The sequence below is a fragment of the Serratia sp. BNK-17 genome (assembly GCF_048684935.1).
GTDB lineage: Bacteria > Pseudomonadota > Gammaproteobacteria > Enterobacterales > Enterobacteriaceae > Serratia > Serratia nematodiphila.
On record NZ_JBLQTR010000001.1, the window covers coordinates 1,934,222 to 1,991,721 of the forward strand.

At 61.2% G+C, this 57,500-nt stretch carries 50 protein-coding genes (2 of these 50 running past the window's edge); 24 read left to right on the forward strand and 26 right to left on the reverse strand.

The genetic code is table 11. The features are described from left to right. Both glgA and glgP read left to right on the forward strand, forming a co-directional pair. On the forward strand, positions 1–528 hold the 3' end of the coding sequence (glgA, locus tag ACMGF7_RS09175) for a glycogen synthase GlgA (RefSeq protein WP_033645308.1). It extends 903 nt beyond the left edge of the window; only the last 528 of its 1,431 coding nucleotides appear in the window; the start codon falls outside the window, past its left edge; its stop codon occupies positions 526–528. A 141-nt stretch (positions 529–669) separates the two neighbouring features. Next, the gene (gene glgP, locus ACMGF7_RS09180; RefSeq protein WP_049240503.1) at positions 670–3,117 is read left to right on the forward strand and encodes a glycogen phosphorylase; all 2,448 of its coding nucleotides are present in this window, start codon (positions 670–672) and stop codon (positions 3,115–3,117) included. A gap of 59 nt (positions 3,118–3,176) precedes the next feature. On the opposite strand, the gene glpD is transcribed toward glgP, so the two are convergent. From glpD to malT, 5 genes are all read right to left on the reverse strand, one after another. Beyond that, on the reverse strand, positions 3,177–4,685 hold the full coding sequence (glpD, locus tag ACMGF7_RS09185; protein ID WP_004930801.1) for a glycerol-3-phosphate dehydrogenase: 1,509 nt from the start codon (positions 4,683–4,685) through the stop codon (positions 3,177–3,179). Positions 4,686–4,932: 247 nt separating this feature from the next. Then, complete coding sequence (locus ACMGF7_RS09190) at positions 4,933–5,691, reverse strand: DeoR/GlpR family transcriptional regulator (protein ID WP_004930797.1); 759 nt, start codon at positions 5,689–5,691, stop codon at positions 4,933–4,935. A 51-nt stretch (positions 5,692–5,742) separates the two neighbouring features. Next, positions 5,743–6,579 carry a rhomboid family intramembrane serine protease GlpG gene (glpG, locus tag ACMGF7_RS09195; protein WP_015379321.1) on the reverse strand — a complete coding sequence of 279 codons (837 nt, stop codon included), beginning with the start codon at positions 6,577–6,579 and terminating at the stop codon, positions 5,743–5,745. A gap of 171 nt (positions 6,580–6,750) precedes the next feature. Then, positions 6,751–7,077 carry a thiosulfate sulfurtransferase GlpE gene (gene glpE, locus ACMGF7_RS09200; RefSeq protein WP_004930790.1) on the reverse strand — a complete coding sequence of 109 codons (327 nt, stop codon included), beginning with the start codon at positions 7,075–7,077 and terminating at the stop codon, positions 6,751–6,753. A gap of 82 nt (positions 7,078–7,159) precedes the next feature. Further along, complete coding sequence (malT, locus tag ACMGF7_RS09205) at positions 7,160–9,874, reverse strand: HTH-type transcriptional regulator MalT (protein ID WP_049240504.1); 2,715 nt, start codon at positions 9,872–9,874, stop codon at positions 7,160–7,162. Positions 9,875–10,334: 460 nt separating this feature from the next. On the opposite strand from malT, the gene malP reads away from it, so the two are divergent. Both malP and malQ read left to right on the forward strand, forming a co-directional pair. After that, positions 10,335–12,740: a maltodextrin phosphorylase gene (malP, locus tag ACMGF7_RS09210; RefSeq protein ID WP_049240506.1), complete on the forward strand. Its 2,406-nt coding sequence runs from the start codon at positions 10,335–10,337 to the stop codon at positions 12,738–12,740. A gap of 9 nt (positions 12,741–12,749) precedes the next feature. Beyond that, positions 12,750–14,840: a 4-alpha-glucanotransferase gene (gene malQ, locus ACMGF7_RS09215; RefSeq protein ID WP_164095734.1), complete on the forward strand. Its 2,091-nt coding sequence runs from the start codon at positions 12,750–12,752 to the stop codon at positions 14,838–14,840. 69 nt (positions 14,841–14,909) lie between these two features. On the opposite strand, the gene nfuA is transcribed toward malQ, so the two are convergent. Beyond that, entirely contained in the window at positions 14,910–15,485 is a 576-nt protein-coding gene (gene nfuA, locus ACMGF7_RS09220; RefSeq protein WP_004930777.1) for a Fe-S biogenesis protein NfuA, read from the reverse strand. A gap of 58 nt (positions 15,486–15,543) precedes the next feature. Then, a complete protein-coding gene (gene gntX, locus ACMGF7_RS09225) occupies positions 15,544–16,227 on the reverse strand; it encodes a DNA utilization protein GntX (RefSeq protein ID WP_103086222.1) in 684 nt (227 codons plus the stop codon). 40 nt (positions 16,228–16,267) lie between these two features. Between gntX and bioH the strand changes: the two genes are divergently transcribed. Both bioH and ACMGF7_RS09235 read left to right on the forward strand, forming a co-directional pair. Further along, complete coding sequence (gene bioH / locus ACMGF7_RS09230; RefSeq protein ID WP_004930771.1) at positions 16,268–17,038, forward strand: pimeloyl-ACP methyl ester esterase BioH; 771 nt, start codon at positions 16,268–16,270, stop codon at positions 17,036–17,038. A gap of 270 nt (positions 17,039–17,308) precedes the next feature. After that, positions 17,309–17,593, forward strand: a complete 285-nt coding sequence (locus ACMGF7_RS09235; protein ID WP_004930765.1) for a YdgH/BhsA/McbA-like domain containing protein — start codon at positions 17,309–17,311, stop codon at positions 17,591–17,593. Between the two features lie 44 nt (positions 17,594–17,637). Here ACMGF7_RS09235 and ACMGF7_RS09240 read toward each other — a convergent pair whose 3' ends face one another. The 5 genes from ACMGF7_RS09240 to greB form a co-directional block, all read right to left on the reverse strand. After that, positions 17,638–17,877: a FeoC-like transcriptional regulator gene (locus ACMGF7_RS09240; protein ID WP_004930758.1), complete on the reverse strand. Its 240-nt coding sequence runs from the start codon at positions 17,875–17,877 to the stop codon at positions 17,638–17,640. Further along, entirely contained in the window at positions 17,877–20,192 is a 2,316-nt protein-coding gene (feoB, locus tag ACMGF7_RS09245; RefSeq protein ID WP_420286421.1) for a Fe(2+) transporter permease subunit FeoB, read from the reverse strand. Before feoB ends, ACMGF7_RS09240 begins: the two co-directional genes overlap by 1 nt. 71 nt (positions 20,193–20,263) lie before the next feature. Beyond that, positions 20,264–20,488 carry a ferrous iron transporter A gene (gene feoA / locus ACMGF7_RS09250; RefSeq protein WP_004930752.1) on the reverse strand — a complete coding sequence of 75 codons (225 nt, stop codon included), beginning with the start codon at positions 20,486–20,488 and terminating at the stop codon, positions 20,264–20,266. Positions 20,489–21,095: 607 nt separating this feature from the next. After that, positions 21,096–23,429, reverse strand: coding sequence for a Tex family protein (locus ACMGF7_RS09255; protein WP_049240509.1), 2,334 nt, complete (start codon positions 23,427–23,429; stop codon positions 21,096–21,098). A gap of 157 nt (positions 23,430–23,586) precedes the next feature. Further along, positions 23,587–24,060 carry a transcription elongation factor GreB gene (greB, locus tag ACMGF7_RS09260; protein WP_004930745.1) on the reverse strand — a complete coding sequence of 158 codons (474 nt, stop codon included), beginning with the start codon at positions 24,058–24,060 and terminating at the stop codon, positions 23,587–23,589. A gap of 229 nt (positions 24,061–24,289) precedes the next feature. On the opposite strand from greB, the gene cbpA reads away from it, so the two are divergent. From cbpA to envZ, 4 genes are all read left to right on the forward strand, one after another. Beyond that, positions 24,290–25,252 (forward strand): curved DNA-binding protein, encoded by a 963-nt coding sequence (gene cbpA / locus ACMGF7_RS09265; protein WP_015379312.1) that lies wholly within the window; start codon positions 24,290–24,292, stop codon positions 25,250–25,252. A gap of 5 nt (positions 25,253–25,257) precedes the next feature. Further along, the gene (locus tag ACMGF7_RS09270) at positions 25,258–25,563 is read left to right on the forward strand and encodes a chaperone modulator CbpM (RefSeq protein ID WP_004930739.1); all 306 of its coding nucleotides are present in this window, start codon (positions 25,258–25,260) and stop codon (positions 25,561–25,563) included. A 256-nt stretch (positions 25,564–25,819) separates the two neighbouring features. Continuing rightward, on the forward strand, positions 25,820–26,539 hold the full coding sequence (ompR, locus tag ACMGF7_RS09275) for a two-component system response regulator OmpR (RefSeq protein WP_004709363.1): 720 nt from the start codon (positions 25,820–25,822) through the stop codon (positions 26,537–26,539). Continuing rightward, positions 26,536–27,906: a two-component system sensor histidine kinase EnvZ gene (envZ, locus tag ACMGF7_RS09280; RefSeq protein WP_015379311.1), complete on the forward strand. Its 1,371-nt coding sequence runs from the start codon at positions 26,536–26,538 to the stop codon at positions 27,904–27,906. The genes ompR and envZ overlap by 4 nt, the downstream gene beginning before the upstream one ends. 32 nt (positions 27,907–27,938) lie before the next feature. On the opposite strand, the gene ACMGF7_RS09285 is transcribed toward envZ, so the two are convergent. The 7 genes from ACMGF7_RS09285 to ACMGF7_RS09315 all read right to left on the reverse strand — a co-directional run bounded on the left by ACMGF7_RS09285 (position 27,939) and on the right by ACMGF7_RS09315 (position 34,841). After that, a complete protein-coding gene (locus ACMGF7_RS09285; RefSeq protein ID WP_004930733.1) occupies positions 27,939–28,418 on the reverse strand; it encodes a type II toxin-antitoxin system VapC family toxin in 480 nt (159 codons plus the stop codon). Further along, positions 28,415–28,678 carry a FitA-like ribbon-helix-helix domain-containing protein gene (locus ACMGF7_RS09290; RefSeq protein ID WP_004930730.1) on the reverse strand — a complete coding sequence of 88 codons (264 nt, stop codon included), beginning with the start codon at positions 28,676–28,678 and terminating at the stop codon, positions 28,415–28,417. The genes ACMGF7_RS09285 and ACMGF7_RS09290 overlap by 4 nt, the downstream gene beginning before the upstream one ends. Positions 28,679–28,804: 126 nt before the next feature. Further along, positions 28,805–30,424 (reverse strand): phosphoenolpyruvate carboxykinase (ATP), encoded by a 1,620-nt coding sequence (gene pckA, locus ACMGF7_RS09295; RefSeq protein WP_015379308.1) that lies wholly within the window; start codon positions 30,422–30,424, stop codon positions 28,805–28,807. 194 nt (positions 30,425–30,618) lie between these two features. Then, entirely contained in the window at positions 30,619–31,497 is an 879-nt protein-coding gene (hslO, locus tag ACMGF7_RS09300) for an Hsp33 family molecular chaperone HslO (protein WP_015379307.1), read from the reverse strand. Positions 31,498–31,522: 25 nt separating this feature from the next. Beyond that, the gene (gene hslR, locus ACMGF7_RS09305) at positions 31,523–31,930 is read right to left on the reverse strand and encodes a ribosome-associated heat shock protein Hsp15 (RefSeq protein ID WP_015379306.1); all 408 of its coding nucleotides are present in this window, start codon (positions 31,928–31,930) and stop codon (positions 31,523–31,525) included. Continuing rightward, positions 31,927–32,607, reverse strand: a complete 681-nt coding sequence (gene yrfG / locus ACMGF7_RS09310; RefSeq protein WP_004930298.1) for a GMP/IMP nucleotidase — start codon at positions 32,605–32,607, stop codon at positions 31,927–31,929. Before yrfG ends, hslR begins: the two co-directional genes overlap by 4 nt. A 98-nt stretch (positions 32,608–32,705) precedes the next feature. Continuing rightward, a complete protein-coding gene (locus tag ACMGF7_RS09315; protein WP_273890353.1) occupies positions 32,706–34,841 on the reverse strand; it encodes an intracellular growth attenuator family protein in 2,136 nt (711 codons plus the stop codon). 445 nt (positions 34,842–35,286) lie between these two features. Between ACMGF7_RS09315 and nudE the strand changes: the two genes are divergently transcribed. Further along, positions 35,287–35,841 (forward strand): ADP compounds hydrolase NudE, encoded by a 555-nt coding sequence (gene nudE, locus ACMGF7_RS09320; RefSeq protein ID WP_015379304.1) that lies wholly within the window; start codon positions 35,287–35,289, stop codon positions 35,839–35,841. A 50-nt stretch (positions 35,842–35,891) separates the two neighbouring features. Here the strand turns inward: nudE and mrcA are convergent, their stop codons facing one another. Then, on the reverse strand, positions 35,892–38,450 hold the full coding sequence (gene mrcA / locus ACMGF7_RS09325) for a peptidoglycan glycosyltransferase/peptidoglycan DD-transpeptidase MrcA (protein WP_031300057.1): 2,559 nt from the start codon (positions 38,448–38,450) through the stop codon (positions 35,892–35,894). 121 nt (positions 38,451–38,571) lie between these two features. Here mrcA and pilM point away from each other — a divergent pair, with 121 nt between their 5' ends. The 12 genes from pilM to trpS all read left to right on the forward strand — a co-directional run bounded on the left by pilM (position 38,572) and on the right by trpS (position 48,596). Next, positions 38,572–39,405, forward strand: a complete 834-nt coding sequence (gene pilM / locus ACMGF7_RS09330; protein ID WP_033631912.1) for a pilus assembly protein PilM — start codon at positions 38,572–38,574, stop codon at positions 39,403–39,405. Next, positions 39,405–39,944, forward strand: a complete 540-nt coding sequence (locus ACMGF7_RS09335; protein WP_033631913.1) for a PilN domain-containing protein — start codon at positions 39,405–39,407, stop codon at positions 39,942–39,944. Before pilM ends, ACMGF7_RS09335 begins: the two co-directional genes overlap by 1 nt. Then, on the forward strand, positions 39,937–40,428 hold the full coding sequence (locus tag ACMGF7_RS09340; protein ID WP_049240514.1) for a hypothetical protein: 492 nt from the start codon (positions 39,937–39,939) through the stop codon (positions 40,426–40,428). Before ACMGF7_RS09335 ends, ACMGF7_RS09340 begins: the two co-directional genes overlap by 8 nt. Further along, positions 40,421–40,780 carry a HofP DNA utilization family protein gene (locus ACMGF7_RS09345; RefSeq protein WP_033645613.1) on the forward strand — a complete coding sequence of 120 codons (360 nt, stop codon included), beginning with the start codon at positions 40,421–40,423 and terminating at the stop codon, positions 40,778–40,780. The genes ACMGF7_RS09340 and ACMGF7_RS09345 overlap by 8 nt, the downstream gene beginning before the upstream one ends. Further along, entirely contained in the window at positions 40,777–42,021 is a 1,245-nt protein-coding gene (gene hofQ, locus ACMGF7_RS09350) for a DNA uptake porin HofQ (RefSeq protein ID WP_075201882.1), read from the forward strand. Before ACMGF7_RS09345 ends, hofQ begins: the two co-directional genes overlap by 4 nt. Positions 42,022–42,370: 349 nt before the next feature. Continuing rightward, complete coding sequence (gene aroK / locus ACMGF7_RS09355; protein WP_004391482.1) at positions 42,371–42,892, forward strand: shikimate kinase AroK; 522 nt, start codon at positions 42,371–42,373, stop codon at positions 42,890–42,892. Between the two features lie 106 nt (positions 42,893–42,998). Then, positions 42,999–44,099, forward strand: a complete 1,101-nt coding sequence (gene aroB / locus ACMGF7_RS09360) for a 3-dehydroquinate synthase (protein WP_048326338.1) — start codon at positions 42,999–43,001, stop codon at positions 44,097–44,099. Between the two features lie 156 nt (positions 44,100–44,255). Further along, a complete protein-coding gene (locus tag ACMGF7_RS09365) occupies positions 44,256–45,269 on the forward strand; it encodes an SPOR domain-containing protein (protein WP_021504768.1) in 1,014 nt (337 codons plus the stop codon). A gap of 84 nt (positions 45,270–45,353) precedes the next feature. After that, positions 45,354–46,166, forward strand: coding sequence for an adenine-specific DNA-methyltransferase (gene dam, locus ACMGF7_RS09370; RefSeq protein WP_004930319.1), 813 nt, complete (start codon positions 45,354–45,356; stop codon positions 46,164–46,166). A gap of 51 nt (positions 46,167–46,217) precedes the next feature. Further along, positions 46,218–46,895, forward strand: a complete 678-nt coding sequence (gene rpe, locus ACMGF7_RS09375; protein WP_004930320.1) for a ribulose-phosphate 3-epimerase — start codon at positions 46,218–46,220, stop codon at positions 46,893–46,895. Further along, positions 46,888–47,586, forward strand: coding sequence for a phosphoglycolate phosphatase (locus ACMGF7_RS09380; protein ID WP_021504769.1), 699 nt, complete (start codon positions 46,888–46,890; stop codon positions 47,584–47,586). The genes rpe and ACMGF7_RS09380 overlap by 8 nt, the downstream gene beginning before the upstream one ends. Positions 47,587–47,588: 2 nt before the next feature. Beyond that, positions 47,589–48,596, forward strand: a complete 1,008-nt coding sequence (gene trpS / locus ACMGF7_RS09385) for a tryptophan--tRNA ligase (RefSeq protein WP_004930324.1) — start codon at positions 47,589–47,591, stop codon at positions 48,594–48,596. Between the two features lie 51 nt (positions 48,597–48,647). Here trpS and cysG read toward each other — a convergent pair whose 3' ends face one another. From cysG to nirB, 4 genes are read right to left on the reverse strand one after another with little or no spacing between them, the layout of a single operon-like run. After that, positions 48,648–50,051 carry a siroheme synthase CysG gene (gene cysG, locus ACMGF7_RS09390; RefSeq protein ID WP_197843152.1) on the reverse strand — a complete coding sequence of 468 codons (1,404 nt, stop codon included), beginning with the start codon at positions 50,049–50,051 and terminating at the stop codon, positions 48,648–48,650. 50 nt (positions 50,052–50,101) lie between these two features. Then, positions 50,102–50,902 carry a nitrite transporter NirC gene (gene nirC / locus ACMGF7_RS09395; protein WP_049240518.1) on the reverse strand — a complete coding sequence of 267 codons (801 nt, stop codon included), beginning with the start codon at positions 50,900–50,902 and terminating at the stop codon, positions 50,102–50,104. Between the two features lie 16 nt (positions 50,903–50,918). After that, a complete protein-coding gene (gene nirD / locus ACMGF7_RS09400) occupies positions 50,919–51,245 on the reverse strand; it encodes a nitrite reductase small subunit NirD (RefSeq protein WP_049240520.1) in 327 nt (108 codons plus the stop codon). After that, positions 51,242–53,791, reverse strand: a complete 2,550-nt coding sequence (gene nirB, locus ACMGF7_RS09405; RefSeq protein ID WP_031300063.1) for a nitrite reductase large subunit NirB — start codon at positions 53,789–53,791, stop codon at positions 51,242–51,244. Before nirB ends, nirD begins: the two co-directional genes overlap by 4 nt. 303 nt (positions 53,792–54,094) lie before the next feature. Between nirB and ACMGF7_RS09410 the strand changes: the two genes are divergently transcribed. Further along, positions 54,095–55,363, forward strand: a complete 1,269-nt coding sequence (locus ACMGF7_RS09410) for a cytosine deaminase (RefSeq protein WP_033631922.1) — start codon at positions 54,095–54,097, stop codon at positions 55,361–55,363. A 54-nt stretch (positions 55,364–55,417) separates the two neighbouring features. Here ACMGF7_RS09410 and tsgA read toward each other — a convergent pair whose 3' ends face one another. Continuing rightward, entirely contained in the window at positions 55,418–56,602 is a 1,185-nt protein-coding gene (gene tsgA, locus ACMGF7_RS09415) for an MFS transporter TsgA (protein WP_004930336.1), read from the reverse strand. 191 nt (positions 56,603–56,793) lie between these two features. Then, positions 56,794–57,500, reverse strand: partial view of a LacI family DNA-binding transcriptional regulator gene (locus tag ACMGF7_RS09420; RefSeq protein WP_076741268.1) — the 3' portion only. The gene runs 274 nt beyond the window's last position; 707 of the gene's 981 nt are visible here — the last part of the coding sequence; its start codon lies off the right edge, out of view; the stop codon is at positions 56,794–56,796.

The window sequence follows — 57,500 nt, forward strand, 5'->3', positions numbered from 1 at the left end:
ACCAGCCAGAAAGGCCTCGATCTGGTGCTGCAGGCGTTGCCCGAATTGCTGGCGCAGGGCGGGCAGCTGGCGCTGCTGGGCGCCGGCGACGCGGTGCTGCAGCAGGCATTTCTGGCCGCCGCCGCCGACTATCCTGAGCAGGTCGGCGTGCAGATCGGTTATCACGAATCCTTCTCCCACCGCATCATCGGCGGCGCCGACGTCATTCTGGTGCCGAGCCGCTTCGAGCCCTGCGGCCTGACGCAGCTCTACGGCCTGAAATACGGCACGCTGCCGCTGGTGCGCCGCACCGGCGGACTGGCGGACACGGTCGTGGACTGCGCGCTGGAGAACCTGGCCGACGGCACCGCCAGCGGATTCGTGTTCGACGATTGCGACGCCGTCGCGCTGGGCAACGCCATCCGCCGCGCCATGGTGCTGTGGAGCCGGCCGAAACATTGGCGCCACGTTCAGCGTCACGCCATGAGCGTGGACTTCGGCTGGCCGGTGGCGGCGAAAGAGTATCTGTCGCTTTATCAACGCTTGTAGCCCGCGTTTCGCGTCGCGAGTTGACGCGCGGCGGGCAGCCGTAAGGGTAGATTGTCGGGGCGCGGCGTGCCGCGTCCATGTTCAGCGGAGCCCGCTATTCCGCGGCGAATGGCGGGGCTCCCTACAAGGGATTAAAAAGCCATGACTTCACCGTTTAGTTACACCTCACCTACGGTCAGTGTGGAAGCGCTGAAACACTCCATCGCCTATAAGCTGATGTTTATCGTCGGCAAGGATCCGGCCATCGCCAACCGGCACGATTGGCTGAACGCCGTGCTGTTCGCGGTACGCGATCGCATGGTGGAGCGCTGGCTGCGTTCCAACCGCGCCCAGCTGTCTCAAGACGTGCGGCAGGTGTATTACCTGTCGATGGAGTTTCTGATCGGCCGCACCCTGTCAAACGCGCTGCTGTCGATGGGCATCTATCAGGATATCGACAACGCGCTGAACGAGATGGGGCTGAACCTGGCGGAGCTGCTGGAGGAAGAAAACGACCCCGGGCTCGGTAACGGCGGCCTGGGCCGGCTGGCGGCCTGCTTCCTTGACTCGCTGGCGACGCTGGCGCTGCCGGGGCGCGGCTACGGCATTCGTTATGAATACGGCATGTTCAAGCAGAACATCGTCAATGGCCAACAGATGGAGTCGCCGGACTACTGGCTGGAGTACGGCAATCCGTGGGAGTTTCCGCGCCATAACACCCGCTACAAGGTGCGCTTCGGCGGCCGCGTGCAGCAGGAGGGGGCCAAGGCGCGCTGGCTGGAGACCGAAGAGGTCGTGGCCATCGCCTACGATCAGGTGATCCCCGGTTTTGACACCGACGCCACCAACACGCTGCGGTTGTGGGGCGCGCAGGCCAGTAATGAGATCAACCTCGGCAAGTTCAACCAGGGCGATTACTTCGCGGCGGTGGAAGACAAAAATCACTCGGAGAACGTGTCGCGCGTGCTCTATCCGGACGATTCGACCTCGTCCGGGCGCGAGCTGCGGCTGCGGCAGGAGTATTTCCTGGTGTCGGCCACGGTGCAGGATATCCTCAACCGCCATTGGCTGATGCACAAAACCTTCGACAACCTGGCGGACAAGATCGCCATTCACCTCAACGACACCCACCCGGTATTGTCGATTCCGGAGCTGATGCACCGGCTGATCGACGAGCATAAATTCAAGTGGCTCGACGCCTGGGAAGTGGTGGAGCAGGTGTTCTCTTACACCAACCACACGCTGATGAGCGAGGCGCTGGAGACCTGGCCGCTGGATATGATTGGCCGCATCTTGCCGCGCCATCTGCAGCTGATTTTCGAAATCAACGATCACTTCCTCAAGATGGTGCAGGAAGTGGCGCCGGACGACAACGATCTGCTGGCGCGGGTCTCGATCATCGACGAAACCAACGGCCGCCGGGTGCGCATGGCGTGGCTGGCGGTGGTGGCCAGCCACAAGGTCAACGGCGTTTCCGCCCTGCATTCCGAACTGATGGTGCAGTCGCTGTTCGCCGACTTCGCCCGGCTATTCCCGACCCGTTTCTGCAACAAAACCAACGGGGTGACGCCGCGCCGTTGGCTGGCGCTGGCCAATCCGCCGCTGGCGGCGGTGCTGGACGACTGCATCGGTCAAACCTGGCGCACCGATCTCAGCCAACTGAGCGAGATCAAAACCAACGTCGATTACCCGAGCTTCCTGCAGGCGGTGCAGCGCGCCAAACGGCAGAACAAGGAGCGGCTGGCGCTGTACATTGCCAAAACGCTCAACGTGGTGGTCAACCCGGATGCGTTGTTCGATGTGCAAATCAAGCGCATCCACGAGTACAAACGGCAGCTGCTCAACGTGCTGCACGTCATCACGCTGTATAACCGTTTGCTGGCTGACCCTGACATCGAGCGCGTGCCGCGGGTGGTGATCTTCGCCGGCAAGGCGGCCTCAGCCTACTATGCCGCCAAGCAGATCATCCGTCTGATCAACGACGTGGCCAAAGTGATCAACAACGATCCGCGCGTGCATACCCAACTGAAGGTGGTGTTCATTCCGAACTACGGCGTCAGCCTGGCGCAGATCATTATCCCGGCGGCGGATCTGTCGGAACAGATCTCGCTGGCGGGCACCGAGGCCTCGGGCACCAGCAACATGAAGTTCGCGCTGAACGGCGCGCTGACCATCGGCACGCTGGACGGCGCCAACGTCGAGATGCGTGAGCACGTGGGGGAGGAGAATATCTTTATCTTCGGCAATACCGCCGAGCAGGTTGAGGAACTGCGCCGCAACGGTTACAACCCGCGCCAGTACTATGAGCAGGACCCGGAGCTGCATCAGGCGCTGACGCAGATCGCCACCGGGGTGTTCAGCCCGGAAGAGCCGAAACGCTATGGCAATTTGTTCGACTCGCTGGTCAACCTCGGCGATCACTATCAGCTGTTGGCGGATTACCGCAGCTATGTGGACACGCAGGACAAGGTGGACGAGGTCTATCTCAATCAGGACGAGTGGACGCGGCGCGCGGTGCTGAATATCGCCAATATGGGCTACTTCTCATCCGATCGCACCATTCAGGAATACGCGGATGAAATTTGGCACATTAAGCCGGTGAAGCTGTAAAGCGAGAGAGGAAAAAAGCAAAGGGCCGGATAACCGGCCCTTTTTCGTTACGCTGCAGCTCAGGAAGCCAGAGACAGCGCTTTCGTTTTCGCGTGTTCCGCCAGCCAGGCTTTCACTCGCGCCTGCTGCGCTTCGTCCAGCCACATGCCCAGCTTGGTGCGGCGCCAGATGGCGTCGTCCAGCTCTACGACCCACTCTTTCTCGGTCAGGTAGCGCAGCTCGGCTTCATACAGACCGTGGCCGAAATCTTCGCCCAGATCGGCGAGGCCGTTGGCGCCGGCCAGGATCAGCTCGCTCTGGCTGCCGTAGGTGCGGGCATAGCGGCGCGCCAGGGCTTCCGGCAGCCAGCCGTGCGCTCGGCGCAGTTTGGCCGCGTAGCCGTCGCGATCGCCGTCGATGTCACCGCCCGGCAGCGTGGCGTTTTTGGTCCACGCCGGGCCGCAGCCTGGGTAGTAGTGGGCCAGTTTTTCCATCGCATGTTCGGCCAGCTTGCGGTAGGTGGTCAGCTTGCCGCCGAAGACCGACAGCAGCGGCGCCTTGCCTTGCTCGTCGTGCACGTCCAGCGTGTAATCGCGGGTGATCGCCTGCGGTGAATCGGATTCGTCGTCGCACAGCGGACGCACGCCGGAGTAAGTCCAGACGATGTCGTCGCGGCCCAGCTGCTTCTTGAAGTGATCGTTGTACACTTTCAGCAGATAAGCGATTTCGTTCTCGTCGATCTTCACGTCTTTCGGATCGCCTTTGTACTCCACGTCGGTGGTGCCGATGATGGAGAATTCGTCATTCCACGGGATCACGAACACGATGCGGTGGTCTTCGTTCTGCAGAATGTAAGACTGCGGCTGATCGTGCACGCGCGGCACCACGATGTGGCTGCCTTTGATCAGGCGGATGCCGTAAGGCGATTTCAGCTTCAGGCCGTCGTCGAAGAAGTTTTTCACCCACGGGCCGGTGGCGTTCACCAGGCCTTTGGCGCGCCAGGTGAAGGTTTTGCCGCTGTCGATATCGACCGCTTCCACCATCCACAGGCCGTTTTCACGCCATGCGCGGGTCACTTTGGTGCGGGTGCGCACTTCGCCGCCGCGTTTTTCCACTTCCTGCGCGTTCAGCACCACCAGGCGAGCATCGTCGACCCAGCAGTCGGAATATTCGAAACCGCGCTTCAGTTCAGGCTTCAGCACCGACTCTGGTCCAAAGCGCAAACCCTTGCTGCCCGGCAGGCTGGTGCGTTTGCCCAGGTGATCGTACAGGAACAGGCCGATGCGGATCATCCAGGCCGGACGCAGGTGCGGCTGGTGCGGCAGGCGGAAACGCATCGGGAACGCGATGTGCGGCGCCAGCTTCAGCAGCACTTCACGCTCGGCCAGCGCTTCGCTCACCAGACGGAATTCGTAGTGTTCCAGGTAGCGCAGGCCACCGTGGATCAGTTTGGAACTGGCGGAAGACGTAGCACAGGCCAAGTCTTGCGCTTCCAGTAGCAGTACCGACAGCCCGCGCCCGGCAGCATCCGCCGCGATGCCGGCACCGTTGATGCCGCCACCGATAACGATCAAGTCTTTGGTTTCCACGTCATCTTCCTCCAGATGTTCGAAATAGCTCTTTCATGTTCGTTTTCGCTCATGATTGTAATCAAAAACCAACAAGCAAGCCAAGAGTTAACCAAACAAAAACATTTAGGCGTGATAGAGGTAACAGTTTGGTGATGATAGTCACATAAATAGGGTGGATATGGCGCGGGCGCGCAAACGGCTGTCGGTGAGGGGAGTCTGAAGGGATGAAACGGGGCGGCGGCGCGCCCCGCAGGTTAAGGCCGGATCAGCACAGCTCCAGCTGCACGTCGTACTGTTCGATGATTTTCATCACGCTCGGCGGCGGCAGTTGGTCGGTAAACAGGTAGTCGATCAGGTTCATGTTGCCCAGGTTGACCATGGCGTTGCGGCCGAATTTGGAATGGTCGGTCACCAGCATCACGCAGCGGGAATTTTCGATAATCGCGCGTTTGGTGCGCACTTCGTGATAGTCGAATTCGAGCAGCGAGCCGTCCATATCGATGCCGCTGATGCCGAGAATGCCGTAATCGAGACGGAATTGGGAGATGAAGTCCAGCGTGGCTTCGCCCATGATGCCGCCGTCGCGGGTACGCACTTCGCCGCCGGCCAGGATCAGGCGGAAGTCTTCCTTGGCGGTCAGCAGGGTGGCGACGTTAAGGTTGTTGGTGACCACGCGCAGGTTCTTGTGGTTCATCAGCGCATGAGCCACCGCCTCCGGCGTGGTGCCGATATCGATGAACAGCGTGGCGCCGTCCGGGATCTGGCTGGCGACGCGCTGCGCGATGCGGGCCTTCTCTTCCGACCACATCACCTTGCGATCGTTATAGGCAGCGTTGACCGAGCTGGAAGGCAGCGCCGCGCCGCCGTGGTGACGCTGGATCTTGTTCTGGTCTGCCAGGTCATTCAAATCGCGGCGAATCGTTTGCGGGCTGACGTCAAAATGTTCGACCAGCTCTTCCGTGCTGACGTAACCCTGCAGGCGCACCAGCTCGATAATTGCGTCATGACGCTGTGTTTGCTTCACGATAATCCCCTAAAACGCCCGCTATGCCCATTGGGGCATAGCTCCCGGCTGTTATTGTTCGTTGTGTGCGCGATGACGCGTATCCCAAAATGCCATCAATAACCCTAACACTAAACCGGCTATGTGTGCCGCGTTGGCGATCGACATTCCTAAAATATCGAAATATCCGGCCACCAGCCACAGCACCGAGAACACCATCAGGCCGCGCGGCAGCATCAGGCCGCGCTCCGGCGCCCGTTCGCCCGACAGCCACACATAGCCCATCAGCGCATAAACCACGCCCGACAGCCCGCCGAACAGCGCGCCGCTGAACAACGATTGCGCCCAGCCGCTGAAGAAGGCCGACACCACCGCCAGCACGAACAGCTTGCCGGCGCCGAGGCGTTTTTCCATCTGGCCGCCGAGATACCACCACCACATCAGGTTAAACAGGATATGCAGCAGGGAGAAATGCAGGAACGCATGGCTGACCCAGCGCCACAGCTGGGTGTATTGGCTGCTGTCCTGCGGCCAGGAGAGCCAGTACATCACGGTATCGTCGCCCAGCGCCTGCATCAGAATATAGACCGCGATGCACAGCACCATCACGCCGAGCGTCAGCGGCCCGGCCTTGCTGCGCAGGGTGTGCAGGTAGGATTCGCTCTGATAATGCAGGCCGGCGTCGGTATGGCCGGTCTGCCAGCTGGCGGCCTGATAACGGCGGTTGAGCGGATCGGCCAGAAACTGCTGCAGCTCGTGTTGCACCTGCTCGAGGTGACCGTCGTCGGCCAGCCAGATTTCCGCCGCCTCGCCGCTGTTGCGCAGCTCAAGTCGGATGCCCTGGGTCGCCATATAGTCGACAAAGGCCAGCGCCAGGCGCGGGTTGGATATGGCGATTACTCTAACCATTGCTCTTCCGTCGTAAGTGAATGATTTTGGCCGCGGCTTGCTCGCCGGCGACCCTGACGGCCGATTATAACGTCGAAATCCTGAGCGCTGGCAAACGGATCTGCGAAAAACCCGCGAAAACGCGCACAAAAACCAAGGGGAAGCCCGCCGACGCACGGCGGGCGGCGGGGATCAGGCAGAGGTTTCCACGTCTTGCGGATACTGACGGGCCCAGGCCTCGAAGCCGCCGTCGATGCTGTAGACCGCGTCGAACCCCTGGTGCAGCAGGTACTGCGCCGCGCTGCGGCTGCTGTTGCCGTGGTAGCACATCACCATCACCGGCCGCTCGAAGTCGTTTTGTTGCATAAAGGCCGACAGGGTGGCGTTGGTGAGGTGAAAGGCGCCCGGCGTATGCCCGGCTTCAAAACTTTGCGGATCGCGGATGTCGACCAGGGCGGCGCTGCCCTCTTTCCAGCGGGTGTACGCCTGCTCAACGTTGATCGCTTCGAACTGTTCCATACTGCTGACTGCCTCGTAATAGGGGGACGCCGCTATTGTAACCAACTCTGCGACGTTTAAGACCAGAGGGATATCAGGGTTTTTACGCGCCGTACCCCATCATTTTCAGCAGTTGCTGCGCCTGCTGCACCGCCTCCTGGCGATGAGCCACGCCCAGTTTCTGATACAGGTTGCGGATGTGCGTCTTGATGGTGGTGGCCGCCACATCCAGCTCACCGGCGATCTGGTCGTTGCTGTAACCGGAATAGATCAGCCCCAGCACCTGCCATTCGCGTTGGGTCAGCGGGCTGGTGCGGATCAGTTCCGGCACCTGCGGGTGGGTCAGCAGCTTATCGACGAAGTTCTCGTCAAAATGCGCGAACTTGTGCCGATGATGCTGGTTGATGTCGCGCAAGATGCGCTGGGCGCGATGCTGTTCCAGCTCCGGCAACGTGTTGAGCTGGATCAGCTGGCGCAGCTGCTGCGCCATCGCTTCGCCCTCGATGACGAAGTGGCTGATAAAACCGGTGCGATTGGCCAGCGACAGCGCTTCGATCAGCGCCTGCTGCGCTTCGCCCTTGCGCTCTTGCAGCCAATAGAGCTGGTTGCTGAGCAGCAGGTTGCGGTTGAGATCGCTCACCAGTCGCAAGCGGCGGGCGTTTTCGTTCAGTTCATCCAGCACCACGCCGGCCTCTTCATACTGGCCGAGCAGGAGCTGCACCCGCGCGATGTTGCGCCATTGGCCCTGCGTGAAGTGGTTGTCCGCCATGCCGGGTTTTTCGGTGTGGCGCAGCCACTGGGCGGCGGCGGCGGTGTCGCCGGTCATCTGCCAGTGGATCACCCGCGATTTGTCGGTGTTGGTCAGCCAGTCGCGATGATAGTGCGCGCCGTGCAGCAGGGTTTCGCAGCGCTGCAGGTGGGTGTTGGCGTTGTCCAGATCGCCGCGCGCCAGCGAGCATTTGGCCAGCATGGCGATACACTGCAACTGCTGCTGCGGTTGGTAGTTAGCCAGGATTTTCAGCCCGGCGCGCGCCGCGTCTTCCGCTTCGTCCAGCCGCGACCATGACCACAGGATCTGGGCGCGGATGCGCAGCAGGAACTCGTGCATCGGCAGCTGTTCCAGGTGCTGCTCGCGGATCAGTTCGAACGCCTTGTCCTGGGTTTCGTAAGCGGCCTGCAGGAAGCCTTGGGCGATAAGGATTTCGCTCTGCTGCAGCAGCGCCCAGAGCGCGTAATGGTTGGCCTGATGACGACGCGCCATCTGCTCGGTTTGCTGCATCATCGGCAGCGCGCGCGCCAGTTCGCCCTTGCAGTGGTGCACTTCGCCGGTCACCGAGGTGGCGACGATGCGACTGTAATAGCTCGACAGCGGCAGGAATTTCAACGCTTCGCTCGCCAGCCGCTCGGCTTCTTCCGGTTTGCCGGCGTTGATCGCCACCTGGGCGCGCAAGGCGTCAAACTCGGCGTGCAGCGTTTGGTCTATCTCAATTTTCTGCTCGCGCATGGTGCGCTCGGCGCGCTCCAGCAGGGTGTTGACCTCACTGTAGCGGTGCTGGCTCTGCGCCAGCCAGGCCTGCAGCAACGCCAGCTTGGGGTTTTGGATCAGGCGCTCATAAGGCAGCGCGTTGAGGCACTCCTCCAGCAAGGCCAGTTCGCTGTGGTGGAACAGCGACCAGGCGTGTTGCAGCAGGATATCGCGTAGCATGCTGACGTCGCTGGCCGCCAGCGCGTGGTGAATGGCCTCCGCCGGATACCCCAGCGCCAGCCAGCCCTCGGCGGCGGCGCGGTGCAATCCCGGCAGCTCCAGCGCCAGTTCCCACTGGCAGCGCTGGCGCAGGAAAGAGGCGAACAGCGGATGGAAGTTGAACCATTCGCCGGTGTCGTCCATGCGGTGGATAAACAGCCCCTGGCGCTCCAGCTCCTCCAGCCGTTGCTGGCCGTTGTCTTCGCCGGTCAGCCGCACGATCAGCGCGTCGTTCATCGAGCGCAACACCGAACAGCGCAGCAGGAAGGCGCGCGCATCGGCATCGACGTGATCCAGCACTTCGTCCACCAGATAGTCGGACAGGTGACTGGCGTTCAGCCCCGCCAGCCGCTTGGCCGACAGCTGAGCCGAGGAGGCGGATTGGCGAGCCGACAGCGCGATCAGCTGCAGCGCGGTGGCCCAGCCTTCGACTTCGTCGCACAGGCGGCTGCTGTCCTGCTGTTCCATCGGCGCCGCCAGGCGGCAATCGAAGAACTGTTTGGCTTCCTGATGGGTGAACGCCAGCTGCTGCGTGCCCATTTCCAGCAGCTGATCGCGCACCCGCAGGTTGGCGATGCCGAGCGGCGGCAGAGTGCGCGAGAGCAGGATCAGCGTCAGGTTTTCCGGCTGATGGCGCAGGAAAAAGCGCATGGCTTCATGGATGGCGTCGTTGGTGATCAGGTGGTAGTCGTCGATCACCAGGTACAGCGGCTGATGCCAGTCGGCCAGCTCGATAAACAGTTGGGCGAACAGCGCCGACAGGCTGGCGTACTGGTGTTTCTGGCTCAGCGCCTCGCTCTTGACGCAGCGGCCGCCGCTGGCCTGCTGCAGGGCGGCGATCAGGTAGCTGGCGAAGCGCTCCGGCTGGTTGTCGCTCTCATCCAGGGAATACCAGCCCAGATCGGCCTTGCCGGCCGCCCATTGGGCGATCAGCGTGGTTTTCCCGTATCCCGCCGGGCAATTGACCAGTGTCAGACGATAGTTGCCCGCGCTGGCCAGTTTGGCCAGCAGGCGATCGCGGATCACGGTATTTTGCAGCCGTACCGGGCGGCTCAGTTTTGATGGGATCAGCATAGTATTCCAGGGTATAAATCGCGGTTCCCGCCGGGATTGGAGTGGCGCTAATTATTTTATGGTTCGTAATTAATAGCTCCCCCTAACTTCTGCCAACCCTAAACGTATTGCAACAAGCTTCCGCATCGGCTTGGAGTTAAGTTGCTATCGATCACACTTTTTTACGTTTGGCGCCGGCGTGCGGCGATGCGGTGGCGGATCGCATTTCCGGCCATGGACAAAACTTCAGCAGCGCGAATACTTGTGCTAACGTCAGGGTTAACGTTCTCAGTGCTCGCCGCACGCGTTGGCGGGCTTTTTTGCATCGTTGCAAGGGAGTCAAACAGTGCCTGAGATCACAATTCCAGCTACGCCCCAATCCTCCTCCCCAGCTAATCCCCAGGCGGGATGATGCCGTCAGGCTTTCTCACCGGCACGATAGCGGCAATTTGACCCACTTACTGGATAGAGAGTTTTCCTTATGTCACAGCCTACGCTTAAGAAGGATGCTTTTCTGGCGGCGCTCGCCCGTCAATGGCAACGGTTCGGCCTCAGTTCCGCACAGCAGATGACGCAACATCAATGGTGGGAAGCCGTCAGTGCGGCGCTGGCCGAGCAGTTGGCCGCGCAGCCGGCGCCGCGCAAAAGCGCCAAACCGCTGCGCCACGTAAACTACATCTCGATGGAGTTTCTGATCGGCCGGCTGACGGCGAACAACCTGATCAACCTGGGCTGGTACGACACCGTCGAGCAGGCGCTGGCCGAGCAAAACGTCAAGCTGGCGGATCTGCTGGAGCAGGAAACCGATCCGGCGCTGGGCAACGGCGGGTTGGGGCGGCTGGCGGCCTGTTTCCTCGACTCGATGGCGACGGTGGAACAACCGGCCACCGGCTATGGGCTGAACTACCAGTACGGGCTGTTCCGTCAGTCGTTCCGCGATGGGCAACAGCAAGAGGCGCCGGATAACTGGCAACGCGAGAGCTATCCGTGGTTCCGTCACAACGCCGCGCTGGCGGTGGACGTGGGCATCGGCGGCAAGCTGGAAAAGCAGGCCGACGGCCGAGAACTGTGGCGCCCCGCCTTCACCCTGCGCGGCGAAGCCTGGGATTTGCCGGTGCTGGGGTATCGCAACGGCGTGGCGCAGCCGCTGCGCCTGTGGCAGGCGACCCATCAGCATCCGTTCAACCTGAGCGATTTCAACGACGGCAAGTTCCTGCAGGCGGAGAAGCAGGGCGTAGAAGCCGACAAGCTGACCAAGGTGCTCTACCCGAACGACAACCATCAAGCCGGCAAACGCCTGCGCCTGATGCAGCAGTATTTCCAGTGCGCCTGCTCGGTGGCGGACATTTTGCGCAAGCACCATCAGGCCGGCCGCAAGATTGAAGAGCTGCCGAAGTATGAAGTGATCCAGCTGAACGACACTCACCCGACCATCGCCATTCCGGAAATGCTGCGCATTCTGCTGGACGAGCACCAGTTGGAGTGGGAGGCGGCCTGGGCAATCACCAGCAACACCTTCGCCTATACCAACCACACCCTGATGCCGGAAGCGCTGGAGTGCTGGGATGAGAAATTGGTGCGCAACCTGCTGCCGCGCCATTTCTCCATCATCAAACAGATCAACGCCAGGTTCAAAAAGCTGGTGGATAAGCACTGGCCGGGCGACGAGGCGGTGTGGGCCAAACTGGCTGTACACCATGACAAGCAGGTGCGTATGGCCAACCTGTGCGTGGTCAGCGGCTTTGCGGTCAACGGCGTGGCGCAGCTGCATTCGGATCTGGTGGTGAAAGATCTGTTCCCGGAATACCACCAGCTGTGGCCGAATAAATTCCATAACGTCACCAACGGCATCACGCCGCGCCGCTGGCTGAAACAGTGCAACCCGGCGCTGTCGGGCCTGATCGATGAGACGCTGAAGGTGGAGTGGGCGAACGATCTCGACGCGCTGCGCGGGCTGGAAAAATTCGCTGACGACGCGGCGTTCCGCCAGCGTTATCAGCAGATCAAACGCGACAACAAGGTGGCGCTGGCCCAGTACGTGCACGGCGTGATGGGGTTGACGCTCGACCCGGACGCGATCTTCGACGTGCAGATCAAACGCCTGCACGAGTACAAACGCCAGCACCTGAACCTGCTGCATATCCTGTCGCTGTATCGCCAGCTGCGCGACAACCCGAACCTGGACATCGTGCCGCGCGTGTTCCTGTTCGGCGCCAAGGCGGCACCGGGTTACTACCTGGCGAAGAACATCATCTACGCCATTAACCAGGCGGCCGAGAAGATCAACAACGATCCGCTGGTGAAGGATCGCCTGAAAGTGGCGTTCATCCCTGACTACCGTGTGTCGGTAGCCGAATTGATGATCCCGGCGGCGGATATCTCCGAACAGATCTCCACCGCCGGCAAAGAGGCCTCCGGCACTGGCAACATGAAGCTGGCGTTGAACGGCGCGCTGACGGTCGGCACGCTGGACGGCGCCAACGTCGAAATCGCCGAGCAGGTGGGCGAAGACAATATCTTTATCTTCGGCAATACCGTGGAGCAGGTGAAGGCGATAGTGGCGAAGGGTTACGATCCGCTCAGCTACCGCAAGAAAGACAAGCACCTGAAGGCGATTCTGGACGAGCTGGCGAGCGGCGCTTTCAGCCACGGCGACAAGCACGCGTTCGACATGATGCTGCACAGCCTGCTGGAAGGCGGCGATCCCTACCTGGTGCTGGCGGACTTTGCCTCGTACTGCCAGGCGCAGCGCCGGGTCGACGAGCTGTATCGCGATCGGGACGAATGGACGCGGCGGACTATCCTTAACACCGCGCGCGTCGGCATGTTCAGCTCGGATCGCTCGATCCGCGATTATCAGCAGCGTATCTGGCAAGCCAAACGTTAAGGAGAGCGAATGGATCGCAAGCGTATCGATCAGGCGGCAGCGCAGGCGGGGATCGCTGCCGATTTTATCAATGCCCACGGCAAGCGGCAGGCGATTGAACCGGAGACCAAGCGCAAGCTGTTGGCGGCCATGAATCGGGCCGATGGCGCGCAGGAAGGCGCGGCATCACCGTTACCGGCGGTCAAGGTGTTCTATCAGGGCGCGCCGCTGGCGTTGACCCCGGCGGGTGAAGGCGAGTACCTGTGGGCGCTGCAGCGTGAAGACGGCGAATGCCTGCAGGGGCGCGTCGGCGCGCGCAAGACCCTGACGCTGCCCGGCGATCTGCCGATGGGGTACCACCAATTGACGCTGAGCCAGGGCGAGCAGCAGTGGCCATGCCGAGTGATCGTCGCGCCGAGACGCTGCTTCGAGCCGGACGCCTTGCTGACCGGCAAGAAACTGTGGGGCGCCTGCGTTCAGCTGTATACGCTGCGTTCCGATCGCAACTGGGGCATCGGCGATTTCGGCGATCTGCGCCTGATGGTGGAGCAGGTGGGGGAACGCGGCGGTGCCTTCGTCGGCCTCAATCCGATCCATGCGCTGTATCCGGCCAACCCGGAGAGCGCCAGCCCCTACAGCCCCTCATCGCGCCGCTGGCTGAATCTGGCGTATATCGACGTCAATGCGGTAGAGGATTTCCAGCGCAGCGACGCGGCGCAGCGCTGGTGGCAGAAGCCGGCGACGCAGAAGCAGCTGGCCAAGGCGCGCGCCGCGGAGTGGGTGGACTACACCGCCGTGATGCAGCTGAAGCTGGCGGCGCTGAAGCTGGCGTTCCCGCTGTTTCAGGCGCGCCAGCCGAACGACGCGCAGCGTCAGGCGTTCGAGCAGTTCGTGGCTGAGGGGGGCGACAGCCTGTATCAGCAGGCGGCGTTTGATGCGCTGCATGCCCATCTGGCGGCCAAAGACGCCAGCCAGTGGGGCTGGCCGGCCTGGCCCGAGCGCTATCGGCAGGGGCAGAGCGACGCGGTGCGGCAGTTCTGCGCCGAACATCAGGACGCGGTCCGCTTTTACCTGTGGCTGCAATGGCTGGCGGCCACCCAGTTCGCGCAGTGTTTTGACCAGAGCAGGCAGCAGCAGATGCCGATTGGCCTGTATCGCGATCTGGCGGTCGGGGTGGCGGAAGGCGGGGCGGAAACCTGGTGTGACCGTGAGCTGTACTGCCTGAAAGCGTCGGTCGGGGCGCCGCCGGATATTCTGGGGCCGCTGGGGCAAAACTGGGGCCTGCCGCCGATGGATCCGCACGTGATGGCGGCGCGCGGGTATCAGCCGTTCATCGATCTTTTGCGCGCCAACATGACCAGCTGCGGCGCGCTGCGCATCGATCACGTCATGGCGCTGCTGCGGCTGTGGTGGATCCCGTATGGCGAAACCGCCGATCGCGGCGCCTATGTCAAATACCCGGTGGACGATCTGCTGGCGGTGCTGGCGCTGGAAAGCCAGCGCCACCGTTGCATGGTGATCGGCGAGGATCTCGGCACGGTGCCGGTGGAGATCGTCGGCAAGCTGCGCGACAGCGGCGTCTACTCCTACAAAGTGCTCTATTTCGAAAGCGACGGCGAGCACCATTTCCGCGCGCCGCAGGCCTATCCGGTGCAGGCGATGGCGACCATCACCACCCACGATCTGCCGACGCTGCGCGGCTATTGGCAAAGCGACGATCTGACGCTCGGCAATCGGCTGGGCCTTTACCCGGATGCGGAGATCCTGCAGGCGCTGTTCGCCGATCGGGAACGCGCCAAACAGGGGTTGCTGGACGGATTGCATCGCTATGGCTGCGTGCCGCAGAAGGTGGGCAAGAAGGCGGCGCTGCTCGGCATGAGCCCGCTGCTCAACCGCGGCCTGCAGCGCTATGTCGCCGACAGCGCCAGCGCCTTGCTCGGCCTGCAGCCGGAAGACTGGCTGGATATGGCGGATCCGGTCAACATTCCCGGCACCAGCGATCAGTACCCTAACTGGCGGCGCAAGCTGACCCAGACGCTGGAGGAGATGTTCGCCGACCCGCACATAAACCGGCTGCTGAAGGATTTGGACAAGCGGCGCCGCAAGGTGTCGGTGGGGTGAAAACGACAATGCCGGAACGGGTTCCCCCTTCCGGCATTGTGTTATCTACCGTGGCGCGAACGCCGGGTATCAGTAGTAAGAGTGCTCGCCGCGCTGGTGCTCGGTCAAATCACGCACGCCTTTCAGCTCCGGGAATTTCTGCAGCAGCTCTTTCTCAATGCCTTCTTTCAGCGTGACGTCCACCATCGAACAGCCGTTGCAACCGCCGCCGAACTGCAGAATAGCCATGTTGTCGTCGGTGATCTCCATCAGCGTTACGCGGCCGCCGTGGCCCGCCAGCTGCGGGTTGATCTGCGACTGCAGCACGTATTCCACGCGCTCCATCAGCGGTGCGTCGTCATCGACCTTGCGCATCTTGGCGTTCGGCGCCTTCAGCGTCAGCTGAGAACCCAGCTGGTCGGTCACGAAGTCGATTTCGGCGTCTTCCAGATACGGCGCGCTCAGCTCATCAACATAGGCGGACAGTTTGTCGAACTTCAGTTCGGTATCCGTCGCTTCTACCGCGTCCGGCGGGCAATAAGAGACACCGCATTCGGCCGTCGGCGTGCCCGGGTTGATCACGAATACGCGGATTTGGGTGCCTTCTTCTTGATTTGCCAGCAGTTTGGCAAAGTGTTCCTGTGCAGCATCTGTTATACGGATCATAGCATTAGCTCAATAGTTGACTTCTATAGTCGGTTATAATACGCCCATTGCCGTGGCACTACAACGTGCGGCAAACGCACCATATCTGCACCGAAGCGGCGCCTTGCCGCCGCAGCAGCGCCGCGATCGCCGCGACGGTGCTGCCGGTGGTCACCACGTCATCCACCAGGGCGATATGCCGGCCGGCGACCGGCACGGTACAGGCGAACGCGCGCTGCAGATTGCGTCTGCGGGCAGGGGCGCTCAGCCGCTGTTGCAGGGCGGTTTTGCGCACCCGGCGCAAGGCGGCGGGCCGATAGGCGCAGCCCAGCCAGCGCGCCAGCGGCCGGGCCAGCAGATCGCTCTGATTATAGCCACGGCGCCAGCAGCGTGATGCATGCAAGGGTACCGCTAAAATCAGGTCGGGTCTGTTCAGATACTGCTCTCTTCGCGCCTGCTGCCACCGCAGCAGCATCAGGCGCGCCAGCGTCGGCGCCAGCTCGGGCGCGCGGTGGAACTTGAACCTTTTTACCAGTTGGCTGAGCGGCGCAACGTAGTCGCCGACGAACACCAGCCGCTGCCAGGGCGGCGGCCGTTGCAGGCAGCGGCCGCAGGGCATTTGCGTCTCGCCGGCGGGCAATCCGCAGCGCGGGCAACACGGAGGGTTGACCGGCAGATGGCGCAGGCAGCAACTGCAGATGCCATGACGCACCAGGCTCAACGGCTGTCGGCATAGCCAACAGCGGCTGCGGATTGATAGCATAGGGCCTCCGACACGGATAAGCATGAAAGGACAGTAACCAATGACAGCGCTGTACTGGCAAACAATAGGCGAAGGCGAACGCGATCTTGTGCTGCTGCACGGCTGGGGATTGAACGCCGAAGTGTGGAGTTGCATCCAGGCGCGACTGACGCCGCATTTTCGCCTGCATCTGGTCGATCTGCCGGGATACGGCCGCAGCCAGGGGTTCGGCGCCCTGTCGCTGGAGCAGATGACGGATATCGTGCTGGCGGCCGCCCCGCCGCAGGCCTGGTGGCTTGGCTGGTCGCTCGGCGGGCTGGTGGCCAGCCAGGCGGCGCTGATGCAGCCCGGGCGGGTCAAGGGGCTTATCACCGTGGCCTCCTCGCCGTGTTTTGCCGCTCGCGATGCGTGGCCGGGGATCCGCCCGGACGTGCTGAGCGGTTTCCAGCATCAGCTGAGCCTGGATTTCCAACGCACCGTCGAGCGTTTTCTGGCGCTGCAAACGCTGGGCACCGAGAGCGCGCGTCAGGATGCGCGCCAGCTGAAAGCGGTGGTGCTTAACCAGCCGACGCCGAGCGTCGAGGTGTTGAACGGCGGGCTGGAGATCCTGCGCACCGCCGATCTGCGCGCGCCGCTGGCGGAGTTGAATCTGCCGCTGCTGCGGATTTACGGCTATCTGGACGGGTTAGTGCCGCGCAAGGTCGCCGAGCTGCTCGATGCCGCCTGGCCGAACTCCACGTCGCAGATCGTGGCCAAAGCCGCCCATGCGCCGTTTATCTCTCATCCCGATGAATTTGTGACGATGATCGAAGCGTTTATTGCAGCACATTGAATGCAGCGGGAAAACGCACGATAGAGCGCGAAAAAAAACGCCGCCGGGTGGATAAAAGACAAAGCTGTTCGATACTTAGTGAGTCAATGCGTTGGCTGCAAAATGAAAAGACCGCGTGCGGCGCTTTTCATTTTGGCGTTTCGTCTCTGGGAAACGGGCCCCGTCAGGGAAAGCAACGAGGCCTGAGGATGTCGCGGCAGCCTGCGGTACTACGCATGGATTTTTGACGGCTTTCATAACAGATAAATTATCCATTGAGAGGTTAGTGTCATGAAATCATTGAAGATGATTATTGCAGCGGCAGTGCTGGGTTCGGTGTCTTTCGGCTCCATGGCGGCAACCCTGCTGACCAAGGAAGATCTGGATAAGAACCCGGGTAAATACGAGAAGATCGGCACCGTCACCACGACGGCGGAAACCACGTCACCGATGGACGCCAAGGAAGAGCTGTCCAAACTGGCTGACGAAAAGGGCGGTCAATACTACGTGATCCTGGCAGGCCGCGAACACGGTAAATTCAGCGCCATCGCCGAAGTTTACAAAGACAAACAATAAGCCTTGAACGGTAATGGGGCGCCCGTCATTGGCGCCCCTTATCTTCAGGCTTTCAGTCGATAGAACACCGTGCTGCACCCCTGGCCCTGCGGGCAGCTTTTGCAGCCGCCGCTCAAACAGGCGCCGTCATCCTGTTCGATGCGCTCCACTTTCCCCATCGCCGTCAAACGATCCAGCATCGCCTGCACCAGCGGCAGCGGCGTCGCCAGCGATTGGCTGAGCTGCTGCGCCTGGGCGCTGCCGCGCAGCGCCAGCGCATCGCGCACCTGCAGCAGCCCGGCCATCAGTGACAGCTCCCTTTGGCGCCCTGACAACAGGCCGCCGGCGTGGCGTTGCCCAGGCGCACCGTGACGCGGCTGCGCGCCCGGCGCAGGCCGAACAGCACCAGCAGATTCACCAGCAGCACCGCCAGGATCGCCGTCAGGCTGTACTGCGGATGTTGGTTGAAGGTCGCCGCTTGGTAGAACAGCGTCGCCAGCGAGTAGGCCACGTTCAGCCCCCACAGGATGGAGAATGTCATCCAGCCGCGGCTCGATTCGCGGGCGATGGCGCCCATCACCGAGACGCAGGGCACATACAGCAGCACGAAGATCAGATAGCTGTAGGCGGAGATGCCGGAGCCGAATTTGCTGCTCATCACGCCCATCGAGCCGACGCCCATCTCGCCGTCGCCCTTGCTGGCTTCGATCGGGTTGGACAGCACGCTCAGGCTGAAGGTGTTTTTCAGGCCGTCCCAGGTTTCCTGCAGCGCGCCGCCCAGCTCATCGAGCAGGTTGAAGTTGGCGGCGTCGAACGCCTCTTTGTTGATGTGCTCGGCGGTATACAGCGTATTCAGCGTGCCGACCACCACTTCTTTCGCCATCGCGCCGGTCACCAGGCCGACGGTGGCCTGCCAGTTATCGCGGTGGACGCCCATCGGCTGCAGCAACGGCGTCAGCACCTTGGAAACCGTGGCCAGCGCGGAGTCGTTGATGTTGTCGACCGTTTTGCCGCTGAACGAGAAGCTGTTAAGGCCGCCGATGAATATGCTGGCCACCACGATCACCTTACCGGCGCGCAACACGAAGCCTTTCAACCGCTGCCAGGTTTGCAGCAGCAGGCTTTTCAGGTGCGGCACGTGGTAAACCGGCAGCTCCATCACGAACGGCGAGGCTTCGCCGCGCATGAGGGTGTATTTGAGTACCAGGCCGGTGAGGATCGCCACCGCGATGCCGAGCATGTACAGCGAGAACACCACCCCTGCGCCGTCCTGGCCAAAGAAGGCGGCGGCGAATACCGCGAAGATCGCCAGCCGGGCGCCGCAGGACATGAACGGCGCCATCATGATGGTGATCAGGCGCTCGCGTTGGGCGTCCAGCGTGCGGGCGCCCATGATGGACGGCACGTTGCAGCCGAAACCGACGATCAGCGGCACAAAGGATTTGCCCGGCAGCCCGAGCGCCTGCATCAGGCGATCCATCACGAACGCCGCACGCGCCATGTAGCCGGAGTCTTCCAGGAACGACAGGAACAGGTACATCATGCCGATCTGCGGCACCAGCGGCAGCACGGTGTTGATGCCGCCGCCGACGCCCTGCGCCAGGAAAACGGTCAGCCAGTCGGGGAAGTGCAGGGTGTAGCCGAGCCACTGAATGCCCTGAATGAAGATCGCCGCCGAGCCGATATCGAAGATCGGCTGCAGCGCGCCGCCGATGTTGATCGCCAGCAGGAACATCAGGTACATCACCAACAGGAAGATCGGTACGCCCAGCCAGCGGTTGAGGATCACTTTATCCAGCATGTCGGTCAGGCGGTTGGGCATCGCCTGCTGCGAGTTGCTGACCGCGTCGCTCAGGGTGGCGATAGACTGGTAGCGCGCGTCGGCGATCACCAGCGTCGGGTCTTCTTGCTGCTGCTGTTGCAACGCCTGAATGGCCGCAGGCAGCAGCGCGACGGCGGGACCGGCCAGCCGGTGGCTGTAGATGTCGCCTTCCAGCATCTGCAATGCCAGCCAGCGGCGTTGCACCGCCGGCAGCGTTTGCGGCATGGCATCGCTCAGCGTGGCGACCGCTTTCAGCAGCAACGGCGGATAGTTCACCAGCGCCTGCTGTTCGTTGAGGCGATGATTGTCGATCATCTGTTTCAGCACGCCGATGCCGTCGGCGCGGGTGGAGATCATCGGCACTACCGGGCAGCCGAGGCGCGCCGACAGCGCGGCGACGTCGATATCGATATGCTGGCTTTTGGCGATGTCGAGCATGTTCAGCGCCACGATGCAGGGAATGCCCAGCTCCAGCAGCTGTAGCGTCAGGTAGAGATTGCGCTCCAGGTTGGAGGCATCGACCACGTTGATCAGCAGATCGGCGTCGCCGCTCAAAATGTAGTGGCAGGCGATCTGCTCATCGAGCGAGGTTTGCTCTGAAATGGTGGTCAGGGAGTAGGTGCCGGGCAAATCGACCAGCCGCACGTCGGACTGCGGGGTAGTGAAATGGCCTTCTTTGCGTTCGACCGTCACGCCCGCCCAGTTGCCGACCCGTTGGCGTGCGCCGGTCAGCTGGTTGAACAGCGTGGTTTTGCCGGAGTTCGGGTTACCGATTAAGCCGATGGTGAGTTTTTTCATAGTTCTGCGTGTCGTCTTCAAGGAGAGCCGCGCCGGCGCAAGGGCGCGTCGGCAAATGGAGGCGCGCCGGTTCAGGACTGGCCGTCGAGCTGCAGCAGCGCCAGATCCTTCCTGCGCAGCACCAGGCTGACGCGGCGGGTTTTAATTTCTATCGGATCGCCCAGCGGCGCGACGCGCACCACGTCGAACGAAGAGCCGGGCAGCATGCCGAGCGATAACAGTTTCTGGCGGTAGGCCGGCGCAATTTCACCGGAAAAGCCGACAATCTTATATGTGTGTTTAGGTTGAAGCTGCATGTGATTAACCTTCCGGGTGCCGATGAACATCGGGCTGATGATAATTGGACGTTGCCGGCGAAAATGCCACGCCGTCGGCGGTATTCATCCATAAGGTCATGCAATAAAGTGAGCGCAAATAATAGTAATTATCATTATCGCATTCAACATAAAAGATAGGGGTATTGTAACCAATTATTATGGCGTCGACAGTTTTTGGTTGTGTCGTCTTGATAAGCCCCGTTTTACCACTGCTTTTACTCGGCGACAAATGAGAATGGTGAGTTAAATCAGTTGCGTATTTGTAGCCGAGTTTTCTCGTTTGCAAATATTGATGGCGTTTTTCCCTTATTTATTTCTGATGAAAGGCAATTCAATAACATTATTCCGCCGTAATGCGAGCGGTAACCATTTGTGTTTCGCTCACAATTCGCAAAATGAAAAATGCGTGTTAACGACGTTGTTAATAAACGGCTGCAGAAGGGATGTTTGCCGCTTTAACAATGGGAGGGCGGTCACGCAGCAACGGGAAATAAAAAGATGAAGGTTTATTGAGATGGGTCAAAAAAATGCCGCAAGTTTTCTTTCTCGGAAAGGGCGGAGCAGGCTCCGCCCTGTCGGTTCCGACTTAGCGTTTCTTGCCGAATGCCGCCGCCAGCGCGTCGCCCATGGCGCTGTTGCCGGCCGGCGCCGCGTTGCGCGGTTTGGCCTTGTTGCCGCCTGCCGAACGGTTGGCGTTGTCGCGCGTCTGGGCAGGCGCGTTGCCGCCGCGACGCGGTGAACCCTCGCCCGGTTGCTCATCCAGGCGCATGCTCAGCGCAATGCGTTTACGCTGCAGATCGACTTCCATCACCTTCACTTTGACGATGTCGCCGGCCTTCACCACGGTGTGCGGATCTTCGACGAATTTGTCCGCCAGCGAGGAGATGTGCACCAGGCCGTCCTGATGCACGCCGATATCCACGAAGGCGCCGAAGTTGGTGACGTTGGTCACCGAGCCTTCCAGGATCATGCCCGGCTGCAGATCGTTGAGGGTTTCCACGCCTTCGGCGAAGGTGGCGGTTTTGAACTCCGGACGCGGATCGCGGCCCGGCTTCTCCAGCTCTTTCAGAATGTCGGTGACCGTCGGCACGCCGAACTTGTCGTCGGTGAAATCGACCGCTTTCAAGCTGCGCACCGCGGAGGCGTTGCCCATCAGGTCCTGCAGCGCCTGCTCGGTGGCGGCCAGGATGCGTTGCACCACCGGATAGGCTTCCGGGTGAACGGTGGAAGCATCCAGCGGGTTGTCGCCGTGGTTGATGCGCAGGAAGCCGGCGCACTGTTCGAAGGCCTTCGGCCCCAGACGGCTGACCTTCAGCAGCTGTTCACGGTTGCTGAATCGGCCGTTCTCGTCGCGCCAATTGACGATGTTCTGCGCCATCATGCGCGTCAGGCCGGCCACGCGGGTCAGCAACGGCACCGACGCGGTGTTCAGATCGACGCCGACGGCGTTTACGCAGTCTTCCACCACCGAGTCCAACTTTTTCGCCAGCTGGCTCTGGCTGACGTCGTGCTGATACTGGCCGACGCCGATGGATTTCGGGTCGATCTTCACCAGCTCCGCCAGCGGATCCTGCAGGCGGCGAGCGATGGACACCGCGCCGCGCAGCGATACGTCGAGATCCGGGAATTCCTGCGCCGCCAATTCAGACGCGGAATACACCGACGCGCCCGCTTCGCTGACGATCACTTTCTGCGCCCGGACTTCGCTGAACTGCTTTTGCAGGTCGAGATAGAAGCGCTCGGTTTCACGTGAAGCGGTGCCGTTGCCGATGGCCACCAGCTCCACGTTGTGTTTGATGCACAGCGCCGCGACGATGGCGGCGGCTTTCGCCGCTTGCCCGGTGTGCGGGTAGACGGTGTCGGTGGCGACCAGCTTGCCGGTCGCGTCGACCACGGCGACTTTCACCCCGGTGCGCAGGCCCGGATCGAGGCCCATGGTGGCGCGCATGCCGGCCGGCGCGGCCATCAGCAGATCATGCATGTTGCGGGCGAAAACGTTGATTGCTTCATCTTCCGCGCGCTCACGCACCGTGCCCATCAGCTCGGTTTCCAGGTGCAGCAACACCTTGATGCGCCAGGTCCAGTTGACCACCGCCTTGCGCCAGGCGTCGGCCGGGGCGTTGTTCAGGCGCAGGTTGAGGTGATTGATGATGATCAGCTCCGCCTGGCTTTCGCGCGGTGCTTCCTCAAACTGCGGATCGGCGTTCAGCGCCAGCTGCAGCACGCCTTCGTTGCGGCCGCGGAACATCGCCAGCGCGCGGTGTGAAGGCACCTGAGAAATCGGTTCGTGGTGATCAAAATAGTCGCGGAACTTGGCGCCTTCTTCTTCCTTGCCTTCGACCACTTTGGACACCAGATGGGCGTTTTTCCACAGGTAGTCGCGCACCTTGGCCAGCAGCGCGGCGTCTTCGGCGAAGCGCTCCATCAGGATATAGCGCGCGCCGTCGAGGGCGGCTTTCACGTCCGCCACGCCCTTGTCGGCGTCGACGTAGCGTTCAGCCAGTTGTTCCGGCTGCTGTTGCGGATCCTGCCACAGCGTATCCGCCAGCGGTTCCAGGCCGGCTTCGATGGCGATCTGGCCACGGGTGCGGCGCTTCGGTTTGTACGGCAGGTAGAGGTCTTCGAGTTCGGTCTTGCTCAGCGTGGCGTTGATCGCCCCCGCCAATTGTTCAGTCAGTTTGCCCTGTTCATCGATCGACTTCAGGATGGTCTGGCGACGATCTTCCAGTTCACGCAGATAACCCAGACGGGTTTCCAGCTGGCGCAGTTGGGTGTCGTCCAGGCCCCCGGTGACTTCCTTACGATAGCGTGCAATAAAGGGCACGGTATTACCTTCATCCAGCAGACGGATGGCGGAGTCGACTTGCTCCGGCCGGGCCTGCAGTTCTGTTGCAATAATGCGGCTCAGTGGGTCATTCATAGGTCTGGTATCTGTATTGATAACGGTGAATAAACAGGGGACAGTTATACGGATTGATCGCGGAAAATGCCAGCGAAGCGGGCCGCCGCCGCGCGGCCGCGGCATGGAGAACAGCGCAGACGGCGGCGTTGGCGGCGGTTAGGAAAAAGCTGAAAGCTTACTTCGGGTAGTTTATCTCGTTAACGTACCACTGCGCCTCGCCCAGCGGGGTATTGACGGTGGCGACGTCCCCGACCTCTTTTTTCAGCAGGGCGCGCGCCATCGGCGCATCAATGGAGATGTAATCCTTGCGGCCGAAAATCTCGTCGTAACCGACGATGCGAAAGCGTTTGGTTTCGCCGTCTTCGTTCTCCACCTCTACCCAGGCGCCGAAGAACACTTTGCCTTCCTGCTGCGGTGAATAATCGACGATCTTCAACTGCTCCAGGCATTTGGTCAGATAGCGGACGCGGCGATCGATCTCACGCAGCCGCTTCTTGTTGTACTGGTAATCGGCATTTTCGCTTCTGTCGCCCAGGCTGGCGGCCCAGGTCACTTTCTTGGTCACCTCGGGGCGTTCTTCGCGCCAGAGGTAATCCAGCTCTTGTTTGAGCTTGTCATACCCTTCACGGGTTATCAGTTGAGTTCTCATCGTGATTTATCTTTATGGGGCCACCGCCACAGTGTACGTGAATGCGGGGGGCTTTAGAAATGGCGCGCGGGCCTGTGCCTTGTCGCACGGTTTTTATTCAGTTTGCGCAGCTTTTAACGATCGGGAGTATGCTTAGCGTAGCGGAAAAGGAATGTGACGAAAGGAGGATATCTGGCGAGAGAGACAAGGAATTTTGGCGCACAACCCAACACATTGAAGGTATTACCGCATGGAATTTAAAGATTACTACGCCACGATGGGCGTTGAGCCCAACGCCGATCTGAAAACCATCAAAACGGCCTACCGTCGGCTGGCGCGTAAATATCACCCTGACGTGAGCACTGAAGACGATGCCGAAAGCAAGTTCAAGGAAGTGGCCGAAGCCTATGAGGTGCTGAAGGACGAGGAGCGCCGCGCCGAGTACGATCAGATCCGGCTGCACCGCAACGATCCGAACTTTGGCCGCCAGGCGCGCGGCGATCGCGGCGGCTATCAGCAGAGCGCTTCATGGCACGGCGGCGGCGCCGACGCGCAAGACTTCTCCGATTTCTTCGAAAGCATGTTCGGCGGGCGGGCGGCGGGCGGGCATCGCTCTGCTTCGCACTCGCACGGCGGGCATGGCTTCCGCGGCCAGGATCTGGAGATGGAGGTGCCGCTGTTCCTCGAGGAAACGCTGCATGGTCAAAGCCGCGAGATTTCCTACACGCTGCCGGTGTACGACGAACTGGGGCGGCAGGTAAGCGAAGCCAGCAAGACGCTGAACGTGAAAATTCCGGCCGGCGTGGGCGACGGCGAGCGCATTCGCCTCAAGGGGCAGGGCGTTGCCGGCGTGGGCGGCGGCCAGAACGGCGACCTGTATCTGGTCATCCGCCTTGCGCCGCATCCACTGTTCGAGATCGACGGCCACAACCTGAGCATCGTGGCGCCGCTCGCCCCATGGGAAGCGGCGCTGGGGGCCAGCATCGAGGTGCCGACGCTGACCGGCAAAATCGCGTTGACCGTGCCGGCCGGCAGCCAGAGCGGCAAGCGGCTGCGGGTCAAGGGCAAAGGGCTGGCGGGCAAGAAAGAGCCCGGCGATCTGTATGTCATTCTCAAGGTGGTGATGCCGCCGAAGCCGAACGAGAAGGCCAGCGCCCTGTGGCGAGAGCTGGCTGAACAGGCGGCGTTCAACCCGCGCGCGGAATGGGAGTAAAGCAGATGATGAAAAAAGAGATCACATTCACCGTGGTGGAACTGTGCCAGCGGGTGGAGATTTCAGAGGACGAGCTGGTCGAGATCGTCGGCCTGGGCGTTATCGTGCCGCTGGAGCCGGCGCAGCCGCGCTGGGAGTTCGATTATCCGGCGCTGAGCCACCTGCAGCGCGCGCGCAGGCTGCGGGCCGAGCTGGATCTGGATTGGCCGGGGATCGCCATGGCGCTAACGCTGCTCGACCGGGTTGACGCCCTACAGCAAGAGAACCGGCAGTTGCGCCGGCAGCTGGCGCGTTTCCTGCAGACTTCCTGATCCGACAGCTAAACGCCACCGGGCGCTTCCCGGTGGCGAAATTGTGCAAAATTGGGCCGTCACCCCACATTGCGCCGATAAAGGGCGAAATTTTAACGAACCCCCGTCGACATTCACTGAAAATTGTTGATAAATGGGGAAAAGAATAAGCTTTGTAACAATTTCGTCTAGAATACATACCATTAAACGCTGTCTCAAATGGCAAGGTTTTCTAACAATATTCGAGTCAGGCAATAAAGCCTTTGGGAGTAATACCATGCAAGAGAATCATAAGATCCTGGTTGTCGATGATGACATGCGCCTGCGCGCGCTTTTAGAACGTTATTTAACCGAGCAGGGCTTCCAGGTTCGCAGCGTTGCCAACGCTGAGCAAATGGATCGCTTGCTGACTCGTGAATCCTTCCATTTGATGGTGCTCGATCTGATGTTGCCGGGCGAAGACGGCCTGTCCATCTGCCGCCGCCTGCGCAGCCAGAGCAACCCGATGCCAATCATTATGGTCACCGCCAAAGGCGAAGAGGTCGATCGCATCGTGGGGCTGGAAATCGGCGCCGACGACTACATTCCTAAACCGTTCAACCCGCGTGAGCTGTTGGCTCGTATCCGCGCGGTGCTGCGCCGTCAGGCGAACGAACTGCCGGGCGCGCCTTCGCAGGAAGAGGCGGTGATCGCGTTCGGCAAATTCAAACTGAACCTCGGCACCCGCGAGATGTTCCGCGAAGACGAGCCGATGCCGTTGACCAGCGGCGAGTTCGCGGTACTGAAGGCGCTGGTCAGCCACCCGCGTGAACCGCTGTCGCGCGATAAGCTGATGAACCTGGCGCGTGGCCGCGAATACAGCGCCATGGAACGCTCCATCGACGTGCAGATCTCTCGTCTGCGCCGTATGGTTGAAGAAGATCCGGCGCATCCGCGTTATATCCAGACCGTGTGGGGTCTCGGCTACGTCTTCGTCCCGGACGGCAGTAAGGCATGAGGCGATTGCGCTTTTCACCGCGTAGCTCGTTTGCCCGAACTCTGTTGTTGATCGTCACCTTGCTGTTTGTCAGCCTGGTGACGACCTATCTGGTGGTGCTGAACTTCGCCATCCTGCCCAGCCTGCAGCAGTTCAACAAGGTATTGGCCTACGAAGTGCGTATGCTGATGACCGATCGGCTGCAGCTGGAGGACGGCACGCTGCTGGAGGTGCCGCCGGCGTTCCGCCGTGAGATCTACCGCGAACTGGGCATCTCTCTCTACACCAACTCGGCGGCGGAGGAGAGCGGCCTGCGCTGGGCGCAGCACTACCAGTTCCTCAGCCAGCAGATGGCGCAGCAGCTCGGCGGGCCAACCGATGTGCGGGTGGAGGTAAACAAGAACTCCCCGGTGGTGTGGCTGAAAACCTGGCTGCAGCCCGATATCTGGGTGCGCGTGCCGCTGACGGAAATCCACCAGGGCGACTTCTCGCCGCTGTTCCGCTATACGCTGGCGATCATGCTGCTGGCGATCGGCGGCGCCTGGCTGTTTATTCGTATTCAAAACCGCCCGCTGGTGGAGCTGGAACATGCGGCGCTGCAGGTGGGCAAGGGCATTATTCCGCCGCCGCTGCGCGAGTATGGCGCTTCCGAAGTGCGGTCGGTGACTCGCGCATTCAATCAGATGGCGTCGGGCGTCAAACAGCTGGCGGATGACCGCACGTTGCTGATGGCCGGGGTCAGCCACGACCTGCGCACGCCGTTGACGCGCATCCGGCTGGCGACGGAGATGATGAGCGCCGAAGACGGCTATCTGGCCGAGTCGATCAATAAAGACATCGAAGAGTGCAACGCCATCATCGAGCAGTTCATCGATTATCTGCGCACCGGGCAGGAAATGCCGACCGAAAGCAGCGATCTGAACGCCATTTTAGGCGAAGTGGTCGCGGCCGAGAGCGGCTATGAGCGGGTGATTGAAACCGCGCTGTCGCCGGGCGAGCTGATGATGAATGTGCATCCGCTGTCGATTAAGCGGGCGGCGGTGAATATGGTGGTGAACGCGGCGCGTTACGGCAACGGCTGGATCAAGGTCAGCAGCGGCCGTGAGCTGCAGCGCGGTTGGTTCCAGGTGGAAGATGACGGGCCGGGCATCAAGCCGGAAGAGTTGAAGCACCTGTTGCAGCCGTTCGTACGCGGTGACAGCGCGCGCAGCACCAGCGGCACCGGTCTGGGGCTGGCGATCGTGCAGCGCATTATCGACGCGCATGACGGCGAACTGGATATCGGCACCAGCGAGCGCGGCGGGCTGTTGATCCGCGCGTATATTCCGTTGCCGATGGAGAAAAAAGAGTCGACCAACGGCCATCAAACGGCCAGGGAAAACGCCTGACCTCTGGTGTGGGCCGCGCCGCTGCGGCCCCGTCAGGACTTTCTGCTCATCACGTAGTATTCCGCCGCATCTTCATGCAACCGACGGCCGGTCGGCGCCTGCCACGGATCGATTAACTCGATGCCGCAGTGGAGGAAGTCTTTGGTATTGCGGGTGGCCAGGGCGGCGCCGTAATGCAGGCAGGTGGCGGCGATTTGGGTATCGGGCATGCTCATCGCTTTACCCAGCAGCCGATTCCTTGCCGTCAATTCCGCGTATTGCATCGCGCACAGCCCATCAAACGGCAATATCTGCCCCTCGAACTTCAATTCAATGGCGTCCGCTAATTTCAGTTTGAGATCCCGCTGGCGCTTGCCGTCAGGCATGCAGGCCACGCCGCTGAACAGTTCGGCGAGGACAATGGCGCTGAGATAGAGCTCGTCATTGTCCTTTTCATTTAACCAGTTAATGACGTTGTAGTACGGGCTGGGACGCAGCGTTTCTGAAATGACGTTGGTGTCGATAATGATCATGCGTTGTCATCTTCATCATCAAAGGTGACGATGCGTGGCGGCACGGCGTCACGCGGTGGGATCTCCAGCTCAACGCCGCCGAATTCGGCGAAGTGCTGATGCATCCAGGTACCCAATCCATAGCGCGGCGGCTTTTTCACCAGCGCCTGTTTCAGGATCATGCGCGCTTCCTCTTCCATGGAATGACCGTTTTTCGCCGCTGAGATACGCAGCAGCTCTTTGATTTCGTCGTCCAGATTTCTGACGGTGATAGTCGCCATTTAAACCTCCTTTGCTATCAATGATTGCATTGACTTATTTTCTCGTCTTGCCGATTAAAAAGCAATCAATTGAAATAAAAAAAGGCGCGGGATCCGCGCCTTAGCTGAAGAGGTAATGCTACCGAATTACAGCTTCGGGCCGGCGCTGACCAGCGCGGCGCCCGCAGGCGTGTCGGTGTATTTGTCGAAGTTGGTGATGAAGCGCTCGGCCAGATCCTGCGCTTTTTCCTGCCACTGCTCGAGGCTGGCGTAGGTATTGCGCGGATCGAGGATCTCCGGATTCACGCCCGGCAGCGCGGTCGGCATCGCCAGATCGAAGATCGGCAGAGTGACGGTTTCCGCCTTGTCGATCTCACCGCTCAGGATGGCGTCGATGATGCCGCGCGTATCTTTGATCGAGATGCGTTTGCCGGTGCCGTTCCAGCCGGTGTTGACCAGGTAAGCCTGGGCGCCGGCGGCCTGCATGCGTTTCACCAGCACTTCGGCGTACTGCGTCGGGTGCAGCGACAGGAACGCGGCGCCGAAGCAGGCGGAGAAGGTTGGCGTCGGTTCGGTTACGCCGCGCTCGGTGCCGGCCAGTTTGGCGGTGAAGCCGGACAGGAAGTGGTACTGAGTCTGGTTGGCGGTCAGACGCGATACCGGCGGCAGCACGCCGAAGGCGTCGGCGGTCAGGAAGATCACCTTGGTGGCGTGACCCGCCTTGGACACCGGCTTGACGATGTTCTGGATATGGTAGATCGGGTAAGAAACGCGGGTATTCTCGGTTTTCGAACCGTCGTTGAAGTCGATGCTGCCGTCGGCCAGCACGGTAACGTTTTCCAGCAGCGCATCGCGTTTGATGGCGTGGTAGATGTCCGGCTCGGCTTCTTCAGACAGCTTGATGGTCTTGGCGTAGCAGCCGCCTTCGAAGTTGAACACGCCGTCGTCGTCCCAGCCGTGCTCGTCATCGCCGATCAACTGACGCTTAGGATCGGTGGAGAGGGTGGTCTTGCCGGTGCCGGACAGGCCGAAGAACACCGCCACGTCGCCTTTCTCGCCCACGTTGGCCGAGCAGTGCATCGAGGCGATGCCTTTCAGCGGCAGCAGGTAGTTCATCATCGAGAACATGCCTTTCTTCATTTCGCCGCCGTACCAGGTGCCGCCGATCAGCTGCATGCGCTCGGTCAGGTTGAAGGCGACGAAGTTCTCCGAGTTCAGGCCTTGCTGCTGCCAGTTCGGGTTGGTGCATTTGGCGCCGTTCATCACCACGAAGTCCGGTTCGAAGTCAGCCAGCTCTTCGTCGCTCGGGCGGATAAACATGTTTTTCACAAAGTGCGCCTGCCAGGCCACCTCGGTGATGAAGCGCACTTTCAGGCGCGAGTCGGCGTTGGCGCCGCAGAAGGTATCCACCACGAACAGGCGCTTGCCGGACAGTTGCTCGGTGACCAGGTGTTTCAGATCGGCCCACACTTCCGGGCTGAGGGGTTTGTTGTCGTTCTTGCCTTTGCCCTGATCGGCCCACCACACGGTATCGCGGGTGATGTCGTCGCGGACGATGTATTTGTCTTTCGGCGAACGGCCGGTGAAGATGCCGGTATCGACGGAGACGGCACCCAGCTTGGTGACTACCCCACGCTCAAAACCTTCCAGAGATGGGTCTGTTTCTTCCTTAAACAGCAGTTCATAGCTCGGGTTGTGAACGATTTCGCTAACGTCGTGAATGCCGTAAGCGGCCAGATCCTGAGGGGTTATACCTTTAACGCGCATGTTACTACTCCTTGGTCACAGAATTTCTGGCGGCAATTGTAGGGATCTAACGGTGCGTAACCGCGATGGGTATCAAATATTTAACGTTTTAGGCGGTATTTCGTTACGATCTGAGAGATAGCACACGGAAAAAAGCAAACGTGCAAACGGCGGGCGTTGGCGGGCGCCGGGCGCACCCGCCGAAAGGGTGTAACTTAGTGCAACTGGTCGCTTTCGCCGGTGTTACCCGCATACAGCGCGGCAACATCAACCGGGTCAAAGACATAGTGGCTGCCACAGTAGTCGCAGTGCATGTCGATATTGCCGTCCTGCTCCAGCATGTCCGCCACTTCGTCGGTCGGCAGGGTCAGCAGCGCGTCGGCGCAACGCTGGCGAGAACAGGTGCAGCGGAACTGCACGTCCTGCGGTTCGTACAAGGTGACCTCTTCCTGATGGTACAGGCGGTACAGCACTTCGTTGGCCGGCAGGCCGAACAGCTCTTCGCTTTTGACCGTGTTGGTCAGTTGCACCAGATGATCGAAATCATCGAGGTTGCCGTCCTGCGCCGGCAGCACCTGCAGCAGCATGCCGGCCGCCGCGGCGTTGCCTTCCGCTTCGCCGGTGCGGATAAACAGGCGGGTTGGCAGCTGTTCGGACTGGCGGAAGTAGGCTTCCAGGCATTCGGCCAGGGTTTCACCTTCCAGGCCGACGACGCCCTGATAGCGCTCGCCTTCCGTCGGGGAAATGGTTATGACCATGACGCCGTTGCCGATCATCTGATGCAAGGTGCTGTCGTCGGCGATAGGCGCCTGGGTGCGCGCAACGCCGCGCATCTCCTGGCGGTTGTTGCCGTTGATCACCGCCAGCTTCAGCGGGCCGTCGCCTTGCAGCTGAACGGTGATGTCGCCGTCGAACTTCAGGGTCGCGGTCAGCAGACTGGTGGCGACCAGCAGCTCGCCCAGCAGTTTTTGCACCGGCGCCGGGTAGTCGTGGTTATTCAGGATCTGCTGATAGGTTTCGCTGACGGTAACCAGCTCGCCGCGCACCGCGTAGTTTTCAAACAGGTAACGGTGCAATTGGTCATGGTTGGACATAATCTTCTCTCATTGCGGTGAGGGGTTATTCCGGCTCACCAAATTTAAATTTCATCAGGTCGCGCCGCTCCTTTTTGTCCGGACGACGGTCCGGATGCGGCATGGTCAACGCGTTCATCTTGCGCGCCAGCGCCATTTTTTCGCGGTTGGCGATGCTGGCTTCGGTTTCCTGATACATTTGCTGCGCCTCGCCGGCGCCGCGGCGTTGGCTGGTCAGCGCCAGCACGATCACCGTACGTTCTTCGTTGCCCTGCCGCAGCTTGAGCTCGGCGTTAAGTTCGACAATCTTGCTCGGCTTGCCACGCTGGCCGTTGTAATGCACCTTGCCACCGTCGATCATTTCGCGCGCCAGCGCGCGGGTCTTGTAGAAGCGTGCGGCCCACAGCCACTTATCCAGCCGGACCGCGTCGTCGCGCGTCGCTTTTTCCTTCATGCTTCCCCCTTGGCCAGCGCCGGTATCAGCAGGCGATAGTCGCGCATCGACGGATGGCGCTGGAAGCTTTTCTCCGCCGTGCTGGAGTCCGGGTTTTGCACGCCCAGGCAGTAACGAATGCCGAAAGTGCGCGCCGCGTCGAGGATCGGCTCGCCGTCGTCGACAAACAGCGTGCGCTGCGGGTTGAATCCGGTGTGCTGTTGCACCGCCTGCCACAGCCGCTGATCTTCTTTCGGATAACCAAATGTGTGGGTGGAAAACAATAAATCAAGGTGCCGATCCAGACCGGTATGCTCGATTTTCACCGCCAGGCTGTGCGGATGGGCGTTGGTCAGCAAAATGGTTTGCAGGCCGGCGCCGCGCAGCGCCCGCAAAAATGGCTCGGTGTCCTCGCGCAGCCGGGCGCGGCTGCCCACTTCGCTGGTCATGCGGTAGATATCCAGATCCAACCGCTCGCTCCAGTAATCGAAGCAATACCAATTCATGGTGTGCTGCACCGCCTGATATTCCCGCTCAATAATATTGCGGGCTTCGTCAAACGGAATGGCGCGCCTTTCGCTCAGCGCTTGCGGCACCAGGCTGAGCCAAAAGTGGCTGTCGAATTCCAGATCCAGCAAGGTGCCGTCCATATCCAGCAGCACGGTATCGATCTGCGGCCAATCAAACTCGGGAACCATAAAAACTCCACGGGCGAACCGACGGGCGGTCCGCAGATGAGAATAATAGCGTTAGCGTAGCATAAGCAGATGACAGGGCGGAGGCCCCGGCGTCAGGTTCAGGGCATCGGCCGCATCGACATCGGATTGAGCTGCGGGTTGAAGCAGCTGTCGTAGTAACGCTGGATATCGGCGACGCGGTGTTGATTGATGCGCCGACGCTGCACCAGCCGCCAGGCGTTATAGCCCAGGCTGACGACCACCGCCAGCAACAGCAGGCTGGTGCCGAGGTAGCGCCACAGGGTGATCATGTCCGGTTCGCTGTGCAGCGCCACGTGGCGGGTGCCGTTGGCATCGACGCTGAGGCTGGTGATCACCCCCTGGGCCTGGAACGGGGTATGCAACAGCAGAGTGGAAAGGCGCTGCAGCTCATTCCACTGGTCGAGGGCGTTGTATTCGCTTTGCGGCACCGAGGATTGCGGGTGGCTGACCAGTTGGCGGCCTTCGTCGCTGCGGATCAGGAAACCGCCCGGTGGCGGGCTGTTGAGCGCCGCGGCGGCCAGGCGCGTTTCATTGAAGATGAACGATGACGTGGCCACTTTGGTCAGGCTTTCCAGCGACTCGGCGCTCACCGGGCGCAGCAGAACGTTGACGCCTTGCAGCGCGCCGGACCTGGCGCGTTTCATCAGGCCGCTCCAGTTTTTGGCGTTGCCCAGGTTGACCAAGGCGTTTTTTAACCGCACGCAGTCGTTTTCTGCCTGACATAAATCCTGAGTTTTCAAAACGATATCAGAGAAGTCATCCAACAGGATCATGCCGGATTTCTCGATGGCGCTGGCCAGCTGCGGGTTGACCTTCTGATCGGCGCCGCTCGGATGCAGCTGGCTGTTGACCGTGGCCAGCAGGGCCGTCGCTTTGTCTATGACTTCCGATTCCGGCTGCGGCAGCGGGGCGGCGTTGTTCCAATAGATGCCGGAGCAGTCGAACGGCGCAAAATTGACGGTGCCGCCACCGTTGGCCGGCGGCGGCACATAGCACATGCCGCTGCCGCGCACTTTCAGCGTGTCGCCGATGCGCAGCGGCGTGGCTTCCAGGGCCTGCACGCTGGTCACTTCCACTTTTTGCGCACCCTGCAGCCAGGCCATGCTGAGGGTCAGCGGCAGGTTGAGCGGGATATAGATCAACAGCAACAGCAGTACCAGCGCCGAGCTGGCGACCAGCACCGCGTTGCGGCCCCACTGCTGCAGCGGGAAATTCTTCACTTCGTCATGCAGCGAGAGGAAGCGCCCCTGGCGCACTACCTGCCGATTGAGGTAGACGTCCACATCGGTGGTTTTGCCCAGATCCTGAGTCAGGTACGGCTGCCAATGCGGTGGGTAGATAAGATCGATGATGCCGAGCGAAATGTTGCTGATCTGCCCCTGATCGGACTCGCCGAACAGGCCCCAGCGCTTCGGCGTGCCGCGCAGGCAGTGGATCTCTTTCAGCTCACGCGACGCCGGACGGCGGAACAGGTTCCAGCATCCCCAAGCGATCATCAGCACCGCCACAAAAATCATCCAGGGGATAACCAGCACCGGGCTTATCAGGCTGAAGAACAGCAGCAGCAGTGCGGCGGAGATGATGACGGCTTCGCGGATGCCGTTCGGCCGGTTCAGCGCATGCTCTTCCGGCGTTTCCTTGCGAATATTGACCAGCTCGACATGCTCGCTATCTTCCTTGCGGATGGACGCGTTTTTGGTCGGCGTGGCGGCCACCACCGGCGGCTGCGGCCGGTCGTGAATGTGATCTTTCAGCGAGTGCCCGTTGAGCGAAATCACCAGCGGCAGCGTCTGGGTTCTGATCACTTCCACATGGTTGTCGGCGGTGATATAGGGTTCCCAAAACGGCGGCAGATGCACCTCTTCCGCGTCGAGGTAATAGCGCCATTTATTGGGATCGTCGCTGGCCAGCCCGTAGCGGGTGATGGCGTGCGTGACCGGATATACGTTATCGCTTTGCGGGGTGAGCGCCAGCTTGGCCGCGGGCAGCGTAGCGCCGCCGCCGGGCAACAGTTTGTTGCTCAGTTTGTTTTGCTGACTGAGATAGAACTCGACCGCGGCGCGCTCTTCGTCGGTCAGCTTGCGGTGGGCAGGCTTGATAAACGGCAATGCGTGCGCCAGCGCCGACGGGTTGCGGGCCTTGAACCACAGGTACAGGCCGGCGGCAATCAGGCAGACAAGCACTAAGGCCAATATCAACACTATTGTGCTCATGCAATCCCCATCTCACACCCGTGAATTTCGCCAACCTGATGAAAAGCTGAATATTATACGGAGTAAACCGCCAGGAGGCACCCAGAACTAATGAGGGAACAAACAGATTCTCGCTCTGGATCTCATTCCTTCATGACGCAAGGCCATTTTATCACTGATTCTTGCCTGCGTGATACTAGCAACCGGCCTCTGTCGTCGATATCGGTATTATCCTATTTTCTTGCGCGCTGTTTGCTGAATCAGTACGGAAAATCGCCGGCCGCTGGCTACGCTTGTTAAAAGAAAGTAAATTACTGTTCATGCGCGTTGCGGCGGAGCTTGCCCTTAACGCACAATGTGATCAGGATCGAATTTGGTCAGCGTTTGAGCGCCAACGAGCCGTGCGTTACGCCAATCATTTTTTCGGTTGCCCCGTCCGCGCCTGGGTAACCTCTTTGAGGCAATCATGGATAAACACCTGCAAAAACCTAAAATTCTGAAAGTGGAAACGGTCGCGCGTTCGCGTTTGTTTAACGTCGAGTCGGTCGATTTGGAATTCAGCAACGGTGTTCGGCGGGTGTATGAGCGCATGCGGCCTTCGGATCGCGAAGCGGTGATGATCGTGCCGGTGATTGGCGATGACCTGCTGCTGATCCGCGAATATGCGGTCGGCACCGAATCCTATGAGCTGGGGTTCCCGAAAGGGCTGATCGATCCCGGTGAAGGGGTGCTGGAGGCGGCCAACCGCGAGCTGATGGAAGAGGTGGGGTACGGCGCGAAACGCTTTGATTTTCTCAGTAAGCTGACGATGGCGCCGTCCTACTTTTCCAGCAAAATGAATATCGTGCTGGCGCACGATCTCTATCCGCAGAGCCTGGAAGGGGATGAGCCGGAGCCCTTGCCGCAGGTGCGCTGGCCGATCGCCAACATGATGGCGCTGCTGGCGGAACCGGATTTCCGCGAGGCGCGCAACGTCAGCGCGCTGTTCCTTTCCGAGGCATTTTTGCGCGCGTCGCGCTGATACGCTTCACACCGAATAAAAAAGGGCCAGATTTCTCTGGCCCTTTTCGATCAGAACAGCTCGTGGCTTTCGCCGCCCGGATCGGTCAACGTGGTGCCGGTATCGCGCGATGGGTAGTCCGTCGGCTGCGTTCCTTCGATGAAGTACTCGGAACGGCTGCCGCCGCCACCGCCTGAGAGCTTGCCGCTGCTCTTGTCGATGGTGACGCTGATGATGCCCGGCGGCGGCGTGACTTTCTGCTCAGGGATGCCTTCCAGCGCGGTTTTCATAAAGTCGTCCCACGCCGGCTGGGCGCTCTTGGCACCGCCTTCACCGCCGGAAATCTGATCCGGGATAGCGCCGGATACCGTCGAACGGCCCAGGTCGCGGCGGTGATCGTCGAAACCGATCCACACCGAGGTCACGGTATCCGGGCCATAGCCGGAGAACCAGGCGTCCTTGGAACTGTTGGTGGTACCGGTTTTGCCGCCGATATCATGACGTTTCAGATCGCGGCCGGCTCGCCAGGCGGTACCCATCCAACCCGGTTCGCCGAAGATGTTGCTGTTCAGCGCGTCGTGGATCAGGAAGGCCAGCTGTGTGCTGATGACGTGCGGCGCATACTGTTGGTCGCCGTCCTGCTGTACCTGAGCCGGGGTGACTTGCTCCAGCTGAGGCATCGGCACCGTGCTGTTGTTGCCTTCCTGCGAGGTGGCGACGTTTTCGATGTTGTCGTCGGACAGCACCGCCGAACGGTGGGTATCGCCGTAGATCACCGGCAGGTTACAGCTGCCGCACACCACTTTCGGTTTGGCTTCGAACACCGTATTGCCGTTATCGTCTTCAATTTTGGTGATGAAGTACGGATCGACCAGGTAACCGCCGTTCGCCAGCACCGCGTAGCCGCGTACCAGCTGCATCGGGGTGAAGGAGGCGGACCCCAGCGCCAGCGATTCGGTATGCACGATGTTCTGCGCCGGGAAGCCGAAGCGCTGCAGATATTCCGCCGCGTAGTCGACGCCCATCGCGCGCATCGCGCGCACCATCACCACGTTCTTCGATTGCCCCAACCCCTGTCGCAGGCGAATCGGGCCGTCGTAGGTCGGCGGCGAGTTCTTCGGCCGCCAGTCGGTGCCGGCGCCGGCATCCCAACGGGTAATCGGCAAGTCATTCAGAATGGTGGCCAGCGTCAGGCCTTTATCCATCGCGGCGGTGTACAGGAACGGTTTGATGTTCGAGCCCACCTGACGCAGGGCCTGGGTGACGCGGTTGAATTTGCTCTGATTAAAGTCGAAGCCGCCAACCAGCGCTTTCACCGCGCCGTCGTTCGGGTTGATAGAGACCAGCGCCGAGTTGACGTCCGGCACCTGCGACAGCCACCAGGCTTCGTTCACTTTACGCACCCACACTTGCTGGCCGGCCTGCACTACGTCGGTGACGCGTTTCGGCGTTGGGCCCTGCTGAGTGTCCGAACGGTATGGGCGTGCCCAGCGCATGGTCGCCATCGGCAGGGCAATACTGCTGCCGTCGGCCAGCATCGCCGTCGCTTCCTGCGGGTTGGCGGCGGTGATCACCGCCGGCGCCAGCGGGCCGTAGTTCGGCAGGTTTTTCAGCGAATCGACAATCTGTTTGCGATCCCAGGCCGCTTCGCCGACTTTCCACAATACGTTGGATGGGCCGCGGTAACCGTGGCGCATGTCATAGGCCAGCACGTTGTTGCGTACCGACTCCTGCGCCGCCAGCTGCAGCCGTTTGGTGACGGTGGTGTAAACCTTGTAACCATCGGTATAGGCGTTTTCACCGTAACGCTTGATCATCTCCTGACGCACCATCTCGGAGAGATACGGCGCGGAGAAGCTGATTTCCGGCGCATGGTAATTGGCGACCAGGTCTTCGGAGCGCGCCTGATCGTACTGCGCCTGCGTGATGTAGTGTTCGTCCAGCATGCGCGACAGCACCACGTTGCGACGGGCAACGGCGCGATCGTGCGAATAGAGCGGGTTGAAGGTGGATGGCGCTTTCGGCAGGCCGGCGATGGTCGCCATTTCGCTCAGGGTCAGCTGGCTGACGTCTTTGCCGAAATAGACCTGCGCGGCGGCGCCCACGCCGTAGGCGCGGTAACCCAGATAGATCTTGTTCAGATACAGCTCAAGGATTTCATCCTTGGTGAGCATCTGCTCGATGCGCACCGCCAGGAAGGCTTCCTTGATTTTACGCATCAGGGTGCGTTCCGGGCTTAAGAAGAAGTTACGCGCCAGCTGTTGGGTAATGGTACTGGCCCCCTGCGAAGCGTGGCCGGAGACCAACGCGATGGAGGCGGCGCGGAAGATGCCGACCGGATCGACGCCATGGTGATCATAGAAGCGGCTGTCTTCGGTGGCGATGAATGCGTGCACCATCACCGGCGGAATTTGATCCAGTTTCAGCGGAATGCGGCGTTTCTCGCCGTATTGGGCGATCAGTTCGCCATCGGCGCTGTAGACCTGCATCGGTATCTGCAGCCGCACATCTTTCAGCGTTGCGACGTCGGGCAGCTGCGGCTCGACATATTTGTACAAGCCGAAAATCGAGGCTGCTCCCAGCACGATGCAACATACTGCAAGGATTAGTAAATACTTTACGAACTTCACCTGAGATTTCCCATTTCTAAGTCATTTGGGCAGTTTATAAACAACCGCGCGGTAGTATAAAGGCAAGCCTGCGACATGGATATGTTCTTTTATCATCTGATGTTATGGAGGCTTGCGAAACATGTTCCCTCAAGCATGGCAGGTGGGGCTGGATATACAAATCGACTGCGTGCGGGCGGTGGCGGCCCAACGGCGCCGCAACGGCTGGCAGTTGCGCCACTGGTGGCAGCAGGCGCTGCCGCAGGCGGTTTTACGCGATGGCTGTCTGGAACCTTCCGAATTTCTTATCCGGGCGCTGCGGCAATGGCGCGTCCAACTGCCGCGACATATTTCCTTACGCATTGCCCTGCCGGCGCAGCGCGTGTTGCAGCAACGCATGGCGCAGCCGGACGCGCGGTTGCGCGAGCCGGAACGCAGCGACTATATCGGCGGCCACGGTGTGAAGCAGTTTCCGCTCGACGGCCAGACGCTGGCGCTCGACTATCGCACCGCGCCGGCGGATGAGGCGGCGCTGTTGCTGACCGCCGCGCGGCGGCAGGAGCTGCAGCAGTGGCTGCATTGTCTGCGTCAGGCTGGCCTGCATCCGCAAGCGGTCGATATCACCCCCTGCGCGCTGCGGATGATGGCGACGGCGGCAGGCGTGCCGCCCGCTGCGGGGCTGATGCACCGTCTCGAACGAGAATGGCTGTGGGTGGCGCCGGCCGACGGCGCGTTCGCCTTTGGTCTGGCGCCGGGCGACGATGACGCGCAGGCGCTGCGGGCGCTGCAAGCCCAGATGCCGGCGGGCGACGATCGGCCGATCTATGCCGGCAGCGTGCTGGCGGGTGCCTTGCCCGCCGGTTGCCTTGCCTGGTCGCCGCTCAGCGCCTTCACGCAGCTGCGTCCGCCGTTGCCTGCGCATCCTTCGGCGTTCGCGTTGGCCGGTGGCCTGGCGCTGCGCGAGGAGGATCGCTGATGTATCAGGTCAACTTTCTGCCCTGGCGACAACGCCGCGAGCGGCGACGCGGCTATTTCTGGTTGGGCGTGCTGCTGTTGCAGCTAACGGCACTGCTGCTGGCGCTGTTCCTGGTCGCCGGCCAGTTGCGTCACCAACAGGCGCAGCGGCAGGCGCGGCTGGCGATGCTGGGTGAAGAGCTGGCGGCACTGACGTTGCTCGCCCGTCAGCAACAGCAAGAGCGGGCGCAGCGGGCGCTGCAGCGCGCCCGCGCCGAACGGCAGGCGAGCAACGCCCAACATAACCGGCGTTATTTTCAGCTGCTGCAGCAATTGTCCTCCAGCATTCCTCCACCGCTGTGGCTCACGGCGATGGAGAGTGATGCGGTGAACGGCCTGCGGCTGCGTGGATTGAGCCGCTCTCCTGCGGCCATCACGCAGTTCGAACGGCGGCTGGCGGGGATGCCTGCGTTGCCGCGGTTGCGTTTGGCTGAGGTGGCGCAACGCGACGACGGCCTGTACACCTTTCATCTGGCGGCGCAGTGGGGGCGTGATGGATAACCGTTTGTCATCCGGGCTGCGCCTCTGGCTGAGCTTGCCGGGCTGGCTATTACTGCTGTCGCAAGGGTTGGGTATCGGCACGTTGGCGCTGTTGGGCGGCGGCTGGATGCTGCAAGACGAATGGCGTCAGCGGGAAAGCGCGGCGGAGCGGCAACAGCGCCTGCTGCAACAGATCGCCATGGTGCAACGCCAACTGGACGAGGTACCGGAAACCGCTATCCCGGCGGCGCTACCTCCGTCCACCACCGGCGATCTGGCGAGCGTGCTGCAACGGGCGGGAGGCGCGTTGTTGCGCTGGCAGCGGCAGGAAAAACCGCCGCGGCAAACGCTGAGCTTGCGCATTGACTACGCCGGTTTGCTGGCGCTGCTGGAGACGCTGCCCACCGATTTACGCCTTGAGCAACTGAGCGTGGAGACGCCGTCCCTTGGCATGACGGCGCGGTTGGTTTTGCAGGATGCCACCGAGGATCAGCCCAATGAGTAAAAGGCCCGGCCGTTGGTGGTGGTTGCTATGGCCATGGGCATTGTGCGCTGAGCCGCGCGACCCGTTTGCGCCGCTGCCGATGCCTGCTTGTGCCCAAACGGAGGCGTCGCCGGCGGGCTGGCGACTGAAAGGCGTCATCGGGCAACCGACGCTGCGCTATGGCTGGGTGGTGACGCCGGCGGGGCAATGGTTGCGCCTGCGGCCACAGCAACGGGTGCTGGCCGAACGCTGGCAGGTGACGCAGGTGCAGGCGCGTAGCCTGACGTTAACGGCGCTGACGGCCGAACCAGATTGCCCGGCGAGCCAGGGCGACGTCTCGCTCATGATGGACAACAAGGATGGCAAACCATGAAAGGATGTGCTGGATTGAGCTTGGCGCTGTGGTGCCTGGCGCTCGGCACCGCGCAGGCGCAGGATAAGCAGCGGGTTTCCCTGGAGTTTCAGGATGCGCCGGTCACGGTCATCCTGCAGGCGTTGGCGGATTATCGGCAGATGAACCTGATCGCCGCGCCCGGCGTGAGCGGCAACCTGACGCTGCGGCTGGAGAATGTGCCCTGGCCGCAGGCGCTGGCGTTGACCCTGCGCATGGGAAAACTGGCGATGACGCGGGAAGGCAACGTGATACTGATCTCGCCGGAGCCGGACGCACAGGAAAAAAGGCAGCAGCGAGAGGCGTTGGCGCAGCGGCAACCGCTGCATAGCCTGACCTTGACGTTACAGAACGGCGATGCGGCGGAAATTGCCGAAAGCCTCAACGCCCAACGTGGCGCGTTGCTGAGCGAGCGTGGCAGCGTGTTGGCGGATAAACGCACCAATACGCTGCTGCTGCGCGACACCGCGCCAATCCTGACGCAGTTGAAAAAGCGGATAACGGAAATGGACGCGCCGCTGGCGCAGGTGCAACTGGCGGCGCATATCGTGACCATCAACCGCGAAAGCCTGCGTGAGCTTGGCGTGCGTTGGGGGTTGGCGCCCGACGACAGGCCGGCGCGGCCGTTGCGGCCGGGCAATGTCGGTGTCAACCTGCCGCTGGAGCGCAGCGCGGTGAACGCCGGTTTCCATCTGGCGCGCATCAGCGGGCGTTTGCTGAGCCTGGAGCTGACGGCGCTGGAGCAGGAGAATCAGGTGGAGATCATCGCCAGTCCACGCCTGCTGACGGCGCACCTGCAAACCGCCAGTATCAAGCAGGGAACCGAGATCCCTTACGAAGTGTCAAGCGGCGCCAGCGGTGCGACTGCCATCGAGTTCAAAGAGGCGGTGCTGGGCATGGAGGTGACACCGAAAGTGTTGCCGGACGGGCGCATCACGCTGACGCTGCACATCAGCCAAAATATGCCGGGGCGCGCCATCAGCCGCGGGGCGGGTGAGGCACTGACCATCGATAAACAGGAGATTAAGACGCAGATCACGGTGAAAAACGGTGAAACCCTGGTGCTCGGCGGTATTTTTCAACGGCATAGCGGCAAGACGGCGGACAAGGTGCCGGGGTTGGGGGATGTGCCGTTATTGGGAGGCTTGTTCCGACAAAGCGGCGCACAACAGAAAAAACGCGAGCTGGTGATCTTCATTACGCCGACTCTGATTAAGGGATAAGCGGCTGCCTGTCGGCCGGGCGGCAAATCTCCTAAAGTTGATGAGCAGATACACTTTTTTATCTCCTTGGGGGGATCTGCGTTTGACGCTGCGGCCGATTTAGCTTACAAGGGTTACCGAATTGAGCACCGAGGTTTTTTGTTAGCGTCAAGACGCCGTTAAAAACATATGGTTTCCCTCCCGCGGCGTGGATTGCGATTTATTCGGTTGCCAAACTACCAAGAGTGTTGAGATAATTTTTCGTCTGATCTCGCACTATCGCTCATGAGGTTTCAGTTTAGGTCCCGCCGCTGATTTGATTGGCGGGGCGGGTTAACATTAACGAATTGTCTTAGTAATACCGAAAAACATGGCAGAGAAACGCAATATCTTTCTGGTTGGGCCTATGGGTGCCGGCAAAAGCACTATTGGCCGTCAGTTAGCTCAGCAACTCAATATGGAGTTCTTCGACTCCGATCAAGAAATTGAGCGACGTACCGGAGCTGACGTGGGCTGGGTATTCGACGTGGAAGGGGAAGAAGGTTTCCGCGATCGTGAAGAAAAAGTCATTAATGAACTGACGGAAAAACAAGGGATTGTGTTGGCGACCGGCGGCGGTTCGGTGAAGTCGCGTGAAACGCGCAACCGTCTGTCCGCGCGCGGTGTGGTGGTCTATCTGGAAACCACGATCGAGAAGCAGCTTGCTCGTACCCAGCGTGATAAAAAACGCCCGCTGCTGCAGGTCGATTCTCCGCCGCGTGAAGTGCTGGAAGCCTTGGCGAAAGAGCGCAATCCGTTGTATGAAGAGATTGCCGATGTCACCATCCGCACCGACGATCAGAGCGCTAAAGTGGTTGCCAACCAGATCATCAACATGCTGGAAAGCAACTGATTGCCGCTTTCCGCGTTCGCCGTCGGCCAATGCGGAAAACTGATTTGTGTTCCCCGCCGCAGCGGGGATCAACCACCGCCGCACCATACAGAGAACTGAGCGCGACATGGAGAGAATTACTGTAACGCTTGGGGAGCGCAGCTACCCGATTACCATCGCCGCCGGATTGTTTAACGATCCGGCTTCTTTTATGCCGTTGAAGGCGGGTGAGCAAGCGATGTTGGTCACCAACCAGACCCTGGCGCCGCTTTATCTTGAGCGTGTCCGGCAGGTGCTGGAGCAGGGCGGCGTCGTGGTGGATCAGGTGATCCTTCCCGATGGTGAGCAGTACAAATCTCTGGCGGTGTTGGAGCAGGTGTTTTCGGCGCTGCTGGAAAAACCGCACGGGCGCGATACCACGCTGATCGCCCTCGGCGGCGGCGTTGTCGGCGATCTGACCGGCTTTGCCGCCGCGTGCTACCAACGCGGCGTGCGCTTCATTCAGGTTCCCACCACGCTGTTGTCGCAGGTGGACTCTTCCGTGGGCGGCAAGACCGCCGTCAACCACCCGCTCGGCAAAAACATGATTGGCGCTTTCTATCAACCCGCTTCGGTGGTGGTTGATCTGGATTGCCTGAAAACCTTGCCGACGCGTGAACTCTCTTCCGGCCTGGCAGAAGTCATCAAATACGGGATCATCCTCGATCGCGAGTTCTTCGTCTGGTTGGAAAACAACATCGATGCGCTGATGGCGCTGGATATGCAGGCGTTGGCCTACTGTATCCGCCGCTGCTGTGAGCTCAAGGCCGAGGTGGTGGCCGCCGACGAACGCGAAAGCGGCCTGCGCGCCTTGCTGAATCTGGGCCATACTTACGGCCACGCCATCGAAGCCGAAATGGGCTACGGCGTATGGCTGCACGGCGAAGCGGTGGCTGCGGGCATGGTGATGGCGGCGGAAACCGCGCACCGCCTCGGCCAGTTCTCCGTTGAAGATATCGAACGCATCAAAACGCTGCTGCTGCGCGCCGGCTTGCCGGTCTGCGGGCCGCAGGAAATGACGCCGGGATCCTATCTGCCGCACATGCTGCGCGACAAGAAAGTGCTGGCGGGTGAACTGCGCCTGGTGCTGCCGACCGCGATCGGTGCGGCGGAAGTGCGCGGCGGCGTAGGGCATGAGCTGGTGTTGGCGTCGATCGCCGCCTGCCTGCCTGAGCAGACGCGTAATTAAATCGGACTAAGTAACAGTGGCTTAGCCGCCATTTGCATCTATATTAATACAGTGAGCAGAGCACGACGGGTGTCGCTTTGCCATCATCGGGTTAATCTGCCCGTGCCACGGTAGGTCTACGGTGGTGGGCTTTTGCCTCTAGTTGGAGGGTTTCAGATGGACGAGTTTAAACCGGAAGACGATCTCAGACCTGATAGCAGCGATCGTCGCCCTACGCGCTCGCGCAAGCCGGCCGCCGCGCCGCGCTTCGCCGTTTCACGCCAACATTTGATGATTGGCATCGGCATTTTGGTGCTGCTGCTGCTGATTATCGGCATCGGTTCCGCCCTGAAGGCGCCGACCAAACATGAAGCGGCTCAGGAGAACGGCGCGCAAAACGGCGGAGCCCGCGATATCAACCTGTCCGGTTCTTCGTCGCTGACTACCGCCAACAACGGCGTGCCGGGCGGTACCACGGATACCCACGATAACAACGGCGTGAGCGCGACTCAGCCGCAGCAACCGCAGAACGTCAGCGTTCCGCCGATCTCCGGCACGCCGACCGAAGCGCAAACGCAGCCTCAGCAGGGCGGTGCGCAGCAGCGCGTCGATTTGCCGGGCAACATGGCGGATGCGTTGTCGCAGCAGCAGGGGCAGGTGGATGCGGCGACCCAAGGCATGACCGGCGCAGCGTCGACGTTGCCGACCGCACCGGCGACGGTGATGAGCGGCGCCGCAGCGCGCGAAGCGACGCGTCCTGTGCAGGGAACCGCGCCGCAACAGCATAAAACGCCGGCGAAAACTGCCGCCGCCAAACCGACCGCAACGCAGCATAAATCACCGACTACGGTGTATACGCCGCCGGCCAAGCCGTCTTCCACCGCGAAAGCGGGAGCGGTCGCCAGCAGCGGCAGCTCTGTGCAGTCTGCGCCGGGCAGCCACTATACCTTGCAGCTGAGCAGCGCTTCGCGTTCCGATACGCTGAACGCCTACGCCAAACAGCAGAAGCTGCAGAATTACCTGGTGTACGCCACCAAGCGTGACGGCAAGCCGTGGTACGTGCTGGTGAGCGGCAACTATGCTTCTTCCGCAGAAGCGAAGCGCGCCATTGCTTCGTTGCCGGCGGATGTGCAGGCGAAAAAACCATGGGTCCGACCTGTACACCAAGTGCAGCAAGATCTTAAAAAATAAATCATTTAAATTTGTGCGCTGATGTGCTGTCTGAAACAGAGTACAATCCGCCGCTCTGAATTGTATAAGTAGCTAATTGACGGCATGAAGAAAAACCGCGCTTTTTTAAAATGGGCTGGTGGAAAATACCCGCTGGTAGATGAGATTCGTCGCCATCTGCCGGCGGGAGACTGCTTAATCGAGCCCTTCGTGGGTGCGGGATCCGTCTTTCTGAATACGGATTACGACGCCTACATTCTCGCCGACATCAATAGCGATCTTATCAACCTGTATAACATCGTTAAGCTGCGCACGGATGACTTCGTACGCGATGCCCGCACGCTTTTCGCCGATGAATTCAATAACTCGGATCAGTTTTACCTGCTGCGAGAAGAGTTCAATACTAGCACCGAGCCTTACCGCCGGGCGCTGCTGTTCCTGTATCTGAACCGTCACTGCTATAACGGCCTGTGCCGCTATAACCTGCGCGGCGAGTTCAATGTGCCGTTTGGCCGCTACAAGAAACCGTACTTCCCGGAAGAAGAGCTCTACTGGTTTGCCGAAAAATCGCGCAATGCCACTTTTGTCTGCGAGCATTACCGCGATACCATGGCGAAGGCCGTGGCCGGTGCCGTGGTGTATTGCGATCCGCCTTACGCGCCGCTGTCGGCGACGGCGAATTTCACCGCTTACCACACCAACAGCTTCAGCATTGCCGATCAGCAGAGTTTGGCGCATCTGGCGCACCAGCTCTCGGTAGAGAGCCAGGTACCGGTATTGATCTCCAATCACGATACCGAGCTGACGCGCGACTGGTACCAGCATGCTGCGCTGTATGTGGTGAAAGCGCGCCGCACGATCAGCCGCAATATTCTCGGCCGCAGCAAAGTGAACGAGCTTTTGGCGCTGTATCGCTAAGCCGGGGGCACCCCGGCGCATAACAACTCGACCCTACGTTTGGAGAAGCGGATGAAAAAGTTTTTGATTGCCCCGTCCATTCTGTCGGCAGATTTTGCCCGGTTAGGTGAAGATACCGCTAACGTGCTGGCCGCAGGCGGCGACGTGGTGCACTTCGACGTCATGGACAACCACTACGTGCCCAATCTGACCATCGGTCCGATGGTGTGCGAAGCGCTGCGCAACTACGGCATTACCGCGCCGATTGACGTGCATCTGATGGTCAAGCCGGTAGATCGCATCGTGCCAGATTTCGCCAAGGCCGGCGCGTCTTATATCTCTTTCCACCCCGAAGCTTCCGAACATGTCGATCGCACCATTCAGCTGATCAAAGAGCACGGTTGTAAGGCCGGCCTGGTATTCAACCCGGCGACGCCGCTAAGCTACCTCGATTACGTGATGGATAAAATTGACGTGATCCTGCTGATGTCGGTCAACCCGGGCTTCGGCGGCCAGTCGTTTATCCACGGCACTCTGGACAAGCTGCGCCAGGTACGCAAACTGATCGACGACAGCGGTCGCGATATCCGCCTGGAAGTCGACGGCGGGGTGAAAGTGGATAACATCGCCGAAATCGCCGCCGCAGGCGCCGATATGTTCGTCGCCGGTTCCGCCATCTTTGGCCAGCCGGACTACCGCAAGGTGATTGACGAAATGCGCAGCGAGCTGGCGAAGGTTACCCATGGCTGATTTCGGCGCGATCCGCGCATTGGCCTTCGATCTGGACGGCACGCTGGTCGACAGCGCGCCGGGTCTGGCGGCCGCCATCGATATGGCGCTGGAAGAGATGGGCCTGCCGCAAGCGGGTGAGGAGCGGGTTGGCACCTGGATCGGCAACGGCGCCGACGTGCTGGTGCAGCGCGCGCTGCGTTGGGCGGAGGCGGAAGGCACGCCGGAGCAGTGCAGCCGGCTGCGTGAACGCTTCGACCATTTCTACGCGCAGACCGTCGACAGCGGCAGCCGTCTGTTCCCACAGGTGCAAGAGACGCTGGCCCGCCTGGCCGCGCACGGTTACCCGATGGCGCTGGTGACCAACAAGCCGACGCCGTTCGTGGCGCCGCTGCTGGCATCGTTGGGCATTGGCGACTATTTCTCGCTGGTGATCGGCGGCGACGACGTGACGGAAAAGAAACCGCACCCGGCGCCGTTGTACCTGGTGCTCGGCAAGCTTGGCCTGCGCGCGCATGAACTGCTGTTCGTCGGCGACTCACGCAACGATATTCAAGCCGCCCAGGGCGCCGGTTGCCCGAGCGTCGGCTTTACCTACGGTTATAACTACGGTGAATCGATCGCCCTGAGCCACCCCGATCGGGTGTTGGAGCGCTTCGCCGATTTGTTGCCCGCTCTTGGGCTGTCATCTTTAGAGAATCAGGAAATTTAAACATGAGTAAGCCCATCGTATTTAGCGGCGCGCAGCCGTCCGGCGAACTGACCATCGGCAACTACATGGGTGCGCTGCGTCAGTGGGTGCAGATGCAGGACGACTACGACTGCATCTACTGCATCGTCGATCTGCATGCCATCACCGTGCGCCAGGACGCCGAGAAGCTGCGCAAGGCCACGCTGGATACGCTGGCGCTGTACCTGGCCTGCGGTATCGATCCGGAAAAAAGCACCATCTTCGTGCAGTCGCACGTGCCTGAGCACACGCAGCTGAGCTGGGTGCTGAACTGCTACACCTATTTCGGCGAACTGAGCCGCATGACGCAGTTCAAGGACAAATCCGCGCGCTACGCGGAGAACATCAACGCCGGGCTGTTCAGCTATCCGGTGCTGATGGCGGCGGATATCCTGCTGTATCAAACCAACCAGGTGCCGGTGGGCGAAGATCAGAAACAGCACCTGGAGCTGAGCCGCGACGTGGGCCAGCGTTTCAACGCGCTGTACGGCGACGTGTTCAAAGTGCCGGAGCCGTTTATTCCTAAATCCGGCGCGCGCGTGATGTCGCTGCAGGAGCCGACCAAGAAGATGTCCAAGTCGGACGACAACCGCAACAACGTGATCGGCCTGCTGGAAGATCCGAAAGCGGTGACCAAGAAGATCAAACGCGCAATGACCGACTCGGAAGAGCCGCCTGTCGTGCGTTACGACGTGGTCAACAAGGCGGGCGTCTCCAACCTGCTGGATATCCTCGCCGGCGTGACCGGCAAGAGCATTGCGCAGTTGGAAGCCGAGTTTGAAGGCCAGATGTACGGCCACCTGAAAGGCGCGGTGGCGGAAGCCGTCTCCGGCATGCTGGCTGAGCTGCAGGAGCGCTACCACCGCTTCCGCAACGACGAAGCCTATCTGCAGCAGGTCATGCGCGACGGCGCCGCCAAGGCCCGTGCACGCGCGCAGGAAACCCTGGCGAAGGTCTACCAGGCCGTCGGTTTCGTACCGCCGCAGGCGTAACGCCGGCGCAAATAAAAAAAGCGGCCTAAGGCCGCTTTTTTTACGTCGGTATTACGCCATTTGCGCCAGGCTGGCGGGCGATTCCTCGCAGGCGAACCAATTGAGCTTGCTGCGCAGGCTGACCACGCTGCCGACGATGATCAGGCTGGGGCTGGCGGCCTGCAGGGACAAGGCGCCCAGTTGGTGGAGCTCGCCTTCGATCACCCGCTGGCGGCAAGAGGTGCCGTTTTCCACCAGCGCCACCGGCGTGGCGGCCGGCAGTCCGTTCGCGATCAGACGGCGCTGGATTTCCGCCGCTTGCGACAGCCCCATATAGAACACCAGCGTCTGTTGCCCGGCGGCCAGCGTCGCCCAGTCCAATCCACCGTCGGCCTTGGCGTGGCCGGTCACCAGGCGGACGCTCTGCGCATGGTCGCGGTGGGTGAGCGGGATGCCGCTGTAGGCGGAACAGCCGGAGGCGGCGGTAATGCCCGGCACCACCGAGAACGGCACGTTGGCGTCCGCCAGCGTCTCCAGCTCTTCGCCGCCGCGGCCGAAGATAAAGGGATCGCCGCCCTTCAGCCGTACCACGCGTTTGCCTTGCAGCGCCTGCTGCAGCAGAATTTGGTTGATCTGTTCCTGCGGCACGCAGTGGTGCCCGGCGCGTTTGCCGACGAAGATGCGCTCGGCGTCGCGGCGCACCAGCGCCATGATCTCTTCGGAGACCAGCCGGTCGTAAACCACCACGTCGGCCTGCTGGATCTGTTGCAGCCCTTTCAGCGTCAGCAAACCGGCATCGCCCGGCCCGGCGCCCACCAGCACCACTTCACCGCGATCTGCCGGCTGTTCGCTGAACAGTTGCTCGAGCTGGCGTTCGGCCAGCGCGGCGTCGCCGTTGGCCAGCGATTGCGCCAGCCGATCGTGAGCGAACAACCGTTCCCAGAAGCGACGGCGTGCGCCGAGGCCGCTGAAGCGTTGTTTTACCCGCTGCCGCAGCGAGCCGCCCAGCTGGGCCAGCTTGCCGAGGTGCTGCGGCAGCATCGCTTCCAGCTTCTCGCGCAACAGCCGCGCCAACACCGGCGCTTTGCCGCCGGAGGACACCGCCACCATGATCGGCGAACGGTCGATAATCGACGGCATGATAAAGCTGGCGCGTTTCGGGTCGTCGACCACGTTGCAGAATACCCGCTGCTGGTTGGCGCATTGGTACACCCGCGCGTTGACCTCCAGCCGGTCAGTGGCGGCGATCACCAGCCATTTTTCCGCCAACAGGCTCGGGCTGAATTCGCCCTCGGCCAGCGTCACCAGGCCTTCTTCCGCCCATTGGCGGAACTGCGGGGTGAAGTCCAGGGCGTTGACGGTCAGCGCCGCGCCGGCGTCCAGCAGCAGGCGCGCTTTGCGTTCGGCGATTTCGCCGCCGCCGACCAGCAGGCAGGCTTTGTGTTGCAGTTGGCAGAAAATCGGCAGGTAATCCATCGGCACTCCTCGGGGTCATCAGGGTGGGGGCGAAAGGCGCCCCCGAAAACTCAGGCGGTCTGACGTGCGGCGGCTTTCGTCGCCTGCGGGCGTTCGGCGCGCGGCGTGGCATACCAATACCCCAGGCCCATCAGCACCGAGCCGGACAGGATGTTGCCCAGCGTCACCCACAGCAGGTTGTGGCCGATGCCGGCGAGGGTGTAGGCCTCGCTGTGGTTGCCGAACCAGGAGAGGGCGAACAGCGTCATGTTGGCGACGGAGTGTTCGTAACCCGAGGCGATAAAGGCCAGCAGGCACCACCAAATGGCGATGAACCTGGCGGCGCCTTCAACGCGGATCGCCATCCAAATCGCCAGACAAACCAGCCAGTTGCACAGCACGCCCTTGAAGAACAGCACTTCGGCCGGCGCGGTGGTTTTCGCCAGCGCGGCGCTGTGCACCAGGCTGGTATCCACCGGCAGCAGGCTGCCGCCGCCGTAGTAATACATCAGCGCCACCAGCACCGAGCCGAGCAGGTTGCCGAGCCAGGTTTGCGGCAGCACCGCCCACATCTGGCTCTGGCGGATGGTGCCGGCTTTGACGCCGAGCGTCAGGAACATCGTATGGCCGGTGAACAGCTCGGAACCGGCGATGATCACCAGCGTCAGCGCGATGCCGAAGGTGGCGCCCATCACCAGCGGCCGTATGCTTGGGTCGACCAGGTTGCCGAGGGTGAAGATCAGGATGATGCCGAGGCCGACGTAGGCGCCCGCCATCGCCGAACTGATCCAAAAGCCGAGCGGGCTCTCCTTCGCCAGGCGGACGATGCGTGCCGCGTTGGCGGCGCATTTGTTGATCGTATCGGTAAACATGTTGCCTCCCGAAAGGTTATGCCGCGATTTGCACGATGCCGTCGACCACCCGGCTGGCGAAGCTGGCGACGGAACGGCTGTCATCTTCCAGACAGTGGCCGTCGTACAGGCGGAAACGCTGTTTCTTCAGCGGGCTGGCGACCCACAATTCGCCCTGATGCTCGGCGATGAGGCCGCGCGACAGCACGCTGGCCTGGGCGAACGGGTCGATATTGCTGATGGCGAACACCTGTTCGTCGGCATAGGGGCGGAACACCGCCACCTGCCGATCGCCGATCAGGGCGCACACGCCGGTGCCGGGCAGAATGTCGGCGACGGGACAAACGGTAATCCACTGGCTCATGCGTGACTCTCCTCGGTATCGATCAGGGTGACGGGAATGCGCTCGTCCGGGCGCGCCGGGCGGTGCTGGTCGCGTTCGGCCACCACCTGCACGTTCGGATCGCGCAGCGGGCTGTTGATGAAGTGGGCGAAGCGCAGCTGCGTTTCCGGGTGCTCGACGGTCTCTTTCCATTCGCAGACCACCGCGTCGCGCAGGCGGGCGATCTCGGCTTCCAACTGCGCGTTGATGCCGAGCTTGTCGTCGACGATCACCTTGCGCAGGTAATCGATGCCGCCTTCCAGGCTCTCCAGCCACACCGAGGTGCGCTGCAGCTTATCGGCGGTGCGGATATAGAACATCATGAAGCGGTCGAGGTAGCGCACCAGGGTCTCGCGATCGAGATCGGCGGCCAGCAGATCGGCGTGGCGCGGTTTCATGCCGCCGTTGCCGCAGACATACAGGTTCCAGCCGTTCTCGGTGGCGATGATGCCGACGTCCTTACCCTGTGCTTCAGCGCATTCACGGGTGCAGCCCGAGACGCCGAACTTCATTTTGTGCGGGGTGCGGATGCCTTTGTAACGGTGCTCCAGCGTGACGCCGAAGCCGACGCTGTCGCCGACGCCATAGCGGCACCAGGTGCTGCCGACGCAGGTTTTCGCCATGCGCAGCGCCTTGGCGTATGCGTGGCCGGTTTCAAAGCCGGCGGCGAGCAGCTTGCGCCAGATGGCCGGCAGGTCGTCTTTCTGCGCGCCGAACATGCCGATGCGCTGCGAACCGGTCATTTTGGTGTAGAGGTTGTACTCCTTGGCGATTTGGCCGATGGCCAGCAGGCCGTCCGGGGTGATTTCGCCGCCGGCGGAGCGCGGGATCACCGAGTAGGTGCCGTCTTTCTGGATATTGCCGAGGAAGTTGTCGTTGGTATCCTGCAGCGGCGTATGCTGCGGCTTGAGGATGTACTCGTTCCAGCAAGAAGCCAGCAACGAGCCGACGGTTGGCTTACAGACTTCGCAGCCGTAGCCTTTGCCGTATTTGGTCAGCAGCGCCTCGAACGACTTGATGCCTTCGACGCGGATCAGGTGGAACAGCTCCTGGCGCGAATAGGCGAAGTGTTCGCACAGGTGGTGGTTGACCTCGATGCCTTGCTTGCTCAGCTCGGCGTTCAGTACCTGGGTGAGCAGCGGGATGCAGCCGCCGCAACCGGTGCCGGCCTTGGTTTCGGCCTTCAGCGCCGCCACGGTGTGGCAGCCTTTGTTGACCGCCTGGATGATGTCGCCTTTGCTGACGTCGAAGCAGGAGCAGATCTGCGCGCTTTCCGGCAGCGAATCCACGCCGATGGCCGGTTTGCTGCCCGCATGGGCCGGCAGGATCAGGCCGTCCGGGTTTTCCGGCAGTTCGATGCCGTTCAGCGCCAGCTGCAGCAGGTTGCCATAATCGCTGGTGTCGCCCACCAGCACCGCGCCGAGCAGGGTTTTGTTGTCGGCGCTGACGATGAGGCGTTTGTAGACTTCTTTGCTTTCATCCAGATAGACGTAGCTGCGGGCGCCCTCGGTGCGGCCGTGGGCATCGCCGATGCCGCCGACGTCTACGCCCAGCAGCTTCAACTTGGCGCTCATGTCGGCGCCCTGGAAGCCGTTTTCGCGGCCCAGCAGGTGATCGGCGGCCACCTGTGCCATTTTGTAACCCGGCGCCACCAGGCCGAAGGTGCGATCGCGCCAGGCGGCGCACTCCCCGATGGCGTACACGTCCGGATCAGACGTCTGGCAGCTGTCGTTGATGGCGATGCCGCCGCGGCGGCCAATCTCCAGCCCGCATTGGCGCGCCAGCTTGTCCTGGGCGCGGATGCCGGTGGAGAACACGATGAAATCCACTTCCAGCAGGCTGCCGTCGGCGAAATGCAGGGTTTTGCGCGCCGTGCCGCCGCCGTTGACGATCTCCTGGGTGTTTTTGCCGGTGTGCACCTTGACGCCCATGCGCTCGATCTTGCGGCGCAGCTGGTCACCGCCCATCGGGTCGAGCTGTTCGGCCATCAGCACCGGAGCGAACTCGATCACGTGCGTTTCCACCCCCAGGCTTTTCAGCGCGCCGGCGGCTTCCAGCCCCAGCAGCCCGCCGCCGACTACCGCGCCGCGCTTGCTGCGGCGCGCGCAGGCTTCGATGGCGTTCAGGTCTTCGATGGTGCGGTAAACGAAGCAGTCCTGGCTATCCGAGCCTTTAATCGGCGGGATCCACGGGTAAGAGCCGGTGGCCATGATCAGCTTGTCGTAATAAACGGTGCGGCCGGTGTTGGAGTGGATGACCTTCTCGTCGCGATTGATGGTGATAGCGCGCTCGCCGATCAGCACCTTCACGCCGTGTTTTTCGTAAAAGCCTTCGCGCACCAGCGACAGCTCTTCGGCGGTGTGGTGCGAGAAGTAGGAGGAAAGGTGCACGCGATCGTAAGCGATGCGCGGCTCTTCGCAAAATACGGTGATGTCGAATTGGTCTTTGTCTGCTTTATCCAACAGATCTTCGATGAAACGGTGGCCGACCATGCCATTGCCGACGACGGCAAGTTTGACTCTGCTCATTATTGCCTCAAAATTCGGGTTTCCTAGGCTTACCTTATCTCTCCCGAGGGGCAATTTATTGATGCAAATCAATCACACTCTCATATACCTCTAACGTGGTATATAGATGATTTTTCACGTTTTTTGATAAGTTGCGGATTTTATTCACCTTTAGCTGAAGCGAGTCAGTTTGCATGCAAATTACCCCGCAGGGAGTAAACGCAGGGGGTAGGCATGAAACGGTGACTTTGTCAGCGCGATCCGCTGCCAGTATGATGAAGAAAACCAGCGCAACGGCAGAGGTGAAGGGTGGCGAAACGTCCATTGAAGTTTATCGATAACCTGCGTTTAAGCGGGCATGAAGGGTTGTGGCAACTGGCGATCGAGCAGGGGCGCATCGCGCATCTGGTGCCGCAACCGGAAGGGCTGGAGTGGCGCAGCGACGTGTTGGATGCGCAGGGCGGGCTGGCGCTGCCGGCGTTCGTCGAACCGCATATCCACCTGGATACCACGCAAACCGCCGGTCAGCCGGCCTGGAACCAGTCCGGCACGCTGTTCGAGGGCATTGAGCGCTGGGCCGAACGCAAGGCGCTGTTGACTCATGAAGACGTCAAGCAGCGCGCCTGGCAAACGCTCAAGTGGCAGATCGCCAACGGCGTGCAGTATGTGCGCACCCACGTCGACGTTTCCGATCCCACGCTGACCGCGCTGCGCGCCATGCTGGAGGTGAAACGGGAGGTGGCGCCCTGGGTAACGCTGCAGATCGTCGCCTTCCCGCAGGAGGGGATCCTCTCTTATCCCAACGGCGAAGCGCTGCTGGAAGAAGCGCTGCGGCTGGGGGCCGACGTGGTGGGCGCCATTCCGCACTTCGAATTCACCCGCGAATACGGCGTGGAGTCGCTGCACAAGGCGTTCGCGCTGGCGCAAAAATACGATCGGCTGGTGGACGTGCACTGCGATGAGATCGACGACGAGCAATCGCGCTTCGTCGAGACCGTGGCGGCGCTGGCGCTGAAGCTGGAGATGGGGGCGAAAGTCACCGCCAGCCACACCACGGCGATGCACTCTTACAACGGCGCTTACGCCTCGCGGCTGTTCCGCCTGCTGAAAATGTCCGGCATCAACTTTGTCGCCAACCCGCTGGTGAACATTCACCTGCAGGGGCGTTTCGACAGCTATCCGAAACGGCGCGGCGTGACGCGGGTGAAGGAGATGCTGGAGGCGGAGATCAACGTCTGCTTCGGCCACGACGACGTGTTCGATCCCTGGTATCCGCTCGGCACCGCCAACATGCTGCAGGTGCTGCATATGGGGCTGCACGTGTGCCAGCTGATGGGCTATGGCCAAATCGACGATGGGCTGAAGCTGATCACCAGCCACAGTGCGCGCACCCTTAACCTCAGCGACTATGGCCTGGCGGCCGGCAACAGCGCCAACCTGGTGATCCTGCCGGCGGAAAGCGGTTTCGACGCGGTGCGCCGCCAGACGCCGGTGCGTTATTCGATTCGCCAGGGGGCGGTGATCGCCGAAACGCGGCCGGCGGAAACCACGCTGCATTTGCAGCAGGATGAGACGGTGGATTTTCGGCGCTAAGGCGCAAAAAAAGGGCGCCTTGCGGGCGCCCTTGATGTATTGGATGCGAAGAAATCAGTGCGTCACGTGACCGTGGCTGCGGTGCTTGGTCACGAAGCCCAGCAGCAGACACATCACGAATACCGCCAGGTACAGGCCGTTGGCGGTGGTCAGCGCCGCGTGCGCGCCGCCTTTCGCCACGATCGGGCCGGTGACCACGAAGGTCAGCATGGTGCCGATGGTGCCGCAGGTCAGGATAAAGTTGACCAGCTTCGGCGAGGAGACCTTGGTCTGCAGCGAGCCGAGGGTGATCAACGTGGTATAGATGGCGCTGGAAACGAAGCCCAGAGCCATGATGTAGTAGCCCAGGTGTTCCGGATTGTCGGTGCTGACGAACAGGTACATCGCGCCGGTAGCCAGCGCGGCCAGTACGGTAACGATGCGCTGCAGATCGAAGAAGCGCAGGATGAAGCTGAACACCCACATGCCGACCATGTAAGAGGTCCAGAAGTCGCTCACCAGCTTACCGGCCTGGCCGATGTCCATGTTGAACGACTTGGTGGCGTACTCAGGCACCCACTGAATGAAGCCCAGCTGGCCGAGGATGTAGCACAGCGCGGCGATCGACAGGAACAGCACGCCGATGCCCCATTTTTCTTTCTCGACCGGTTGACCGGCATCGGCGCCTTTCTTGCCCAGCACCGGGAATTCGGAGCACAGGGTCAGCACGAAGATCGCCACGTACAGCAGGCCGATGCAGGCGTAAACCCAGTACCAGCCGATATGGCGAGCCAGCAGCATCGCGGCGACGATCGGGAAGATCATCCCGGCCATGCTGAAGAAGGAATCGGTGAACAACAGGCGCGAACCGCGCTGGCGGCCGGCATACATGTGGGTGATCAGGAAGGTGCCGATCGACATGGTGATACCGCTAACCACGCCAAGGATAAACATGCACAGCGAGAACATGGTCAGGCTCTTGCCGAGCATCAGCCCCGCCACCGCCAGCACCATCAGGACAAAGCCGAAGATCAGCTGACGCTTCAGCGGGATGATTTCCATCAGCCAGGCATTGAGGAAGATCGAAATCAAAATACCGGCGTTGAGGAAAGTAAAGGTGTTACTCATGCTGGAAACCGGCAGATTAAAGTACTCTGCAATGTTTCCCATCACCATCCCTGTGACGATCACTAAAGCACCGGTCAGCGCGTACGAAAAGAAGCTGATCCAGGTAAGCCGTATGCGGTTACTGTCATTCATTGTATAGGCCTGAATATGTCTGTTAGAGGTTTTAACGCTGGCATAAGGCCGCTGGCTTTTCCTGGCAAACGCAGAAAAAAGTCCCGATCAGGCCACCAGGGGGCGGATCCTAGCACAGACAACGGGATTTTTTGTGATGGTTGTCGATTTTTTGATGCAACCTATGAAGGGAGGGTACGCATTATTGTGATCTATTTGCGTACCGTCACAATGGAATCACGGTTGACGATCGTCGGCTCAAATGGGTGCGCCGGGGTGGTGGGGTCGATCAGCCTGCGCGCCGCGTATTGGGCCATCTCGCTGATGGGAAAATGTACGCTGCTCAACGCCGGGCGTACAAAAGGCGCGCGTTCGCCGCTGTCGTAACAGATCAAGGAGATATCCTGCGGCACCCGCAGGCGGTGCTCGTTGATCGCCAGCAGCGCGCCGATCGCCATCTCTTCGTTGCAGCAGTAGATGGCGCTGGGCCGTGCGGCTTGCTGCAGCAGGCGATCGGCGCAGCGGTAACCGCTTTCCAGATCGTAAACGCCCTCCAGACAGGCCACCGGCTCGATATTCGCCGCCTGCATCGCCTCTTCAAACCCTTGCAACCGCAGGCGGCTCGACGGGCGCTCGCGCGGCCCGCTGATGCAGGCGATGCGCCGGTGCCCGGCATCGAGCAGTTGCTGGGTCGCCATGCGGCTGGCGAGCGGGTGATCGAAGGTGACGCAGCGGTCTTCCAGCCCCGGCACCAGCCGATCGAGCAACACGAAATGACGTTGCTCCGCCGCCAGCTGGCGCAGCCGATCGTCGCTGAGAAAACGCACGTGCAGGATCACGCCGTCGCAGCGCAGGCTGAACAGCCGCTGCACCGCCTGCCATTCGTTTTCGGCGCTGTTGCGGCCCTGGGTCACCAGCA

Bases quoted from the DNA above. Each gene is read 5' to 3' on its own strand.
- bioH (WP_004930771.1), top strand. From the start codon at position 16,268: ATGACAGCGCTGTACTGGCAAACAATAGGCGAAGGCGAACGCGATCTT.
- ACMGF7_RS09380 (WP_021504769.1), top strand. From the start codon at position 46,888: ATGGCTGATTTCGGCGCGATCCGCGCATTGGCCTTCGATCTGGACGGC.
- nirC (WP_049240518.1), bottom strand. From the start codon at position 50,902: ATGTTTACCGATACGATCAACAAATGCGCCGCCAACGCGGCACGCATC.
- envZ (WP_015379311.1), top strand. From the start codon at position 26,536: ATGAGGCGATTGCGCTTTTCACCGCGTAGCTCGTTTGCCCGAACTCTG.
- glpE (WP_004930790.1), bottom strand. From the start codon at position 7,077: ATGGAACAGTTCGAAGCGATCAACGTTGAGCAGGCGTACACCCGCTGG.
- malP (WP_049240506.1), top strand. From the start codon at position 10,335: ATGTCACAGCCTACGCTTAAGAAGGATGCTTTTCTGGCGGCGCTCGCC.
- nirB (WP_031300063.1), bottom strand. From the start codon at position 53,791: ATGAGCAGAGTCAAACTTGCCGTCGTCGGCAATGGCATGGTCGGCCAC.
- ACMGF7_RS09365 (WP_021504768.1), top strand. From the start codon at position 44,256: ATGGACGAGTTTAAACCGGAAGACGATCTCAGACCTGATAGCAGCGAT.
- malT (WP_049240504.1), bottom strand. From the start codon at position 9,874: ATGCTGATCCCATCAAAACTGAGCCGCCCGGTACGGCTGCAAAATACC.
- hslO (WP_015379307.1), bottom strand. From the start codon at position 31,497: ATGTCCAACCATGACCAATTGCACCGTTACCTGTTTGAAAACTACGCG.
- nirD (WP_049240520.1), bottom strand. From the start codon at position 51,245: ATGAGCCAGTGGATTACCGTTTGTCCCGTCGCCGACATTCTGCCCGGC.
- pilM (WP_033631912.1), top strand. From the start codon at position 38,572: ATGTTCCCTCAAGCATGGCAGGTGGGGCTGGATATACAAATCGACTGC.
- hofQ (WP_075201882.1), top strand. From the start codon at position 40,777: ATGAAAGGATGTGCTGGATTGAGCTTGGCGCTGTGGTGCCTGGCGCTC.
- ACMGF7_RS09255 (WP_049240509.1), bottom strand. From the start codon at position 23,429: ATGAATGACCCACTGAGCCGCATTATTGCAACAGAACTGCAGGCCCGG.
- hslR (WP_015379306.1), bottom strand. From the start codon at position 31,930: ATGAAGGAAAAAGCGACGCGCGACGACGCGGTCCGGCTGGATAAGTGG.
- glgP (WP_049240503.1), top strand. From the start codon at position 670: ATGACTTCACCGTTTAGTTACACCTCACCTACGGTCAGTGTGGAAGCG.
- gntX (WP_103086222.1), bottom strand. From the start codon at position 16,227: ATGCTATCAATCCGCAGCCGCTGTTGGCTATGCCGACAGCCGTTGAGC.
- nfuA (WP_004930777.1), bottom strand. From the start codon at position 15,485: ATGATCCGTATAACAGATGCTGCACAGGAACACTTTGCCAAACTGCTG.
- ACMGF7_RS09240 (WP_004930758.1), bottom strand. From the start codon at position 17,877: ATGGCCGGGCTGCTGCAGGTGCGCGATGCGCTGGCGCTGCGCGGCAGC.
- trpS (WP_004930324.1), top strand. From the start codon at position 47,589: ATGAGTAAGCCCATCGTATTTAGCGGCGCGCAGCCGTCCGGCGAACTG.
- ACMGF7_RS09270 (WP_004930739.1), top strand. From the start codon at position 25,258: ATGATGAAAAAAGAGATCACATTCACCGTGGTGGAACTGTGCCAGCGG.
- greB (WP_004930745.1), bottom strand. From the start codon at position 24,060: ATGAGAACTCAACTGATAACCCGTGAAGGGTATGACAAGCTCAAACAA.
- aroB (WP_048326338.1), top strand. From the start codon at position 42,999: ATGGAGAGAATTACTGTAACGCTTGGGGAGCGCAGCTACCCGATTACC.
- ACMGF7_RS09345 (WP_033645613.1), top strand. From the start codon at position 40,421: ATGAGTAAAAGGCCCGGCCGTTGGTGGTGGTTGCTATGGCCATGGGCA.
- ACMGF7_RS09340 (WP_049240514.1), top strand. From the start codon at position 39,937: ATGGATAACCGTTTGTCATCCGGGCTGCGCCTCTGGCTGAGCTTGCCG.
- pckA (WP_015379308.1), bottom strand. From the start codon at position 30,424: ATGCGCGTTAAAGGTATAACCCCTCAGGATCTGGCCGCTTACGGCATT.
- ompR (WP_004709363.1), top strand. From the start codon at position 25,820: ATGCAAGAGAATCATAAGATCCTGGTTGTCGATGATGACATGCGCCTG.
- yrfG (WP_004930298.1), bottom strand. From the start codon at position 32,607: ATGGTTCCCGAGTTTGATTGGCCGCAGATCGATACCGTGCTGCTGGAT.
- ACMGF7_RS09235 (WP_004930765.1), top strand. From the start codon at position 17,309: ATGAAATCATTGAAGATGATTATTGCAGCGGCAGTGCTGGGTTCGGTG.
- aroK (WP_004391482.1), top strand. From the start codon at position 42,371: ATGGCAGAGAAACGCAATATCTTTCTGGTTGGGCCTATGGGTGCCGGC.
- cysG (WP_197843152.1), bottom strand. From the start codon at position 50,051: ATGGATTACCTGCCGATTTTCTGCCAACTGCAACACAAAGCCTGCCTG.
- nudE (WP_015379304.1), top strand. From the start codon at position 35,287: ATGGATAAACACCTGCAAAAACCTAAAATTCTGAAAGTGGAAACGGTC.
- feoA (WP_004930752.1), bottom strand. From the start codon at position 20,488: ATGCAGCTTCAACCTAAACACACATATAAGATTGTCGGCTTTTCCGGT.
- tsgA (WP_004930336.1), bottom strand. From the start codon at position 56,602: ATGAATGACAGTAACCGCATACGGCTTACCTGGATCAGCTTCTTTTCG.
- rpe (WP_004930320.1), top strand. From the start codon at position 46,218: ATGAAAAAGTTTTTGATTGCCCCGTCCATTCTGTCGGCAGATTTTGCC.
- glpG (WP_015379321.1), bottom strand. From the start codon at position 6,579: ATGGTTAGAGTAATCGCCATATCCAACCCGCGCCTGGCGCTGGCCTTT.
- malQ (WP_164095734.1), top strand. From the start codon at position 12,750: ATGGATCGCAAGCGTATCGATCAGGCGGCAGCGCAGGCGGGGATCGCT.
- cbpA (WP_015379312.1), top strand. From the start codon at position 24,290: ATGGAATTTAAAGATTACTACGCCACGATGGGCGTTGAGCCCAACGCC.
- ACMGF7_RS09335 (WP_033631913.1), top strand. From the start codon at position 39,405: ATGTATCAGGTCAACTTTCTGCCCTGGCGACAACGCCGCGAGCGGCGA.
- ACMGF7_RS09285 (WP_004930733.1), bottom strand. From the start codon at position 28,418: ATGATCATTATCGACACCAACGTCATTTCAGAAACGCTGCGTCCCAGC.
- ACMGF7_RS09315 (WP_273890353.1), bottom strand. From the start codon at position 34,841: ATGAGCACAATAGTGTTGATATTGGCCTTAGTGCTTGTCTGCCTGATT.
- feoB (WP_420286421.1), bottom strand. From the start codon at position 20,192: ATGAAAAAACTCACCATCGGCTTAATCGGTAACCCGAACTCCGGCAAA.
- ACMGF7_RS09290 (WP_004930730.1), bottom strand. From the start codon at position 28,678: ATGGCGACTATCACCGTCAGAAATCTGGACGACGAAATCAAAGAGCTG.
- dam (WP_004930319.1), top strand. From the start codon at position 45,354: ATGAAGAAAAACCGCGCTTTTTTAAAATGGGCTGGTGGAAAATACCCG.